The organism is Rodentibacter ratti (genome assembly GCF_002000485.1).
Taxonomy (GTDB): domain Bacteria; phylum Pseudomonadota; class Gammaproteobacteria; order Enterobacterales; family Pasteurellaceae; genus Rodentibacter; species Rodentibacter ratti.
This window is the reverse complement of sequence record NZ_MLAJ01000005.1, coordinates 230,686-288,356: the sequence shown is the minus strand read 5'-3', so window position 1 is coordinate 288,356 and position 57,671 is coordinate 230,686. Positions and strand designations below refer to the sequence as shown.

Annotated in this window: 51 protein-coding genes (2 of these 51 only partly in view); 32 read left to right on the top strand and 19 right to left on the bottom strand. The window is 40.3% G+C overall.

Going from position 1 to position 57,671, the window contains the following annotated elements:
• Together metG and tehB are read left to right on the top strand one after the other, a co-directional pair.
• Positions 1–1,270: the 3' portion of a methionine--tRNA ligase gene (gene metG / locus BKG94_RS06345; protein ID WP_077435337.1), read on the top strand. It extends 779 nt beyond the left edge of the window; the window shows 1,270 of its 2,049 coding nt (coding positions 780–2,049); its start codon lies off the left edge, out of view; it ends in the stop codon at positions 1,268–1,270.
• A gap of 115 nt (positions 1,271–1,385) precedes the next feature.
• Entirely contained in the window at positions 1,386–2,246 is an 861-nt protein-coding gene (tehB, locus tag BKG94_RS06340) for an SAM-dependent methyltransferase TehB (protein WP_077435335.1), read from the top strand.
• A 74-nt stretch (positions 2,247–2,320) separates the two neighbouring features.
• Here tehB and dapD read toward each other — a convergent pair whose 3' ends face one another.
• A complete protein-coding gene (dapD, locus tag BKG94_RS06335; protein ID WP_077435333.1) occupies positions 2,321–3,148 on the bottom strand; it encodes a 2,3,4,5-tetrahydropyridine-2,6-dicarboxylate N-succinyltransferase in 828 nt (275 codons plus the stop codon).
• Between the two features lie 360 nt (positions 3,149–3,508).
• On the opposite strand from dapD, the gene purR reads away from it, so the two are divergent.
• The 3 genes from purR (at position 3,509) to BKG94_RS06320 (ending at position 7,760) form a co-directional block, all read left to right on the top strand.
• A complete protein-coding gene (purR, locus tag BKG94_RS06330; RefSeq protein WP_077435331.1) occupies positions 3,509–4,525 on the top strand; it encodes an HTH-type transcriptional repressor PurR in 1,017 nt (338 codons plus the stop codon).
• Between the two features lie 178 nt (positions 4,526–4,703).
• Positions 4,704–7,343 (top strand): phosphoenolpyruvate carboxylase, encoded by a 2,640-nt coding sequence (gene ppc / locus BKG94_RS06325; protein ID WP_077435329.1) that lies wholly within the window; start codon positions 4,704–4,706, stop codon positions 7,341–7,343.
• A 93-nt stretch (positions 7,344–7,436) separates the two neighbouring features.
• Positions 7,437–7,760, top strand: a complete 324-nt coding sequence (locus BKG94_RS06320) for an HI1450 family dsDNA-mimic protein (protein ID WP_077435327.1) — start codon at positions 7,437–7,439, stop codon at positions 7,758–7,760.
• Between the two features lie 45 nt (positions 7,761–7,805).
• Here BKG94_RS06320 and cytX read toward each other — a convergent pair whose 3' ends face one another.
• The 3 genes from cytX to pepN all read right to left on the bottom strand — a co-directional run bounded on the left by cytX (position 7,806) and on the right by pepN (position 12,626).
• Positions 7,806–8,987, bottom strand: coding sequence for a putative hydroxymethylpyrimidine transporter CytX (gene cytX, locus BKG94_RS06315; protein WP_077435325.1), 1,182 nt, complete (start codon positions 8,985–8,987; stop codon positions 7,806–7,808).
• Positions 8,988–9,049: 62 nt separating this feature from the next.
• Positions 9,050–9,967, bottom strand: a complete 918-nt coding sequence (locus BKG94_RS06310) for a LysO family transporter (RefSeq protein ID WP_077435323.1) — start codon at positions 9,965–9,967, stop codon at positions 9,050–9,052.
• A 49-nt stretch (positions 9,968–10,016) separates the two neighbouring features.
• Complete coding sequence (pepN, locus tag BKG94_RS06305) at positions 10,017–12,626, bottom strand: aminopeptidase N (protein ID WP_077435321.1); 2,610 nt, start codon at positions 12,624–12,626, stop codon at positions 10,017–10,019.
• Between the two features lie 159 nt (positions 12,627–12,785).
• Here pepN and purE point away from each other — a divergent pair, with 159 nt between their 5' ends.
• The 11 genes from purE (at position 12,786) to BKG94_RS06250 (ending at position 22,292) form a co-directional block, all read left to right on the top strand.
• Entirely contained in the window at positions 12,786–13,283 is a 498-nt protein-coding gene (gene purE, locus BKG94_RS06300; protein ID WP_077435319.1) for a 5-(carboxyamino)imidazole ribonucleotide mutase, read from the top strand.
• 73 nt (positions 13,284–13,356) lie between these two features.
• Complete coding sequence (gene purK / locus BKG94_RS06295; RefSeq protein WP_077435317.1) at positions 13,357–14,445, top strand: 5-(carboxyamino)imidazole ribonucleotide synthase; 1,089 nt, start codon at positions 13,357–13,359, stop codon at positions 14,443–14,445.
• Positions 14,446–14,585: 140 nt separating this feature from the next.
• Complete coding sequence (locus BKG94_RS06290; RefSeq protein ID WP_077435315.1) at positions 14,586–15,776, top strand: amino acid aminotransferase; 1,191 nt, start codon at positions 14,586–14,588, stop codon at positions 15,774–15,776.
• Positions 15,777–16,010: 234 nt separating this feature from the next.
• Positions 16,011–16,313, top strand: a complete 303-nt coding sequence (gene ureA, locus BKG94_RS06285; protein ID WP_059366413.1) for an urease subunit gamma — start codon at positions 16,011–16,013, stop codon at positions 16,311–16,313.
• A gap of 16 nt (positions 16,314–16,329) precedes the next feature.
• Positions 16,330–16,635 carry an urease subunit beta gene (ureB, locus tag BKG94_RS06280; RefSeq protein ID WP_077435313.1) on the top strand — a complete coding sequence of 102 codons (306 nt, stop codon included), beginning with the start codon at positions 16,330–16,332 and terminating at the stop codon, positions 16,633–16,635.
• An 11-nt stretch (positions 16,636–16,646) separates the two neighbouring features.
• The gene (ureC, locus tag BKG94_RS06275; protein WP_077435311.1) at positions 16,647–18,365 is read left to right on the top strand and encodes an urease subunit alpha; all 1,719 of its coding nucleotides are present in this window, start codon (positions 16,647–16,649) and stop codon (positions 18,363–18,365) included.
• 164 nt (positions 18,366–18,529) lie between these two features.
• Positions 18,530–19,396, top strand: a complete 867-nt coding sequence (gene dinD / locus BKG94_RS06270) for a DNA damage-inducible protein D (protein ID WP_077435309.1) — start codon at positions 18,530–18,532, stop codon at positions 19,394–19,396.
• Positions 19,383–19,940: an urease accessory protein UreE gene (gene ureE / locus BKG94_RS06265; protein WP_077435307.1), complete on the top strand. Its 558-nt coding sequence runs from the start codon at positions 19,383–19,385 to the stop codon at positions 19,938–19,940. The genes dinD and ureE overlap by 14 nt, the downstream gene beginning before the upstream one ends.
• On the top strand, positions 19,925–20,632 hold the full coding sequence (locus tag BKG94_RS06260) for an urease accessory protein UreF (protein ID WP_077435305.1): 708 nt from the start codon (positions 19,925–19,927) through the stop codon (positions 20,630–20,632). Before ureE ends, BKG94_RS06260 begins: the two co-directional genes overlap by 16 nt.
• Positions 20,633–20,822: 190 nt before the next feature.
• Positions 20,823–21,458 carry an urease accessory protein UreG gene (gene ureG, locus BKG94_RS06255; RefSeq protein WP_077435303.1) on the top strand — a complete coding sequence of 212 codons (636 nt, stop codon included), beginning with the start codon at positions 20,823–20,825 and terminating at the stop codon, positions 21,456–21,458.
• Positions 21,459–21,470: 12 nt separating this feature from the next.
• Positions 21,471–22,292, top strand: coding sequence for an urease accessory protein UreD (locus BKG94_RS06250; RefSeq protein ID WP_077435301.1), 822 nt, complete (start codon positions 21,471–21,473; stop codon positions 22,290–22,292).
• A gap of 27 nt (positions 22,293–22,319) precedes the next feature.
• Here the strand turns inward: BKG94_RS06250 and cdd are convergent, their stop codons facing one another.
• A complete protein-coding gene (gene cdd, locus BKG94_RS06245; RefSeq protein WP_077435299.1) occupies positions 22,320–23,198 on the bottom strand; it encodes a cytidine deaminase in 879 nt (292 codons plus the stop codon).
• A gap of 292 nt (positions 23,199–23,490) precedes the next feature.
• Between cdd and BKG94_RS06240 the strand changes: the two genes are divergently transcribed.
• On the top strand, positions 23,491–23,979 hold the full coding sequence (locus BKG94_RS06240) for a Dps family protein (protein WP_077435297.1): 489 nt from the start codon (positions 23,491–23,493) through the stop codon (positions 23,977–23,979).
• A gap of 45 nt (positions 23,980–24,024) precedes the next feature.
• Here the strand turns inward: BKG94_RS06240 and grxB are convergent, their stop codons facing one another.
• The 3 genes from grxB to recB are packed head-to-tail and all read right to left on the bottom strand — an operon-like array spanning position 24,025 to position 30,282.
• Entirely contained in the window at positions 24,025–24,672 is a 648-nt protein-coding gene (gene grxB, locus BKG94_RS06235) for a glutaredoxin 2 (RefSeq protein ID WP_077435295.1), read from the bottom strand.
• A 1-nt stretch (position 24,673) separates the two neighbouring features.
• A complete protein-coding gene (gene recD / locus BKG94_RS06230; protein ID WP_077435293.1) occupies positions 24,674–26,614 on the bottom strand; it encodes an exodeoxyribonuclease V subunit alpha in 1,941 nt (646 codons plus the stop codon).
• A complete protein-coding gene (gene recB / locus BKG94_RS06225; protein ID WP_077435291.1) occupies positions 26,614–30,282 on the bottom strand; it encodes an exodeoxyribonuclease V subunit beta in 3,669 nt (1,222 codons plus the stop codon). Before recB ends, recD begins: the two co-directional genes overlap by 1 nt.
• Before the next feature lie 135 nt (positions 30,283–30,417).
• On the opposite strand from recB, the gene BKG94_RS06220 reads away from it, so the two are divergent.
• Together BKG94_RS06220 and BKG94_RS06215 are read left to right on the top strand one after the other, a co-directional pair.
• A complete protein-coding gene (locus BKG94_RS06220; protein ID WP_077435289.1) occupies positions 30,418–33,153 on the top strand; it encodes a YdbH family protein in 2,736 nt (911 codons plus the stop codon).
• Positions 33,137–33,334: a YnbE family lipoprotein gene (locus tag BKG94_RS06215; RefSeq protein ID WP_077435287.1), complete on the top strand. Its 198-nt coding sequence runs from the start codon at positions 33,137–33,139 to the stop codon at positions 33,332–33,334. Before BKG94_RS06220 ends, BKG94_RS06215 begins: the two co-directional genes overlap by 17 nt.
• A 40-nt stretch (positions 33,335–33,374) precedes the next feature.
• Here the strand turns inward: BKG94_RS06215 and BKG94_RS06210 are convergent, their stop codons facing one another.
• The 3 genes from BKG94_RS06210 to BKG94_RS06200 are packed head-to-tail and all read right to left on the bottom strand — an operon-like array spanning position 33,375 to position 36,053.
• Positions 33,375–33,731, bottom strand: coding sequence for a DsrE/DsrF/TusD sulfur relay family protein (locus tag BKG94_RS06210; protein ID WP_077435285.1), 357 nt, complete (start codon positions 33,729–33,731; stop codon positions 33,375–33,377).
• A gap of 57 nt (positions 33,732–33,788) precedes the next feature.
• Positions 33,789–35,084: an NCS2 family permease gene (locus tag BKG94_RS06205; protein ID WP_077435283.1), complete on the bottom strand. Its 1,296-nt coding sequence runs from the start codon at positions 35,082–35,084 to the stop codon at positions 33,789–33,791.
• A gap of 15 nt (positions 35,085–35,099) precedes the next feature.
• On the bottom strand, positions 35,100–36,053 hold the full coding sequence (locus BKG94_RS06200) for an oxidoreductase (protein ID WP_077435281.1): 954 nt from the start codon (positions 36,051–36,053) through the stop codon (positions 35,100–35,102).
• Between the two features lie 57 nt (positions 36,054–36,110).
• Between BKG94_RS06200 and ybaK the strand changes: the two genes are divergently transcribed.
• A complete protein-coding gene (gene ybaK, locus BKG94_RS06195; RefSeq protein WP_077435279.1) occupies positions 36,111–36,590 on the top strand; it encodes a Cys-tRNA(Pro) deacylase in 480 nt (159 codons plus the stop codon).
• A gap of 97 nt (positions 36,591–36,687) precedes the next feature.
• Here the strand turns inward: ybaK and fabA are convergent, their stop codons facing one another.
• Both fabA and BKG94_RS06185 read right to left on the bottom strand, forming a co-directional pair.
• On the bottom strand, positions 36,688–37,221 hold the full coding sequence (gene fabA, locus BKG94_RS06190) for a bifunctional 3-hydroxydecanoyl-ACP dehydratase/trans-2-decenoyl-ACP isomerase (protein WP_077435277.1): 534 nt from the start codon (positions 37,219–37,221) through the stop codon (positions 36,688–36,690).
• A gap of 185 nt (positions 37,222–37,406) precedes the next feature.
• Positions 37,407–39,170 (bottom strand): AAA family ATPase, encoded by a 1,764-nt coding sequence (locus tag BKG94_RS06185; protein ID WP_077435275.1) that lies wholly within the window; start codon positions 39,168–39,170, stop codon positions 37,407–37,409.
• A 128-nt stretch (positions 39,171–39,298) separates the two neighbouring features.
• Here BKG94_RS06185 and matP point away from each other — a divergent pair, with 128 nt between their 5' ends.
• Positions 39,299–39,745 (top strand): macrodomain Ter protein MatP, encoded by a 447-nt coding sequence (gene matP, locus BKG94_RS06180; protein WP_077435273.1) that lies wholly within the window; start codon positions 39,299–39,301, stop codon positions 39,743–39,745.
• A gap of 81 nt (positions 39,746–39,826) precedes the next feature.
• Here the strand turns inward: matP and cspD are convergent, their stop codons facing one another.
• The 5 genes from cspD to BKG94_RS06155 all read right to left on the bottom strand — a co-directional run bounded on the left by cspD (position 39,827) and on the right by BKG94_RS06155 (position 41,728).
• A complete protein-coding gene (gene cspD / locus BKG94_RS06175) occupies positions 39,827–40,036 on the bottom strand; it encodes a cold shock domain-containing protein CspD (protein WP_077435271.1) in 210 nt (69 codons plus the stop codon).
• A gap of 148 nt (positions 40,037–40,184) precedes the next feature.
• Positions 40,185–40,343, bottom strand: a complete 159-nt coding sequence (locus BKG94_RS06170) for a YoaH family protein (RefSeq protein WP_077435269.1) — start codon at positions 40,341–40,343, stop codon at positions 40,185–40,187.
• 4 nt (positions 40,344–40,347) lie between these two features.
• The gene (gene truC, locus BKG94_RS06165) at positions 40,348–41,058 is read right to left on the bottom strand and encodes a tRNA pseudouridine(65) synthase TruC (RefSeq protein ID WP_077435419.1); all 711 of its coding nucleotides are present in this window, start codon (positions 41,056–41,058) and stop codon (positions 40,348–40,350) included.
• Entirely contained in the window at positions 41,058–41,372 is a 315-nt protein-coding gene (locus BKG94_RS06160) for a YqcC family protein (RefSeq protein WP_077435267.1), read from the bottom strand. Before BKG94_RS06160 ends, truC begins: the two co-directional genes overlap by 1 nt.
• Before the next feature lie 86 nt (positions 41,373–41,458).
• Positions 41,459–41,728, bottom strand: a complete 270-nt coding sequence (locus BKG94_RS06155) for an acylphosphatase (protein ID WP_077435265.1) — start codon at positions 41,726–41,728, stop codon at positions 41,459–41,461.
• Between the two features lie 145 nt (positions 41,729–41,873).
• Here BKG94_RS06155 and ytfE point away from each other — a divergent pair, with 145 nt between their 5' ends.
• Positions 41,874–42,539 (top strand): iron-sulfur cluster repair protein YtfE, encoded by a 666-nt coding sequence (gene ytfE, locus BKG94_RS06150; protein WP_077435263.1) that lies wholly within the window; start codon positions 41,874–41,876, stop codon positions 42,537–42,539.
• 100 nt (positions 42,540–42,639) lie between these two features.
• On the opposite strand, the gene BKG94_RS06145 is transcribed toward ytfE, so the two are convergent.
• Complete coding sequence (locus BKG94_RS06145) at positions 42,640–43,371, bottom strand: UTRA domain-containing protein (protein ID WP_077435261.1); 732 nt, start codon at positions 43,369–43,371, stop codon at positions 42,640–42,642.
• A gap of 180 nt (positions 43,372–43,551) precedes the next feature.
• On the opposite strand from BKG94_RS06145, the gene malQ reads away from it, so the two are divergent.
• The 10 genes from malQ to rsxG form a co-directional block, all read left to right on the top strand.
• Positions 43,552–47,325 carry a 4-alpha-glucanotransferase gene (gene malQ, locus BKG94_RS06140; protein WP_077435259.1) on the top strand — a complete coding sequence of 1,258 codons (3,774 nt, stop codon included), beginning with the start codon at positions 43,552–43,554 and terminating at the stop codon, positions 47,323–47,325.
• Between the two features lie 10 nt (positions 47,326–47,335).
• Positions 47,336–48,127, top strand: a complete 792-nt coding sequence (locus BKG94_RS06135) for an endonuclease/exonuclease/phosphatase family protein (RefSeq protein ID WP_077435257.1) — start codon at positions 47,336–47,338, stop codon at positions 48,125–48,127.
• 10 nt (positions 48,128–48,137) lie between these two features.
• The gene (locus tag BKG94_RS06130; protein WP_077435255.1) at positions 48,138–49,802 is read left to right on the top strand and encodes a PTS transporter subunit IIBC; all 1,665 of its coding nucleotides are present in this window, start codon (positions 48,138–48,140) and stop codon (positions 49,800–49,802) included.
• Between the two features lie 203 nt (positions 49,803–50,005).
• Positions 50,006–50,668, top strand: a complete 663-nt coding sequence (locus BKG94_RS06125) for a curli polymerization inhibitor CsgI-related protein (protein ID WP_077435253.1) — start codon at positions 50,006–50,008, stop codon at positions 50,666–50,668.
• A 65-nt stretch (positions 50,669–50,733) separates the two neighbouring features.
• Positions 50,734–52,887, top strand: coding sequence for a YccS family putative transporter (gene yccS, locus BKG94_RS06120; protein ID WP_077435251.1), 2,154 nt, complete (start codon positions 50,734–50,736; stop codon positions 52,885–52,887).
• A 109-nt stretch (positions 52,888–52,996) separates the two neighbouring features.
• Positions 52,997–53,575, top strand: a complete 579-nt coding sequence (rsxA, locus tag BKG94_RS06115; protein ID WP_018355691.1) for an electron transport complex subunit RsxA — start codon at positions 52,997–52,999, stop codon at positions 53,573–53,575.
• 96 nt (positions 53,576–53,671) lie between these two features.
• Positions 53,672–54,253, top strand: a complete 582-nt coding sequence (rsxB, locus tag BKG94_RS06110; protein ID WP_077435249.1) for an electron transport complex subunit RsxB — start codon at positions 53,672–53,674, stop codon at positions 54,251–54,253.
• On the top strand, positions 54,254–56,578 hold the full coding sequence (rsxC, locus tag BKG94_RS06105) for an electron transport complex subunit RsxC (protein WP_077435247.1): 2,325 nt from the start codon (positions 54,254–54,256) through the stop codon (positions 56,576–56,578). It begins immediately after the preceding gene.
• Positions 56,579–56,581: 3 nt separating this feature from the next.
• Entirely contained in the window at positions 56,582–57,658 is a 1,077-nt protein-coding gene (rsxD, locus tag BKG94_RS06100; protein WP_077435245.1) for an electron transport complex subunit RsxD, read from the top strand.
• Positions 57,658–57,671 carry the beginning of an electron transport complex subunit RsxG gene (rsxG, locus tag BKG94_RS06095; protein WP_077435243.1) on the top strand. It continues 604 nt past the right edge of the window, so 14 of the gene's 618 nt are visible here — the first part of the coding sequence; it begins with the start codon at positions 57,658–57,660; its stop codon lies off the right edge, out of view. Before rsxD ends, rsxG begins: the two co-directional genes overlap by 1 nt.

Here is a 57,671-nt window from a genome sequence, read left to right as displayed (position 1 = left end):
TTATATGGCATCGTTCAAAAATCTTTGTGATCGTGAAGGCATTGATTTCAATGCGTTTTGGGCAGAACACAGTGAAGCAGAACTTTATCACTTTATTGGGAAAGATATCGTCTATTTTCACAGCCTATTCTGGCCTGCAATGTTGGAAGGCAGTGGCTATCGTAAACCGACAAATGTATTTGCCCATGGTTATGTCACCGTCGATGGGGCGAAAATGTCAAAATCCCGTGGCACATTCATTCAAGCCAGCACCTATTTGAACCATATTGATCCTGAATGTTTACGTTATTACTATGCGGCAAAAATTAATAACCGTATTGAAGATTTAGATTTCAACTTGGACGATTTCGTTCAGCGTGTAAACACCGATATCGTTAACAAACTGGTGAATTTAGCCTCTCGCAATGCAAGCTTTATCGCAAAACGTTTTAACGGAAAATTAGCCGATAAATTAGAAGATAAAGCATTGTTTGACGAATTTACTGCACGGGCAGAACAAATCTCAACCTATTATGAAACCCGCGAATTTAACAAAGCCATTCGTGAAATTATGGCATTGGCAGATAAAGCCAATAAATACATTGACGATAAAGCCCCATGGGTGATCGCAAAAGAGGAAGGCAAAGAAGCCGAGCTACAAGCAGTCTGCTCAATGGGCATTGAACTATTCCGCGTATTGATGACCTACTTAAAACCGGTATTACCCAAACTGGCTGAACGCTCAGAAAGTTTCTTACAAACTGAATTACGTTGGGATAACCTTCACCAACCTTTGCTTGGCCATACCCTTTCACCATTCAAAGCCCTTTTCTCCCGTTTAGAGAAAAAACAAATTGACGCGGTGGTGAATGAAACCAAAGCCTTGTTTGCACAAAGCAATAAAGCAGCAGAAAAAACAGCGTCAAAATCGACCGCACTTTCTCAGGTAGAACCTATTGCCGATACCATCACTATTGATGATTTTGCCAAATTAGATATGCGGGTGGCAAAAGTGCTAAAATGCGAAGCCGTACCAGAATCCAATAAACTTTTACGCTTTGAATTAGACCTTGGCGATCACACCCGCCAAGTATTCTCCGGCATCAAAGCCGCTTATAGCAAACCGGAAGAATTAGAAGGTCGCTTTGTGATTATGGTGGCAAATCTTGCTCCCCGTAAAATGAAATTCGGCGTATCGGAAGGAATGATTCTTTCTGCCGGCAGCGGTGGCAGTGATTTATTCTTACTTTCTGCAGACATCGGTGTGACAGCCGGTATGCAGGTGAAATAATCAATTGAGTATTTATTCGGGCGACTTCGGTCGCCTTTTTATTTTTTCCATTGAAAATTTAAAACACATAACCTACTATAACACTCAACTATTTAATCTATATTTGGAGATCACCATGAAAAATGAATTAATCTGCTACAAACAAATGCCGGTTTGGACAAAAGATAAACTCCCCCAAATGTTTCAAGAAAAACACAACACCAAAGTAGGCACTTGGGGAAAAGTAGAGGTTTTAAAAGGCAAACTGAAATTTTATGAATTAACAGAACAAGGCGACATTATTGCCGAACATATTTTTACGCCTGAAACAGAAACGCCATTCGTTGAACCGCAAGCTTGGCACCGAGTGGAAGCCTTAACCGATGATTTGGAATGCACCCTTGGCTTTTACTGTAAAAAAGAAGATTACTTCAGCAAAAAATACAATATGACGGCAACCCATTCCGAAGTAAAAGCCGCTGTTGAACTCATCAAACCTTGCAAAACCTTAGATCTTGGTTGTGGTCAAGGCAGAAATTCCCTCTTTTTAAGTTTACTCGGTTTTGATGTAACTTCTTGGGATCATAATGCCAATGGCCTTGCATTCCTAAACGACACCAAAGAAAAAGAAAATCTCAACATTTCTACCGCACTTTACGACATCAATACCGCTAATATTCAAGAAAATTATGATTTTATTCTTTCTACTGTGGTATTTATGTTCTTAAACCGCGAACGCATACCGACAATTATCAAAAATATTCAGGAACATACTAATGCGGGTGGATATAATTTAATTGTCGCCGCCATGTCCACTGATGACGTACCCTGCCCGATGCCTTTTTCCTTCACCTTCAAAGAAAATGAATTGAAAAGTTATTATCAGGGTTGGGAATTGATTAAATACAACGAGGAAATGGGCGAATTGCACAAAACTGATGAAAATGGCAATCGCATTAAAATGAAATTTGTGACAATGTTAGCCAAAAAGAAATAATCATCTGATTGTAAAATAAAAAAACCGCATTTTGTGACAACAAAGTGCGGTTTATTTTTTGAGAGAATTTTTAATTATTCTTCAATAGAGCGTAATAATTCGTTGATACCGACTTTGCCTAAGGTTTTCGCATCCACTTTTTTCACAATAACCGCACAGTAAAGACTGTATTTACCACATTTTGATGGAAGACTACCTGAAACCACTACCGATCCTGCCGGTACACGACCATAATAGATTTCACCGGTTTCACGATCATAAATTTTAGTGGATTGACCAATGAATACGCCCATTGAAATCACACAACCGTCCTCAACAATCACCCCTTCAACCACTTCAGAACGTGCCCCGATAAAGCAGTTGTCACCAATGATGGTTGGGTTGGCTTGTAACGGTTCTAATACTCCACCGATTCCTACACCACCGGATAAATGAACGTTTTTACCGATTTGTGCGCACGATCCAACCGTAGCCCAAGTATCCACCATTGTGCCTTCGCCCACATAAGCACCGATATTGACATAAGAAGGCATTAACACACAGTTTTTAGAAATATATGCCCCTTTACGCACAGTGGCAGACGGCACCACACGGAAGCCTTCTTGTTGGAAACGCGCTTCTGTGTAATCAGCAAATTTTAATGCCACTTTGTCGTAATATTTGGTTTCTGCACCGTCGATAATTTCGTTGTCATTGATGCGGAATGAAAGCAATACCGCTTTTTTTAACCATTGGTGGGTGACCCACTCACCATCAATTTTTTCTGCCACACGATATTTACCGCTATCTAATCCTTCGATCACTTCTTCGATAGCCGCACGGGTTTCTGCATCTACGGTTTTTGGCGTAATATCCGCACGTTTTTCAAAAGCAGACTCAATAATTGCTTGTAAATTTGCCATTGTACTTCCTATTTAGTTAATGAATAAAACGGCGTTAGTTTTACCATATTTTTAATTTTCAAGCAAAACACACCGAAAAAAATCACCGCACTTTGCAAACCCAAAGTGCGGTGATGATAAAGCCCATCTTAATTAAAAGATAGAAAGTGTTAAGCCAACAATAAAAGACATACTTAACACAACTGCAATCATCGCATAACCAAAATCACTCATATTTTCTCCTTAAATTAACGTTGAAGCATTGCCATTCTAGCAAGAAAAAGAAAAAAAACGACCTTTTTTAAAAAATTTTTGTTATCCACTTAACTATTCTTAAACAATCCTTATAATGGGAAAAATTTTTTTAGAGAAAATCAAATTATGGCAACAATTAAAGATGTGGCAAAAATGGCTGGTGTATCGACTACTACCGTTTCCCATGTAATTAATAAAACCCGATTCGTAGCAAAAGAAACGGAAGAAGCCGTACAGCACGCAATTAAAACTTTAAAATACTCACCTAGTGCAGTTGCCAGAAGTTTAAAAGTCAATACCACAAAATCTATCGGTATGATCGTCACCACCAGTGAAGCCCCCTACTTTGCCGAAATTATTCACGCCGTGGAAGAACATTGTTACCGTCAAGGCTATTCACTCTTTTTGTGTAATACACAAAATGATCCTGAAAAAGTGAAAAATCACCTAGAAATGTTGGCAAAAAAACGGGTGGACGGCTTACTTGTGATGTGTTCCGAATACACCCAAACCTCGCTTAATTTACTCGCTAATTTCTCCACTGTTCCAATGGTTGTCATGGATTGGGGTCCCAATGGCGACACCGATATTATCGATGATAACAGCTTTACCGGTGGTTATTTGGCGACAAAACATTTAATTGATTGTGGTCATAAAGAAATTGGGATTATCGCCGGTGAACTCACTAAGACCACAGCGAGAACCCGTTATGAAGGTTTTGAAAAAGCAATGAAAGATGCGGGTTTGATCATTAATAAAAATTGGGTAATGGAAGGCTATTTTGAACCGGAAGACGGTTATGAATGTATGAATAAAATTCTTACTCAAACAAACTTACCCACAGCCGTATTCTGCTGTAATGATGTGATGGCATTAGGTGCGATTTCTGCTATTACAGAGAAAGGCTTGCGTGTGCCGGATGATATTTCAATTATTGGTTATGATAATATTCATTCATCGCGTTTTTATGCACCACCATTGACTACTATTCACCAATCTAAATCTCGATTAGGCGCACAAGCGGTAAATTTGTTATTTGAACGCATTTCACAAAAAGATAAAGATGATTTATCACAAACTCAAAGCCGAATTGATATTCATCCCGAGCTGGTTGTGAGAAAATCCGTTAAAATCATTTCATAAAATTCACTAAAAAATGACCGCACTTTTTACATAATATATAGAAAGTGCGGTCATTTTTTGAGAGAAATTTATTTTTCCTGTTTTTCATCAATCTTTTCTCTAATAAGGTTTGACCAAGCACCTATTTTTAGTTATATCTACGCCTAGTTTTATTTTTACTTTAATTTTAGGAGTTTGTATGACACAAGAGTATGCTACTCTACGTAATAACATCAATATGTTAGGACGTTTTCTCGGAGAAACCATTAACGATGCACAAGGCGCCGATATTCTTGAACTTATCGAAAATATCCGCAAGCTATCCCGTGATTCTCGGGCGGGGGATGACAATGCACGTCAAGCCTTGCTCGAAACGCTGGCGAATATTTCAACGGATAATATCATTCCTGTGGCACGAGCATTCAGTCAATTTTTAAACCTAACAAATATTGCCGAACAATATCAAGCCATCTCCCGTGAACATTCACAAAAAGCCCCTTCAGAACGCTCTTTACACGCCCTATTTACCCGTTTAAAAGCGGAAAATGCGTCAAAAGAAGAGGTTTATAAAACCATTGAAAAACTCTTAATCGAACTGGTATTAACGGCGCACCCGACAGAAACCACCCGCCGTTCACTCATTCATAAACACGTTGAAATCAACAAATGTTTAAGCAAATTGGAACATGCTGATCTGACATCAAAAGAACGCAGCGTAATTGAACGTCTGCTCCTTCGTTTAATTGCCGAAGCCTGGCATACCAATGAAATTCGCACCGTTCGCCCCACCCCTTTTGATGAAGCGAAATGGGGCTTTGCCATGTTGGAAAATAGCCTCTGGCAAGCCGTTCCGGAGTTTCTTCGCCAATTAAATGAAAATGCCCGTGAATTTTTAGGCTATGATTTACCGGTCGGTTTAAAACCGGTACGCATTTCTTCTTGGATGGGGGGCGACCGTGACGGCAACCCATTTGTGACCGCTCAAATTAGCCAAAAAGTATTGAATTTTGCCCGTTGGAAAGCGGCAGATTTATTCCTTCAAGACATCTGCAAACTGGCCGATGAACTTTCGATGGTGAAATGTACCGATGAATTTCGAGCAAAATATGGCGATCATTTAGAGCCTTATCGTGTCGTAGTAAAAGGCTTACGCACAAAACTCACGACCACCCTCGCATACTTTGACGATCTCCTTGCCGATCGCCTGCCTCGTGTCACAGAAAATGACATCATTTTAGAGGATAACCAACTTTGGGACCCCCTTTACGATTGTTATCAATCCCTTATGGCATGCGGTATGCGTATTATTGCAAACGGTTCATTACTCGATATTTTACATCGTATCCGTTGCTTTGGCGTCACCTTGTCACAAATGGATATTCGTCAAGAAAGTACCCGTCATACTGATGCCATTGCAGAAATCACCCGCTATATCGGTTTAGGTGATTATTCCCAATGGACAGAGGAGGACAAACAAGCCTTCTTAATTCGTGAATTAAGTTCACGTCGTCCACTCATTCCTCAAAATTGGACACCTTCCGCCGAAACACAAGAAATTCTTGATACCTGTCAGGTGGTTGCGGCGCAAAAACAAGGGGTGATTGCTTGTTATGTGATTTCTATGGCACGTAGTGCTTCTGATGTACTTGCCGTCCACTTATTGCTAAAAGAAGCCGGAGTGCCTCACCATATCCCTGTAGTGCCACTGTTTGAAACCTTGGATGACTTGGATGCGGCAGAAGAAGTGATGACCCAACTATTCAATATCGGTTGGTATCGAGGTATCATCAACAACCGCCAAATGGTGATGATCGGCTATTCGGATTCCGCTAAAGATGCGGGCATGATGGCTGCTTCATGGGCGCAATATCGTGCCCAAGAAGCCTTGGTGAATTTAACGGAAAAACTCGGCATTGAACTCACCTTATTCCACGGACGTGGCGGCACAATCGGTCGTGGCGGTGCACCGGCCCATGCCGCCCTACTTTCTCAACCACCACGCTCATTGAAAAATGGCTTACGTGTCACGGAACAAGGGGAAATGATCCGCTTCAAACTCGGTTTACCGGCGGTAGCAGTGGAAACTTTCGATCTTTACGCCAGCGCAATTTTAGAAGCCAATCTCTTGCCACCACCGGAACCTAAATTGGAATGGCGTGCCATCATGGATGAGCTTTCCAGCATTTCTTGCAAAATCTATCGTGATGTGGTGCGGGGCGATAAAGACTTTGTGCCTTACTTCCGCAGTGCTACACCGGAACAAGAGCTCTCTAAATTACCACTGGGTTCCCGCCCGGCAAAACGCAATCCGAGCGGCGGGGTTGAAAGCCTTCGAGCCATTCCTTGGATCTTCGCTTGGATGCAAAACCGTTTAATGTTACCGGCATGGCTAGGAGCGGGGGCTTCTGTGCGTCAAGTCATTGAAAATGGCAAAAGTGAGATTATTGAAGAAATGTGCCAAACCTGGCCGTTTTTCTCTACCCGAATTGGTATGTTGGAAATGGTGTTCAGCAAAGCAGACCTCTGGCTTTCACAACAATATGATCAACGGTTGGTGAAAAAAGAGCTGTGGTATTTAGGCGAAAACTTACGCCAACAATTGACAGCGGATATCCAAACGGTGCTTTCCCTTTCTCACCGTAATGAACTGATGTCCGATTTACAATGGATTGCCGAATCCATTGCACTACGCAATATCTACACCGATCCGCTCAATCTTCTCCAAGTGGAGCTCCTCCACCGTTTCCGTGAAAATCCGGATCAGCCAAATCCTGATGTAGAACAAGCCTTGATGATCACTATCACAGGTATTGCCGCAGGAATGCGTAATACGGGTTAATCGAGAAAAAAGTGCGGTCAAAAACACCAATGAATTTGACCGCACTTTTTATTTCAGTATCATACCGCTCATAACTGAACAAGAGGCTAAATTATGACAACAGAACTTCAAAAACTCGATCCCGATGCCGCCATTGATATTGCCTATGATATTTTCTTGGAAATGGCAGGGGAAAATTTAGATCCGGCGGATGTAATGCTATTTAATCTTCAATTTGAAGAACGTGGTGCAGTAGAATTTGTGGAAACCGCTGAAGATTGGGAACAGGAAATTGGGGTATTGATCGACCCGGATGCCTTTGCTGAAGTCTGGATTGGTTTAGTTAATGATAAAGATGAAATGGATGATGTCTTTGCCAAATTTCTCATTTCTCACCGTGAAGAAGATCGTGAATTTCACGTAATTTGGAAAAAATAATTCCTGTAAAAAAGGGGAAAATTCATGATTTTCCCCTTATCTTTTCTATTTTTTTGTCAATTTACGTACCAAAATGGTTAAGCCGAAGGTGAACGCAATAACAGGAACAGTGACCCCTAATTCGGTTTCCCATTCTTGCCACATTAAAACACGGTAAATGATAAAACCGATAAACCAAACGCCTAAGCCTATCACATCAATGCTTCTCTGAGGTTCGCTTTGCTTAAATACAAAGAAATCGGCAATCAACACCCCAATCATAGGAGCGAATACCGAACCGATAAAAAAGAGAAAATGTTCATATTGCGTAACCGGCAACATTGTTGCAAGAATAATTCCGGTCACCACCGTGAGAATTGAAACCCATTTCACACTCAATTTAGCGTAAATATTATTTAAACTCATCCCTGTGGAATGCGCCGGTAATGCGGTATTGATCATGGTGGAGGTAACAACAATCATCACACCAACAATACTCACACCCGACAATGCTAAAATTTGGGCGATTTCCGATTTTCCGCTCACGAGCGCAGCCCCTAATCCAATGGAATACATCCAACAACTTGTGACTGTATAAGCGAGAGTAGAAAGTGCGGTTGTTTTTAGTGGGGTTTTTGTGTGTTTCGTATGATCGGAAACAACCGGAAGCCAAGATAACGGCATAATCGCGGCAATCTCTACGGCTGTGCCGAATTTAATCTGATGTTCTCCCACCGGAGGCATAAAGTCACGACTGATAATTTGTAATGTCAACCAAAGCATCAGTAAAAACATCGTCACCAAAGAAAGACTTTTTATTACACCAAGATTGCTAAAGCCCATTAACAACCAAACGATAATGAGCACACCTAATCCCACGGTAAATAACGGGAAAAATGCATTTTGTGCCTCTTGTTGATTCAAAATAGAGATCACTTCTGCGCCCATATAAATCATCACAGCAGTCCAACCGATAAGCTGCATCGCATTAAGTACGGAAAAAAGCACCGAACCTTTTTGCCCAAAAGAAATCTGTACAGTTTGCATGGCACTTTTTTGTGTTTTGGCACCGATAAACCCTGCACAAAAGAACATTACACCGCCAATAATATGTCCGAGTAAAATTGCGATAATCCCTTGTTTCCAACCGAGAGGCGCAAACCAAGTTCCGGTTAAAATTTCTGCCATAGAGATGGCTGCGGTAAACCACACAAGACTGGCGGCAAGATTTGAATGTTTTTGTTGCATTTTTATTCCTTAGGGTTAAATGTTGTTAATTAAAATAATATAAATAATTCAATGGGATAAAATTAGATAGGAATACCTGAGAATAAAACTAATAAAACAGGCGGAAGAATATTTGTAACAACCCCGAAAGAAATTGCGATAGGTGTCACTTCTATTCCCCCCGATTTTTGAATAATAGGCAAAGTACAGTCCAACGCTGTTGCCCCGGTGATACCAATCGCTGTTGAGCGAAAATGTTGTATAAAAATCGGAACGATAAATAAACTAATAATCTCTCGAGATAAATCATTAAAAAATGCAATACTTCCCTGTATCGGTCCCCATGCATTTGTCAGTACCACACTTGATAAAGAATACCAGCCCATTCCCGAAGCAAATGCTAAACCTTGGGTGATCGGCATAGTTAAAACCAATGCCGCCACAATCCCTCCAAGTAAGGAAGTGACAGTAAATACCATACCGGTTTGAAAACCACGTTTATTAAACAATGCTTCTTTTAGAGAAATTCCATTGTTCCGTAGCTGGATACCCACGAAAAAAATCAAGGCAATCAACACATAAAGATTAATCCCCGTAGGTAAAACAAGATAAGCGTTAAATAGCCAACCGCATAACGTCCCTAAAACAACGGTTCCGGAAAGTTTGAAAGAATCAACTAATGAGTGCCAACGAGAGGGGATTTTTCCTTGAGATTTGAGTAATGGTGCAGGATTAAAACGATCATAAATCATTAATCCAATCATATTTGAGGTTAGAATAATCGCCGAAAGTGCCGCAGCGGTTTTACCTATAATCGGGAGTTTTGTTTCTAGATCATCAAGCTGACCAAGTAAATACCCCATTAAAAACAAGATAACATACAACAAAAACATCACAATTTGATTAATTTTGATGATATGTTTTTTATTTTTTACTTTCAATAAATAGCCTAACAGCATAGGCACTAGCACAACTAATAATCCGTTTATCACGTCTTGCATGATTGTTTTCCTTTGGGTAGACATTACATCTACCCTGTTACTAAAAAACTTATCTCAACGCTTTCTCAATCTTCTCAAATAAATCTTTGGAAAGATTTTCGACAGTGCTTAAACGCTCCAATGCCCGTTTCATGAGGGTTTGACGTTGGGCATCGTAGCGGGCGAAACGGATTAGCGGTTCGATCAGACGAGCGGCAACTTGTGGGTTGCTGTCATTAAGTCGAATTAACACATCCGTTAAGAAACGATAACCTGAACCGCTGATTTCGTGGAAAGCCTTAAGGTTTTGATTGGCAAAACTCCCCACCAAAGCACGTAAACGATTCGGATTGTTGAAATTAAAACTTGGATGATCCATCAGATGATTCACAATTTCTAACACATTTTCATCCGGTCGGGTGGCTTGTAAGGCAAACCATTTATCCATCACTAAACCGTCGTGCTGCCACTTTTGCTCAAAATCAGCAAGTAAGGTATCACGGCACGGGAGAGAGGCTTTGGTTGCTGCCGTAAGTGCCGCAAGGGTGTCCGTCATATTATTTGCCCCATTGTAATGCTTATGAACAAGGTTATTACCAAGGGAGGTGTAAGCCAGATAATTTAAGCAAAGGTTACGCATTGCACGCAGGGCTATATCCTGCTGAGTGATACGGTATGCTTCCAAACGAATATGATTATAGATTTTAAGCAAGGGTTCTTTGAGATATTCGGCAATGGCTCGCACGATAAATTCTCGCGCTGCGACAATGCCATCGGGATCAATGGTTTTGAAACTTTCGGCAAATTCAATTTCTCTTGGTAAGGTAAGAATCAACGTCGCCAATTCAATATCTGCTTCATAATTTTCCAACACTTGTGAAAGTGCGGTCAAAATTTGAGGCGAAATTTCAAAATCTTCTCCTTGTTGGAAATGGGCAACGTTACGACGTAACTCGTTCGTCAATAACATCTGTGCTGCGTCCCAACGCACAAAGGCATTATTGGCAAATTTTAACAAAGTGAGAAGTTGGTCCGTGGTGTAATCATAGTCCAATTTCACCGGTGCAGAAAAATCTTTCAATAAAGCAGGAACCGGGCGACCATAAATACCGTGAAATTCAAATACTTGATCTTTTTCCGTGATATTTAACACGCCATTTAATGCCTCGCCGTCATATTGAAGCATTTGTTTTGTGCCGTCTTGCGCATATAACGCCATTTTAAGCGGAATGTGTAAATTCACTTTTTCCATTTGATCCGCTGTCGGCGGGGTCGTTTGAGAAACGGTTAAACGATAAGTGTGAGTCTGTTCATCATAAGCATCGCTAATTAACAATTCCGGTGTGCCGGATTGACTATACCAGCGGCGGAATTGGCTTAAATCCAGCGCATTGGCACGTTCCATAGCGGAAACAAAATCTTCACAGGTGGCGGCTTTGCCGTCATTTTCCGCAATATATAATGCCATACCTTTTTGGAAACCCTCCTCGCCCAACAAGGTATGCAACATACGGATCACTTCTGCCCCTTTTTCATACACCGTCACCGTGTAAAAGTTATTCATTTCAATCACTTTTTCCGGACGAATCGGGTGTGCCATTGGGCCGGCATCTTCGGCAAATTGCGTGGTGCGTAAGAATTTCACATTATTGATACGATTTACCGCACGAGAGCCGGTATCAGAAGAAAATTCTTGATCACGGAATACGGTTAATCCTTCTTTTAGACTTAATTGGAACCAATCACGGCAAGTAACACGGTTACCCGTCCAGTTATGGAAATATTCGTGAGCAATCACACTTTCGATAGCGAGATAATCCTCGTCCGTTGCGGTTTGCGGGTTCGCCAACACAAACTTAGAATTGAAAATATTCAATCCCTTGTTTTCCATTGCCCCCATATTGAAGAAATCCACCGCCACGATCATATAAATGTCTAAGTCGTATTCCAGATTAAAGCGATCTTCATCCCACTTCATGGATTTTTTCAGACTTTCCATTGCCCAACCGGCACGATCAAGATTACCGCGATCCACATAGAGCTCTAACGCCACTTCCCGACCGCTTTTGGTGATGAATTTATCTTGTAATAAATCAAAATCCCCTGCTACTAAGGCAAACAAATAGCTTGGTTTTGGAAACGGATCATGCCATTCAACCCAATGACGCCCCTTGTCTAGCTCGCCTTCAGCGATACGATTTCCGTTGGAAAGCAAGTAAGGATATTTCGTTTTATCTGCGGTGATTTTGGTGGTGTAACGAGCTAACACATCAGGGCGATCCAGCATATAAGTAATTTGACGGAAACCTTCCGCTTCACACTGAGTACAAATGCCTTCACCCGATTGATACAAACCTTGTAATGAGGTATTTTTTGCCGGAACCAGAATGGTGACAATTTCTAGCTCAAATTCAACAGCACTTTTATCGCTCAAATTCAAGGTTAAACCTTCGCCATCCTGCTGATAATCGGTGAAAGATGCGCCGTTAAATTTAATGGAGGAAAATTGGAAACTATGACCGTCTAAACGCAAACTTGTTGCTTGATCATTTAATCGTTGGAATTTTGTGGTTGCGGTAACCACCGTGTGATCCGGATCTAACTGAAAGTCTAAATAAATGTCCGTCACAGTAAAATCCGGTTTTTTATAATCTTTGCGATATTTTGCTTTAGCTAACATAATCGGCTCTTTTTTAAGAAAAAATCGCCCATTAGAATATGATTTTACGGCAAAAGTTGCAATGGAATTTTCTCTCACAACAACTGAGCAAACGTTTGCCTAGCCTTGTAAAATTATGCTATTCTACGCACCGTTTTTATTTTTAATTGGGATCAAAAAATGTCCACAAAACAAGCACAAATTGCCATTGTGATGGGTTCTAAAAGCGATTGGGCAACCATGCAAGAAAGCACACAAATTTTAGATGAACTCAATGTGCCTTATCATGTTGAAATTGTTTCCGCCCACCGAACCCCCGATAAACTGTTTAGCTTTGCCGAAAATGCGCAAAAAAACGGCTATAAAGTGATTATTGCCGGTGCAGGCGGTGCAGCACATTTACCGGGTATGATCGCCGCAAAAACCTTAGTTCCCGTGCTGGGTGTACCGGTGAAAAGTTCCATGTTAAGCGGTGTGGATAGCCTTCATTCTATCGTGCAAATGCCAAAAGGTATTCCAGTAGGAACACTTGCTATCGGCCCTGCCGGTGCAGCAAATGCCGCATTACTTGCTGCACAAATTTTGGCGGCGTGGGATCAGGATTTGCTCTCACGTTTACAAGCATTCCGCGAAAAACAAACTCAAGCGGTGTTGGATAATCCCGATCCGCGCGTATAAAACGCAAGAAAACTTGACCGCACTTTATTAAAAGTGCGGTTGTTTTTTCGATTATTTTTTGATGAGAAATAACATGCAACAATCCTCCCTCTACCCTACGGTTTATGTGCTTGGTAACGGTCAATTAGGCAGAATGCTTCGCTATGCTGGTGCACCTTTAGATATTCAGGTGGAACCTTTAGCCTTCAATGCGCCCGTTTTTGATTTGCCGACAAATGCGGTGATCACCGCAGAAATTGAACGTTGGGAAAAAACACCTCTCACCGAATTACTCGGCAACCACCCTCATTTTGTCAATCAACCTATTTTTGGCTTGTTGGCAGATCGTTTAACACAAAAATCCCTTTTGGATGAACTTGAGCTTTCCACTTCGCCTTGGCGCTTGTTAGAAAATAAAGAACAATGGCAAGAAGTTTTCCAAAACATAGGTGAAAAAGTCGTGGTGAAACGCCGTACCGGCGGCTATGACGGACGTGGACAATGGATTATCACGAATGAAAATCAAAGCGAGATTACCGATGATTTATTCGGTGAAGTGATTGCGGAGAAATTTATTCCTTTTGATTATGAGGTATCGATTGTTGGCGCACGTTTCAAAAATGCTGAAAAACGCTTCTATCCTGTGACACACAATCTTCAACAAAATGGAATTTTACGTTATAGCGTGATGGATACCGCTTTCCCTCAACAATCTCATCAACAGGCACAAGCGGAAGCCATGTTGGGTAAAATTATGGATAGGCTCAATTATGTAGGGGTCATGGCGATGGAATGTTTTGTGGTGGGTGATAAATTGCTAATCAATGAACTTGCCCCACGTGTACACAACAGCGGTCACTGGACACAACTTGGTTGTTCCATTAGCCAATTTGAATTGCATCTGCGTGCATTACTGAATTTGCCGACACCAAATTTGGAAACTTTTGCGCCGAGTGTGATGGTAAATTTAATTGGCACAGATCATAATCCACAATGGTTAAATATCCCTTTTGCCCAGCTTCATTGGTATGGCAAAGAAGTTCGCCCGGGGCGGAAAGTGGGTCATATTAATCTTTCTCACCCGGATAAATCCGTTATCGTTCAGCAACTGGAAAAACTTCGTCATACTTTACCGGAAGATTATCAATCCGGATTGAACTGGACGATCGCACAATTAAAATAAATTCATTTTTAACCGCACTTTTTGATGTAATCAGCAAAACACAAAAGTGCGGTTAATTTTTGTGGTGTTTTTACTTGCTAAACATAAAAGCTTGCAGTATAAAGAGACCGATTATCCCCCCATCAAAAAAGGAAAATGCTATGTTTGAAAATATCAAAGCCGCACCTGCCGATCCAATTCTTGGCTTAGGCGAAGCATTCAAATCTGAAACCCGTGCAAATAAAATTAACCTTGGTATTGGCGTATATAAAGATGCACAAGGTGCAACCCCCATTATGCGGGCTGTAAAAGAAGCAGAAAAACGCTTACTTGATAAAGAAAATACCAAAAATTATCTCACCATTGACGGTATCGCAGAATACAATCGTTTAACCCAAGAACTACTTTTTGGCGCAGACAGTAACATTGTAAAACAACAGCGAGCCAGAACCGTTCAAAGCCTTGGTGGAACCGGTGCACTACGCATTGCAGCTGAATTTATCAAACGCCAAACTAAAGCGCAAAACGTCTGGATTAGCACACCGACTTGGCCAAACCACAATGCGATTTTCAATGCTGTAGGGATAACAATTCGTGAATACCGTTACTATGATGCGGAAAACAAAACTTTAGACTGGGATAATTTAATCGCCGATTTAAGCAACGCAAACGCAGGTGATGTCGTGCTTCTCCACGGTTGCTGCCATAATCCGACCGGTATTGATCCAACACCGGAACAATGGCAACAACTGGCAGAACTTTCTGCAAAAAACGGTTGGCTCCCCCTATTCGATTTTGCTTACCAAGGTTTAGCAAACGGCCTAGATGAAGATGCCCTTGGCTTACGCACCTTTGCCGAAAATCATAAAGAATTGCTTGTTGCCAGCTCTTTCTCTAAAAACTTCGGTTTATATAATGAACGGGTAGGTGCATTTACTTTAGTGGCGGAAAATTCAGAGATTGCTTCAACCGCATTGACTCAAGTGAAATCCATTATTCGTACGCTCTACTCCAACCCTGCCTCTCACGGCGCAGCAACGGTGGTACAAGTGTTAAGCTCCCCACTGCTTCGCCAATCTTGGGATGATGAACTCACCGAAATGCGTGAACGAATCAAGAAAATGCGTCATTTATTTGTGCAGTTATTAAAAGAGTACGGCGCACAACAAGATTTCAGTTTTATTATCGAACAAAACGGTATGTTCTCCTTCAGTGGTTTAACAGCAGAACAAGTAGATCGCTTAAAAGAAGAATTCGCTATTTATGCGGTGCGTTCAGGTCGTATTAACGTAGCAGGTATTACAGAAGATAACATCCGTTATTTATGTGAAAGTATTGTAAAAGTCCTTTAATCTCTATCCATTACTTATAGTAAAAAGCGCATCATGTATGCGCTTTTTGTTTCAAAATAAAAACACAAATGAAAATATGCGATTTCATTCAATTTAACATAGCAAAAAGTAGCATTTCCTTTTATACTACGCACTGTCATCCTAGATAGAAAATCAAATCAATCATCCCAACCGAAATTCTAAAAACTTGGCTATTTATCCCGATCCAAGTCGTTTTTAATTAAGGAAATAAAAATGCATTTAACATCAAGAGAACAAGAAAAGCTGATGCTTTTTCTTGCCGGTGAGCTTGCAGCAAAACGCAAGGCTCGCGGTGTAAAATTAAACTATCCGGAATCCATCGCCTACATTGCCAGCCACTTACAGGAAGCCGCTCGTGACGGTATGACAGTTGCAGAAGTAATGCAATATGGAGCAACCCTTTTAACTGTCGATGATGTTATGGAAGGTATCCCTGAAATGGTACATGAAGTGCAAATTGAAGCTACCTTTCCCGATGGCACAAAATTAGTAACGGTACATAACCCGATTAGATAAATTAGGATTTAATCAAATGATTCCAGGTGAATACAAATTAGCAAACGGTGATATCCAAGCCAATATTGGGCGGAAAACCGTAAAAATTGATGTGATAAATAAAGGCGATCGTCCAATCCAAGTCGGCTCCCACTATCACTTTTTTGAAACCAATAATGCCCTTGAATTTGACCGCACTTTAGCTCGTGGTATGCGTTTAAACGTCCCCTCAGGAAATGCGGTGCGTTTTGAACCCGGCGAAGCTAAAACCGTAGAATTAGTAGAATTTGGCGGAAACAAAATCATTTATGGTTTTCATAACAAAATTGACGGCAAATTATAAGGAATAGCACAATGACATTAACCATTCCAAGATCTCAATATGTTGCCACTTTCGGCCCCACCGTGGGCGATAGCGTGCGTTTAGGCGATACTGATTTATGGGCAACCATTGAACAAGATTTAGTCACCAAAGGTGATGAATGTAAATTTGGCGGTGGCAAAAGTGTGCGTGATGGTATGGCTCAATCCGGCACCGAAACCCGTGATAATCCTAATGTACTAGATTTTGTTATCACCAATGTGATGATTATTGATGCGAAACTTGGCATTATCAAAGCGGATATTGGTATTCGTGATGGACGAATCGTGGGTATCGGTCAGGCTGGTAATCCCGACACAATGGACGGCGTTACCCCAAATATGATTATCGGCGTGAGTACCGAAGTGCATAATGGTGCAAACCTAATCGCCACTGCAGGCGGAATTGATACACATATCCACTTTATCTGCCCGCAACAAGCACAACACGCCCTGGAAAACGGAACAACCACATTAATTGGTGGTGGTACAGGTCCGGCGGATGGTACGCATGCTACTACTTGTACACCGGGAGCTTGGAATTTACAACGAATGTTCCAAGCCGCAGAGGCACTGCCTGTCAATGTGGGCTTTTTTGGTAAAGGTAACTGCTCTACCCTTGAACCTTTAAGAGAACAAATCCGTGCCGGTGCACTCGGTTTAAAAATCCACGAAGATTGGGGGGCAACACCTGCGGTTATTGATGCGGCATTAAAAGTGGCAGATGAAATGGATGTGCAAGTGGCAATCCATACTGATACCCTCAACGAAAGTGGTTTCTTAGAAGATACCATGAAAGCCATTGACGGACGTGTTATCCATACTTTCCACACTGAAGGCGCAGGCGGTGGACATGCTCCAGACATTATCAAAGCAGCAATGTATCCGAACGTGCTACCGGCTTCTACCAACCCAACTCGCCCGTTCACAGTGAACACTATTGACGAGCATTTGGATATGTTGATGGTTTGCCATCATTTAGACAAACGTGTGCCTGAAGATGTGGCATTCGCCGACAGCCGTATCCGCCCAGAAACCATTGCTGCAGAAGATATTTTACACGATATTGGGGTATTTTCCATTATGAGTTCCGACTCGCAAGCCATGGGGCGTATCGGTGAAGTGGTAACACGCACTTGGCAAACAGCGGACAAAATGAAAGCACAACGAGGTGAATTAGGCACTAAAGGCAACGATAACTTCCGTATTAAACGCTATATTGCGAAATACACCATCAACCCGGCTATTGCTCACGGTATCGCTGATCATGTCGGTTCATTGGAAGTGGGCAAAATCGCTGATATTGTGCTGTGGAAACCCATGTTTTTTGGTGTGAAACCTAAAACAGTGATCAAAAAAGGCTTTATCAGTTATGCCAAAATGGGCGACCCAAATGCCTCGATCCCAACACCACAACCGGTATTCTACCGCCCAATGTTTGGCAACCAAGGCAAAGCTACCACTGAAACTGCTGTAGTATTTGTGTCGGAAGCCGCTCAACAAGCGGATATTCAAACTCAATATGGCTTAGAAAAAGAACTCATTGCTGTGAAAGGTTGCCGTAATATTGGTAAAAAAGACTTAGTTCATAATGATGCCACACCTGAAATCACCGTCGATCCTGAGCGTTACGAAGTGCGGGTAAATGGTGAGCTTATCACTTGTGAACCGGCAGAAAAAGTGCCACTGGCGCAGCGGTATTTTATGTTCTAACGACACCTCAACCCCAAAGGGGCTGAATTATTCGTAATCCTAGGGTAACTTGTTACTCTGGACGAAAGTTTGTGATCTCACTCGAAAAAATAAAAGGTTTTTCTGATTTCGAATCGGGCTTTTATTAGGATGTTGAATTGTTTTACATTTAAAAAGGAATAAAAATGGATCCTCAATTACAGCTATTACAATCAACATTAGAAAATCTTGTTCAACGACTAGATCAACATATTGAGTTTTGGTATGCCCGTGACCTTCAAACACATCTCGGATATAGTCGTTGGGAAAACTTTAAAGTGGCCATTCACCGAGCGATTGATTCCTGTGAAGCCAGTGGCTATAAGGCTTCAGACCATTTTCGTGGCGTCACGAAAATGGTCGAGTTAGGCAGTGGTAGTAAACGTAACATTGATGATTTTATGCTCACACGTTACGCCTGCTATTTAATCGCTCAAAATGGCGATCCAAGAAAGCCTGAAATTGCTTTTGCACAAAGCTATTTTGCAGTGCAAACAAGAAAACAGGAATTGATTGAAGAGAGAATGCAGCTGCATACTCGTTTAGAGGCGCGTGAACGCTTAAGAGAATCCGAAAAAATCCTTTCACAAATTCTTTATGAACGGGGGGTTGACGATGTCGGATTTGGTCGAATTCGTTCAAAAGGCGATTATGCCCTGTTTGGCGGATTTTCCACTCAGGTGATGAAAGAAAAATATGAAATACCGAAAGGAAGAGCATTAGCCGATTTCTTACCAACACTAACCATTGCCGCTAAGCAACTTGCGACAGAGATGACAAATCACAATACGCAACAAGCTAATTTACAAGGTGAAAATGAGATTACGATTGAACATGTACAAAACAATAAAACTATTCGGAAAATGCTTGGACAGCGAGGCATAAAACCAGAAGAATTGCCTGCCGAACCTGATTTACAAAAACTAGAACGGAAAGTAAAACGAACAGAAAAACAATTAGCCGAAAAGGTTAAAACATTACCTAAAATAGAAGACAAAAATGAAAATTCTTAACCCAATCCTCCCCATTATGAATACCATATTGGGCAATTTAACCGAACTTCGAGATGAAGGCAAAATCACAACACAAACCATTGAACGTGTGCCATTGCAATGGTATGAAAGCGAACGCAATATCCTTCGCAAAACCACTAATACAGGGCGTGAAGTGGCATTTCGTTTGCTCAAGGAAGGGCAACGTTTAAAACATGATGACGTGGTGTTTATAAGTGACGAACTGGTGATCGCCATCGAAATTTTACCTAGTGAAGTCATTGTCCTTTCACCGAAAACTCTACCTGAAATGGCACGAGCCTGCTATGAAATCGGTAACAAACATTCACCGCTCTTTTTAGATGGCGATGAGGTGACTTTACCTTACGACAAACCGATGTTTGAATGGTTACAAGCGGCAGGCTTTCATCCGCAAAAAGCCGAACGCCGTTTAAGTCAAGCCTTGCGCGCCAATTCTGCACAAGGGCATTCGCACAGCCATTCACATAGTCACGATCATCACGGCTATCATCACCACGGAGATGGAAATTGGCACCAACATTAAACCGTAGTTTGGCGGATTTAGGCGCTTTGCTCCACTTAGTGGATCCCACTTTACCTATTGGCGGATTTAATCATTCCAACGGCTTGGAAACCTTCGTTCAGCAACGAATTGTGGTAAGTAAAGCGACCCTTGAAGACTATGTGCAAACCCAGCTATTGCAAAACTGGATTTATAACGATGGAGCATACCTTTCCCTCGCTTTCGATGCCATGGAAAGTCATAATTTTGACCGTTTATGCGAATTAGATTGGGAACTTTCCGCTACGAAGATTGCTCGTGAAAGCCGTGAAGGCAGTTTTAAACTCGGTGTGCGGTTGCTCAAAATTTTTATTCGTTATGAAAACCATCCTGTACTGATGGCTTATCAACAGGCAATCAATGAAAAACGCGTGCAAGGCTACTTCCCTATCGTGTTTGCGATGGTTGCACAGGCAATGGGGCTTGCCAAAGCGGATACACTCTATGCCTTTTATTACAATGCGGCGGTGGGGACGATCACCAATGGCGTAAAACTGATTCCCTTAAGCCAAATGGACGGGCAGGATATTTTGTTCAGCTTACGTCAGCCGTTGCAACAAGCGGTCGAATTAAGCCTATCCCCCGATCCGGATTGGCTTGGCGCTGCCACCCTCGCTAACGATATTCGGGCAATGCAACACGAACAGCTTTATACCAGACTTTATATGTCGTAAAAATTATCCTCTCACCCGTTTACGGGAGAGAGACTGATGGAAATTGCGTTCGGCAATTTTCGTCAGAGAGAGGGAAAGTGCGGTCATTTTTCACCAAGATTTTACAATCCCCTCTCCCTCCAAAACCCAAAGAATTTATCCTCCCTTTCCCAGAAATAGAGAGGGAAATCATTAGAAAAAGGAAAAAACAATGCGTAACTACATTAAAATCGGCGTTGCAGGCCCAGTGGGGGCAGGTAAAACAGCGTTAATTGAAAAACTGACTCGTGAAATCGCCAGCAAATATAGCGTGGCAGTGATCACCAATGATATTTACACCCAAGAAGATGCGGAATTTTTGACGAAAAATAGTCTGCTTCCTCCAGAGCGGATTATGGGAGTAGAAACCGGCGGCTGCCCTCATACCGCCATTCGTGAAGATGCCTCAATGAACTTGGAGGCAGTCGATGAAATGGTGGCTCGTTTTCCTGATGTGGAAATCGTCTTTATCGAATCGGGCGGTGATAATCTTTCAGCCACCTTTAGCCCCGATTTAGCGGATGTGACGATTTTCGTCATTGATGTGGCACAAGGAGAAAAAATTCCACGCAAAGGCGGCCCCGGTATTACTCGTTCGGATTTATTGGTGATTAATAAAACCGACCTCGCCCCATTTGTGGGAGCGGATTTAAGCGTTATGGAACGTGATGCTCGCCGTATGCGCAATGGTCAGCCTTTCATTTTCACTAACCTCATGAAAAAAGAAAATTTAGAGGGTGTGATTGGTTGGATTGAAAAATATGCTCTGTTGAAAAATGTGGAAGAGCCTGCTTCATTAGTGAGATAGTTTTTAAAAACAATGAACAGTAAACTCAAACTTTCCACCAAGCTCGCCCAAAACGGTAAAACCCAACTTGCCGACTATTTTGCCACGCCGCCCTTTAAAGTCATGGTGCTGCCTCATTATTCGGGTATTTGGCAGCGGGGATTGAATGCCATGCAGATGTCCTCTTCACCCGGTGTGCTGGCTGGCGATCTGTTAGACATTCAAATTTCACTGGCAAAATCAACCGCACTTTCACTTCATACTCAGGCATTCACCCGTGTGCAAACCATGAATGAAAACGAGAGTGCCGAACAAATCACGCAAATTAACTTGGCAGAAGGAAGCCGTTTATTCTATTTACCCCATCCGTTGGTGCTACACAAAGATTCTGCTTTCAAACAAAAAACGCTCATTGAAATGCAGCCAAACAGCGAGCTGATTTACGGTGAGATTGTTGCCATAGGGCGTGTATTAAATAATGAACGTTTTGCTTTCCGCCAATTTTCATCCCATGTGAAAATTAATAAGTTACAACATGACGGCAAAAAATATCCGCTTGTATCAGATTGTATTCAGTGGTTGCCTTCCTCAATGCATCTCACAGCATTGAGCCAAATGGAAAACTATTCCCATCAAGGATCATTAGTCTATCTAAACCTTGCTAAAAGTGCGGTCGAATTAAAGGGGATTTTACAAGCCATTCACGCACATATTGCGGAGGAAAAAACCATGCTGGTTGGCGCTTCTCTTTTAAACAGAGATGGGATTATCGTACGCGTACTTGGACACCGAGCCAACCAAATTCAAGATCTGTTTTACCATCTTGCCAAATATTTCCAACAAGAAAGTCAATAAAAGGGGCAGATTTCTCTGCCCTGCTTTTTATAGTTTTACATATTCTAAAACGGGTAGATTTAATGCCCGTAAAAGTTGCTCTGTCATTGATTTATGGCTCAATTTTAGCGGTTTTTCCACCATCACTATCCGCTCAATATCCGTTAATTTTTTGTCATTCAAATAGGCAAAATTCAATGCGGTTTGTAATGCCGGTAAACTTGGATTAAAGGCGGCATTTTCCGCATATCGTCCGGTAATAACTTCCCCATTTTTAAACAACATCGCTATGCCGTGTGGGCTTTCGGAATAAGGGCAATGGGATTGGTTCGCCGCTAAAATCCCTTGATTAATCAACTCATCAGAATGATTGGCAACCAAATGATGTGCTTCTTTTGCCAATAAATGCACTGTAATATCAAGATCTTTTGGCCCAAAAGAATCCGGTAAATAATAATGTAATAGACTATTTAAACGATGGGGAAGATGAATCTGCAATTCTTCAGCGCCTTGTAATTCATTCATAAATTGACGGCAATGTCCACAAGGCGTGTAATTCACCACCACATGGGCAATCTGACTTTCACCCCGCAACCATGCGTGGCTAATCGCACTTTGTTCCGCATGAATGGTTTGCTGAATTTCTACATTTGCAAATTCTTGGTTCGCCCCAAAATAGAAATCACCGTTTTGGCCAATGGCCACCGCACCGACATTAAAATGGGAAACGGCGGTATGACTATAACAAGCGGCGATAGGAAGTAGATGTATGGCTAATTGTACGGGAGTTAATGTAAAATCCGAACAAAGCTCTTCCACTTGTTGAGCGCTCAAAAAGCCGGCCCAATTCCCTGCTTCCAATTCTTGGACAATAGCCTGATTCAATGGCACATTCTGTGGCAATGTATTTCTGATTAATTCTTGCATTTGTTTTCCTTAAAAAATATCTAAAAATTTAACCGCACTTATTGTAGATCAAAACTAAACTCATCAATCGACTATTTATAAAATCTGTGAAAAAGATCACAAGTTAGTCTATGCAGATATTTTTTAATCAATCGTTAAATCTTTTAAAAGAATTTAATTTCGATACAAATAATCTATCAATTCTATCTAATAAAGTGGCTTTATTCCCTACTTTTATTATGTATAATAAGCATACTTGAAGCCAAATAGCTTCTGTCTCTAAAAACTCACCAACAATGTAAAGGAGAACATCATGTCAAAAACATCTATCGGCTTAGATAAAGAACAATCCGCGGAATTGGCAAACAAATTAAACGATTTACTCGCCAGTTACCAAATTTTCTACACCAATGTGCGTGGTTATCACTGGAATATTAAAGGGGTAAACTTCTTTGAATTACATGCAAAATTTGAGGAAATTTATACGGATTTAATCACTAAAATCGATGAACTTGCAGAGCGTATCCTCACCTTAGGCCATACCCCAAACAACGCTTACAGCCAATATTTAAAAGTTTCTCGTATTCAAGAAGATATCGCCGTAAGCGGTGCACAAGAATGTTTATCCGGTACATTATCCGGTTTAAAAGTATTACTTGAGCAACAACGTGAAATTCTTGCCCTTGCAGGCGATGCCGATGATGAAGGTACGGCTTCTCAAATGAGCGACTACATCAAAGAGCAAGAAAAATTAGTATGGATGTTCCAAGCCTCAGCAGCTTGCCAAAGTTGCCATGCATAATGAAAGATGATAAAAAAACCTGCCAATCGGCAGGTTTTTTTGTGTTTAAATCGCCTTATCAAAATACAAATTCACACCACTTTGTTCAGACATTTTCTCTAAATATGCCGCCACTTCCGGTGGGAATTGAATATCACGTACACACGTTAAATTACGTAACATTGGGAAAACAATAATATCTTCCAAAGAAAGCTTACCATTCAATGCGAGATCTGATTGAATCAACGGTACAAGATTTTCAAGATCTTGATGTAATCGAACAAGGTAATTTGCCGTTTCATCTAAATTCTGCTGAAAATCCCCGATGGATTCGGTTTTCTTTTTAGTGAAATAATCCACCGCACTTTGGCTTTTAAATTCCGCCAAATCCATTTTTACAAAACGTGGAATAAGCAAGTGATTATAATAACGGCCAACCGTTTTTACCCATTCCTCAACTTCAGGACGAAGTTGCTCAGAAAGTATTTTTTCACCGAAATGCTCGTCCACATAACGGACAATATCCAAACTTTCCGGCATTGCCGTGCCATCTTCTTTAACCAAAATCGGGACGACTTTTTTCCCCACTAAACCGATCGGTGTCTTTTCATCATCATTGCCTAACATCACTAATTCAAAAGGCAGATTTTTTAACCCAAAGATCATTCTTGCACGCACACAAAACGGACAATGATCATAAGCATATAATTTCATATTAGTCTCCTGTTTGAGTGAAATTTTCTAATAATTTGCCTAACCCACTCTGCCGTTTTACTGTTTGGCGTACTGCCATTTTCCAGATTTTCTCATCGGCAAAAACACTGAGTGATTTTTTCGCTCGGGTCACACCGGTAAACACCAATTCACGGGAAAGTATCGGGTTAGGCTCTGTCGGTAATACCATTAAGGTGTGATCAAATTCCGATCCTTGCGATTTATGAATCGTCATAATAAATGCCGGTTCATGGGCGGGAATACGGCTGGTTAGCACCTCACGATTACCAAACCACACTTTGCCATTTGCCAAACACAAGCCAATATCCCCATTGTATAAACGCACATTATGATCATTTTCTGTAATCATGATTGGCTTACCAAGGTACCAATCTTGCTCATTTCTAAACCAAAGCAAATGCTCCCGCCGCAATGCTAACGCGATTTCTTTATTCAGGTTTTCCACACCCAGTGGACTATTACGAAGTGCGGTCAAAAATCGGATTGAATTAAAACGGGCTTGAATCGCCTCTGCATAGGTTTTGCCTTCTTCATTCAATTGATTGAAATCCACGCCCTGCCTTTGTAATTCCCGCAATTCCATTAAATAAAGGCGATAATTTTCAACCGCACTTTGTACCACTTGTTGTACCCAATCGGCTTCAGTTTGTTCGGCATTAAACGGATTAAAATATAATTCCTGAGGAAAAGATGAAAATAGCTTAAGGCTTTCTTCCCCATTGCCACGTTGGATTTGCTCGGCAAGTTTACCAATGCCGGAATTTTTATCAAAGCGGCGACTGAAGGTGAGGTGACACAAACTATCACGCATCGGATTGGCAAGCGCTACACTCGGCACACTATACCCTGTGGTTTGGCGTAAATAATTCGCTTGTTCTTCGCTATAAGGTTCTTCTCCCCATTGTGCCAGTTCGCCTAGCACCGCTCCTGCTTCCACAGAAGCAAGCTGTGCTTGATCGCCCAATAAAATCAAACGGGTTTCCGGTTTGAGGGCATTGATTAATTTTGCCATTAGAGGGAGATCGATCATTGAGGTTTCATCCACCACCAAAACATCAAGCTGTAATGGATTTCTTTCATTGTGATGACAACGATCATTAAAGGCATTCACCCCCAGCAAACGGTGTAAGGTTTCGGCTTTTTGCGGAATAGATTGTAGCAATGCTTCGGATAATCCCATGGATTGTTGTAAAAATCCTAAAGCATTTTGGAGGGATTCTTCCAACCTTGAGGCGGCTTTGCCCGTCGGCGCCACGAGTTTAATGTGTAATTGATGTTGGTATAATTCTTGCAAGACCAATAATAGCCTTGTCACCGTGGTAGTTTTTCCTGTGCCCGGTCCGCCGGTAATCGCCGTAAATGGACTTTTAATCGCCGTTGCCACCGCCACTTTTTGCCAATCAATCTCTGTCGATTTTTGAGGAAAATACAGGGCTAATTTTTCTCGAATTTCATCAGGAGAAAAAGCCAAAGTGCGGTGATTTTTTAAGGTGTTTTTAATATATTGTGCCACACGGTATTCATCTTGCCAGATACGATAAAAATACAGGGCATTAAATTGAAAAACCAAGGGGGCGATATGTGAAATCGGCTCTTGTGTAAAGGCGGAATGCCCTTGCAAATGAGATTGCCATTGCGCCACCGGTAAAAAGTCTATTTTTTGTTGAATTTCAGTTAAATAATCCTGCTCGGTGGCACGATAGCCCAAACCAAATAAATTTCGCGCCAATGGCTTATCTAATTCAACGCAGGTGTTCCCCTGAGCATAGTGCCAACTACAAAGTGCCGCCAGTAAAACCGCTAAATTTTTAGTGGATTCAGGAAGATCTTCCGCCTGTTTATCTGCGATCAATTTTGCAAAATAATAATCGCCTAAACTGATAATGTTTTGCTCATTCAATGATTGTAAAAGCCTTAGCATTAAAACACCTCCTCTAATTCATTGATGAGCTGTGCACTTGGGCGATCAAAAAACACACCTGATTGGGGCTCGCCATTCATCCCCCTTAAGAAAAGATAAAATACGCCACCAAAATCATGTTCATAGTCATAATAGCTATCCACGCTTTTTAAATAACGGTGTAATGCCAAGGTATAAAGCAAATATTGCCAATCATAGTGATGATGTAACACCGCCTTTTCTAAGCACTGAGGTGCATAATCCGCCCAAGTTTCCCCCAGAAAATTCGATTTATAATCCAACAAATAATATTTGCCTTGATGGCGAAAAACCAAGTCGATTGTGCCACGAATCATGCCTTGAATATCCTCAAATTGTAGCCTTTCACTTGGCAAATGATGATGGGCTTGCAAAGCCTGATTAAAGCCTTCCACATCAAAATGTTCCTGAATGGATAAATAAAAAGACATCTCTTTGATACAATCGGATTTTGCCAGCTCAATCAATTTGATCCCATGAGATTGCGATAAAGGCGTTTGCACGATTTTCTCGAACCATTGTTGTAATAGGGGGATCAATTCCACATCCAGCTGTAATTCTTGACAAAGTTTTTCGACGGTAGCCTCATGAGTCAGAGTAGTAAAATCATTTTTTTCTAAATAGCGATGGAGTAATGTCCCTACTTGTGTCCCCCGAGGAAGTGCGGTGATAATCTGTTCTTCTTCAGGAGAAAGTGCGGTCAATATTTCCGAAGGATTTTGTGGTATCGCTTGACTATCGTAATCTTTTGCCTCATCAAAAACAGCGGATTTTTTTACCGCACTTTCATTGAGGTAGTGCATCCAACGATGTTTTTGTTCAATGCCGGTAAAACTGGTGATATGCCAATTTTGTTCAATATGCCCCTGAAATTTCGCCGCACAAAGCACATCTTGTGACGAAGAAAAAGCGAGAGGAGGCAATTCAATTAATTGTGCAGCCGGTTCAATGCTGACACTCGTTCCATCTGCTACATTCGCTTTAAACTCATTAAGGAGTGAGTGCGTTGAATAGGTTTGTGACAACGTTAAATTTTTGCCAATTTCCCCACGGCTAAGCACATACAGCAACGGATTCCATTTTTTATCAAATTCTGCCGGCAAGGCAAATGCCATTTGGTATTTCGCCCGGGTTAATGCCACATAAAGCAAGCGTAATTCTTCCGCAAAGGTTTCTTCTGTCAATTTATCTAAATGGAGATTTTCCATATCCCATAAAACCTTATCGTCATCCTTTGAATAGTAGAGGTTAATGTGAGCAGATTGATTGGGATCACGGCTTGGCACGGCTAAAAACGGTAACCACACTAAATCATATTCCAATCCTTTGGATTTATGAATGGTGACAATTTTGACTAACTGACGCTCGCTTTCCAAGCGAATTTGCGCTTCTTGTCTGCCCTCTCCCTGAATTTGTTTTTCAAACCAGCTCAGTAACGCAGCTTCACTGTTATTCAAGGTGGAGGCTTGTTGTAAAATTTCGGCAAGGTGTAAAAAATCCGTTAAGTCACGCTCACCACTCGCCAAACTTAATAAACGCTCGGCAATACCCTGTTCAAGTAAAAGCCGGTGCAACATAGGCAATACCCCTTGTCGTTGCCAAGTTTGCTGATATTGTGCAAAGCTATCCGCCCAACTTTGCCAATCCTGTTCATTATGATGAATTTGGTGAATTTCTGCTGCCGTCAAACCGAAAAGTGCAGTGGCTATGGCATTTAAAATAGGACGTTCCGCCACATTCAAACATGCTTTCAAAACCAGCACCAATTCCTTCGCAATCCGGCTATCAAACACGCTGCTTTGATCGGAAAGAAACACCGAAGCAATGCCCCGTTGCTGTAATGCGGTCTTCACTGATGCGGCTTCATATCTATCACGCACCAACACAGCAATATTGGCAGCCTGTAAGGCTTGGCTATCCTTATCGCCCTGAAAAATCGTCTGATTTTCAGCCGCACTTTTTAACCAATGTTGAATAGAAATCGCACAAGTTTGAGCCAGCGCCGTTTTATCTAATTTTCCGTCCTTTTCTTCCGTCAAATAAAAGCGATAAGCCGGTTCCTGTTCGCCCTTCAAATAAAATTGGCGATGATCCGTTCTTGCTCCAACCGGCATAAATTCAATACTGTCATAAATAAACGGTGATTGAGGAAAATCGAATAATTGATTTACGCCCTCCACCAGCCGTTGTTCAGAACGATAGTTTTTCATTAAATTAAAACGTTGATCCGCCTGACCTGCAGCTTTCAGATAGGTAAAAATATCCGCCCCCCGGAAACGATAAATCGCCTGTTTAGGATCTCCAATCATAATAAAACCGGTATTATTCCCCTGATTTTCTCGGTAAATTTTGGAGAAAATCCCATACTGCTGTGCATCCGTATCCTGAAATTCATCGATCATCGCAAAAGGATATTGAAAGCGGATCATTTCTGCCAGTTGATCGCCCTGTTCATTTTTTAAGGCTTCGCAAAGTAATCGCAATAAATCGTCAAAAGATTTTTCTTGGTGATTGCGTTTATATTCAAGCAGTTTTTGTTGGATACCTTGGCGGTAATAATAGAGAATAAGTTTGCTAAGTAATTCGGGTTTAATTAATTCATTCACCCGTTTTTCTAATTCAACAAAAATAGGCGCATAAAAAGGTTTAGCGGCTTTTTTCTCATTTTTACTGTTTTTTCTCGGTTTTTCGTATTTTTGAGCGATAGAAGATTGAAGAAAAAATCCCTTTAATGTTGGATGAATTTTATAATCTCTTGAATTATTTGCCCACATATTAACTTGCTTTATCCAATCGGCAAGCCGTTCTATACTATAGCTACTGCGACTTAAAGATCGATAGGTATCGTTCGGGTACTCTCTTGTAATTTCTTCAGTAATGATTGCCGAAATATTCTCTACATTTTGTAACCAAAACATTTTCAATTCCTGCACATCTTGAAAATATCCGTTAAGGTTTTGATCTAAAAATTTATCAAGACTTGGAGGCAAAATTTGTTGGTTACTGAACTCGAGTTCCACATTTTTACCTAAACTCGCCTTTAAAATCGACAACACCTCATCCGGCGATTTCAATTCTTGTGCAATAAAATTCGCCATTTCAAAAGGTAAGGGATAAAAATGCTCACGCCAGAACTCATTGGTAAATTGTTTGAGCAAATCCGACTGGTCTTTCATTAATTCCAAATTGAAATGCACACCGGAATGGAAGGCATATTGCATCAACATTCGGCGACAAAAACCATGAATGGTAAAAATAGCGGCAAGATCCATATTTTGTTCTGCCAATTTTAATCGCTGAATGGCAAGGGGAATATCCTCAATATGCCGAGAAAGTGCGGTCAGAAACTCATCATTTTTAAAAGCACTACCCGATTGTGTTTCCGCATAAGCAGATAATTTTTGAATGGCATCCGTAATGCGTTCACGGATTTTTTGCTTTAACTCTTCTGTCGCCATCTCCGTGAAAGTGACCACCAAAATTTCTTCTACATTTAACGGGCGCGAAAAATTCTTTTCTCCAGCTTGTAATAAGAGGCGAAGATAGAGAGAACCAATGGTATAAGTTTTCCCTGTTCCGGCGGAGGCTTCGATCAAACTCACTTGATTTAAAGGTAATTCGACTGGATTAAGCGGCGTTGATTTTGTCATAGTTTCGCAAATGAGGGATTCAATAGACTCTATTTTAGGGGGGAATTGCTGCTTTGGCTATGCATTAAAGTGATTTTTTAACGGCAATTATTTCGTTACAATAAACCGTTACAAAAACAAGATAATTGAGGAAATATGCGAAAGGGTCGCTGTTGTGCCTTGTTGGCGTTGATGCTTTTAATCGGAACAATTTCTTTACCATGGTGGATCGCACCAAAACAAATTGAACGGGTGGTAAACTATTTCCTTGCGCCGAATTATTCTGTACAACTCGCCGATAATTGGACGATAAATACGAAAGGATTAACCCTCCCTATTTTGCAAGTCAATTCAGCAAAATGTACGTTGGCAGATCTCCATAATATTCAGCTTAGCGGTTGGTTTTCACCCCATTTAACGGTTGGAAATGCCATAATCGATTATGCCTGTATTCAAACCATGCCAAGTAGTCACGATAAAACACCGCTAAAATTGACCGCACTTTTTGCGACAATACCGACCTTTGAAATGAATATTAAGCAATTTCAAGTTTCAAATGGTAACAATCTTGTTCCGCCCGTTTTTCAGGACATTCTCAATGCCGATATTTCCGCAACGGTAAATCGTAACCGGGATCAATTTCAGCTGAATTTATCCGCCCAAAATGACAAAGGATTAATATTACATCATCAATCCACCTTCTCCCCTCAAGACAATCACTTTATTTGGCAAGGAACACTTCATTATCAACCGGAAGAAAAGCAATCTTATCAATCACATTTTAATGTTCAATTAAATGATGAAATTCTACAAATTCAGCCAAAAGGTGAGATCGCTCTCAGCTGGCAAAACCCTCATTTTTCCGTCAATCACGGGGAGGCAACCTTGTCTTGGGAAGGTGAAAATGGCGTCATTAAAGCACAAGATCTCACCAGAAAATCACCATTATTAGACATACCCTTTATTTTTACTCAGAACGGACTGGAAATTTCTTGGGGAACATTTTATTGGACCTTTGACGGTTATCAGCCTATTAAAGGCTTTTTGGGATTATCTTTACGTACTCCGCCCAAAGGTTGGTTTCCCTTTGGGATTGATACTAACATCATCGTGCAAACCTTCGGTGAGTATGGTAAAGGTGAGATTGTGATTTCCGGTGAAAATGGCGAAATTGGCGGGGGAGAAAAACAAGATCAGATCCATTTTAATTTAAAAACGCGCGGTGATTTGCGCTATAACAATACGGTTGCACACACGAATTTAACCTATCATCTCGGGGGTTCATTTAATGACCCTTTACTTCGTTTTAACAAAGATTCCATTTTCAAAATGGATAATCAACAGCAAGACACTAATATTCACGTCCGTCTGCCACTCGATCATATCCAAATTGGTAAATACGGGTTAAACGGTCGGCTACAAGCGACCCTGAAAGGTTTCACAGCACAATTTTCCGCTATTGATGTGAAATTGAATGGACTGGCTGATGAATTTATTGCCGGGATCAAAACCGTTTTTGAATTACGTGATCCACAACAGAGATTACAAAATGCTGAAAGCAATGCCAATAACCGCTGGGATTGGACAATTCAAGGCAACGCTTATTGGAATACCTTAAAAACTCCGGTCAAACTACAAGGTGTCGGATTTTGGCAAGGGGATCATATTGAATTAAATCAACTCACCGCCCATTCCGATAAAATTCAAACAAACGGCATAACTATGTCGCCTCTCTCGTTAGAATTAAAAGATCATTTACGCTGGGATTATGAAAAATCTCATATTCGCGGTTTGTTACAAATCAAAAGTGAACGAATTGCCTTTGATTACGGCGGCGCTTTTACCCAGCCTGTTTTTGGTGTCGGTATTGATGGGGAAAGTATCGAACGTTTTAATATCGCCGGTGATTTAAAAGCGGGAACACTCGGTCCGATCGATCTGCGAGCCCGTTATAAAAATCAAAAACTAACAGGAAAAATCAGTTGGCAAAAACAATCGGCAAATGTATTCCAATCCCTTTTTCCACAACAATGGGGCTGGTTAATTCATAATGGGCATATTAAAGGGGCTAGCAATTTTAATATTGATCATAAAGGGATTAAGATGAAAGGGGACGTGCACCTTTACAATGCCGGACTTTCCTTTCCTGATGGTGAAATTGAAGATTTAGACATTCGTTTCCCAGTTAATTATCAGAATAATGCTTTACAAAATTCAACTAAAAATCCAATTAAGGTTTCTGTTCGTAATATGCGTAAAGGCGCATTATTCCTGAATGATGCAGCCTTTAATTTATCCGGTACTTATCCGAACTCTAAGGCAAAACCAATTACCCTAAGTCATGTAAGAATCGGTTTATTTGACGGTGAATTAACCATAGACAAACTGAATTTTCCGCAAGATAAAATCGCCACGCTAAAATTCCGTAATATAGATCTCCAACGGGTGATGACAATGGCACAATATAATCAAGTTCATTTGGAAGGGCGTATCAATGCAACCTTACCTTTTTGGCTCAATCATTCTGCCTGTTTAATTTGTGACGGAACATTACAACAAGCCGATAAAATGCGAATTAAATTAAATGATGAGGTTGCCAAAGGGCTAAAAAAAGGCGGTTTAACCGAAAGCATTCTAGTTGATTTATTAAAAGAAATGGATCTCCAAAACACTCATGCCAATATTCATCTCGCTCCAAACGGACAAATGAATTTACGAGCCACTATCAAAGGTTTCAATGTCAATAATCCCAATCATGCCCCGATTACATTAAATTATCATCATCAAGAAAATATGTTTGAATTATGGAATATGATTGACTACGGTGCACAATTTGAACAAAATTTACAATATCAGCTTTATCAAAATTTAGAACATGAAAAAACACCTTAAAAATCAAGCACACTTTTTTGTGGCGTTATTTTCCCTTAACTTATTGGCAGGCTGCACCCCGACTATCCAGCTTGATACACCCAAAGAAGGCATCACTATAAATATGAATGTGGTGGTGGATCATAATATTAATGTCACGATGGATGAAAAAACCAAAGCTGCGATAGAAAATAAAAAATAAAGAAAAAATAATGGCTTACCTTTGTAAGCCATTTCATTTCTTAAAAATTTAATACCTTATCCGCTTCTACCGTCCAATCGGCAAGCTCTACCAATGTGCCGATTTCCACCCCTTCCGCTAAAGGTAAATCCGTGATCCCTCGTGCGTTAGTACAGGTTTTGCAAAGTTTTACCGTTGCTCCTTGAGCCGTTAAAATCTCCAGCATTTGTTGTAAATGATACCCTTCCGTCGGATTTTGTTTTGCCAATCCACCGCTTACCGCATCGGACATTAAAAAGAGTTTCAAATTAACCGCACTTTTATGCTGTTCTTGCAATTGTAATGCCAAACGTAACGCACTAAAAAAATGTTCATCCCCATAAGGTGAGGAATGAATAATAAAAAGAATGTTTTGCATAATATATCCTCTTTTCTTTGAATGTAAAAAAGGCGAACCTTAGGCTCGCCCCTGTGATTAACCCACCCACACGAATTTCGCAATAAATAAAAGGGAAACGACCCAAACCGGTGCGTTGATTTCTTTAATGCGGCCGGTGCAGGCTTTCATAATGCAATAACTGATAAAGCCGAAGGCGATCCCTTCCGTGATGGAATAAGTGAAAGGCATCATAGCTGCGGTAATAAATGCCGGTGCCGCCTCCGTTAAATCCTCCCACGACACACGAATTAAGCTGGATGCCATTAAAATTCCCACATAAACCAATGCCCCGGCTGTCGCATAAGCCGGCACAACGGCGGTGAGCGGCGAGAAGAAAATCGTCAGTAAAAATAACACGCCCACGGTTACTGCCGTTAAACCTGTGCGTCCTCCCACGGAAACACCTGCCCCACTTTCGATGTAGGTACTGATTGCCGAAGTACCGATATAAGCACCGCCCACCGCACTCATACTATCCACCAGTAAAGCTTGTTTCATTTTTGGGAAACGCCCTTTTTCATCGCTGATACCGGCCTTGTCCGTCACGCCTAATAAGGTGCCGGAAGAATCGAATAAATTGACTAATAAAAATGAAAAAATAATGCCAAGCAATGCGGTATCTAACGCACCGGCAATATCCACTTTGCCCACCACGGTATCTAATGCAGGCGGCATAGAAATAATACCGTGGAACATCACCGTATCATCTAACCAAAGGGCAAGCCCCGTGACCACTGCAATGGAAATCAATACACCGGAAAAAATATTGCGCGCCGCTAATACTACGATAATGAAAAAGCCCAGTACACCAAGGAGCACTTTAGGATCATGCAAATCACCCAGCGCCACTAATGTGGCAGGGTTTGCCACCACAAGCCCCATATTTTTAAAACCAATCAATGCGATGAAAAAGCCAATCCCTGCACCAATTCCCACACGAATACTCAATGGGATAGACGCCATTAACCAATAACGCACTTGCAACAGGGTAAGCACCAATAATCCTACGGAGCCCCAGAAAATCGTCCCCATTCCAATTTCCCATGAATAACCTAATTTACCCACCACCACATAAGCAAAAAAGGCATTCAGCCCCATTGCCGGTGCGAGGGCGATAGGCAGATTACTGAAAAGTCCCATCGCCATCGTACCAATGCTGGCAATTAAACAGGTGGTGACAAATACAACCTGCTTGTCCATCCCTGCATCCCCCAAAATTGACGGGTTCACAAAGACAATATAAACCATAGTAAAAAAGGTGGTGATACCGGCGATAATTTCGGTTTTCGTGTTCGAGCCTTTTTCACGCAATTTGAAAAGTCGTTCTAACATAATTGTTCCTTAAAATTAATAACCTTGATGATAAATCGCTTCGAGTAATTTTACGGAAAGATGAGCGAGATTAAAACGCTGCTCGTCTGCTACCGTCCAGAATTCAATCCCATTTTCGAGCGTACTTAATGAATTGATATGTAATTTTACTTCTGCTTCACCACTTTCTTTTTCACCATTTATTACTGGTGTAATGCTTGTATCATGATATTGTACAAACTCATTATCTTGCGCTTGGAAATTTGCTTCATAGTCCCAAAGTGCGATCACTTTTTGTGCCATTCCGTAAAACACCGGCACCTGCACAGCATGAAATATCACCGAATGACATTGAGGAAAAATCTTTTGAAATTGCGCTGATAAAGCCATTGTTTGTTGTGGATAGACATCAAATGCCAAACGAGTTTCCTCGTCATCTAACGGAATGCCATTCAACAAACGAGCCGTTTGCCCTGCAAGTTTATTGACAGTTTCGCCATTTTGATAAGAGGCCGGAAGTAAAGATGTGGTGAAAATTTGAGTCAGGTTCGTCTGTTGTAATAAAGGATGAATTGCCAATGCAAGTTGGCTGACTTGAGGATCAGGTAAGCTGACAATGTGACGTTGTCTTAATTCGACGAGATCCGATTCATTAATACTTGGTACCACCACAGGCACATCCGAAAGAGTGCTACATACCCCTTTCATATCAATCACTACGCAACCCTGCTCTGCCGCATCAGCGATATAGGAGGCTTGTTCTACGGTGCCTGCGAAAAAGAGGTAATCTGCCTCATTCCAATCCATTTCTTTTAGTGAACATTGCGCAACACTTTTATTTTTAAAACGAATCCCTTGTTCTTCCTCAAAAGGATAAATTTCAACCACTGTCACTTTCGCAATATTAAGTTCACTTTGTTCCAGTGCTTCAACAATTTTTTCACACAATTCAAATTCTGCCGCAATGGCGATATTTAGGCTTGCATCCATTTTTTTCTCCGCTATAAAATAAGCGATCCATTCTACAAAAAAAGGGCTAGAAATAAAATGACACCGGCAATCGATTTACTCAAAAAACAGAAAATTCCTTTTATTCCTCATACTTATGAGCATGATCCCAACAATCCCCATTTTGGCGATGAGGCGGCTGAAAAACTGGGCATTGATCCCCATCGTTCTTTTAAAACCTTACTGGTGGCTGAAAACGGCGATCAAAAAAAGCTGGCTTGTTTCGTTTTACCAACAGCAAATATGCTAAATCTAAAAAAAGCTGCCAAAGCCATCGAGACCAAAAAAGTGGAAATGGCAGATAAAGATTTTGCCCAAAAAAGTACGGGATATTTAGTTGGAGGAATTAGCCCTCTCGGGCAAAAGAAACGGCTAAAAACAGTGATAAATTCAACCGCACTTGAATTTGAGACGATCTATGTTTCCGGAGGAAAACGAGGGTTAAGTGTAGAACTGGCTCCTAAAGACTTGGCAATCTTATTGAATGCTAAGTTTCTGGATGTGATTGATGAAGAATAAGAACAATAAAAAGAGACAGGCAATCAGCCTGTCCCAAAAATCCATTAAGTATATCTGTTTTTAATTGTCAGGATTAAAATTTTTATCCTGCCAATCATTAAAAAGCAGAAGTATCTTGAAACAATCCGACTTTCAAATCCGTAGCGGTATAAATAACGCGTCCATCGACTTCGACTTCCCCATCAGCCATTCCCATGACTAATTTACGGTTAATTACCCGCTTCATATTAATACGGTAAATTACTTTTTTTGCTGTGGGTAAAATCTGACCGGTAAATTTGACTTCTCCAACCCCTAACGCACGACCTTTTCCTTTACCACCGATCCAACCTAGAAAAAAGCCTACTAATTGCCACATAGCGTCTAAGCCTAAACATCCCGGCATCACCGGATCGCCAATAAAATGGCAACCAAAAAAAGGTAAATTCGGATTAATATCCAATTCCGCCTCAATATAGCCTTTTCCAAAAGTACCGCCGTCTTCCGTCATTTTAACAATACGATCCATCATTAGCATTGTCGGAGCGGGAAGCTGAGGCCCTTCAGCACCAAATAGTTCACCGCGACCGGACGCAAGTAAATCTTCATAGCTGTAACTTTCTTTCTTATTTGGTGTACAAGTGTTTTGCATTTTTTCTTCCTATAATTTATTTTATTCCAGTGAACCACTGATATTAAGCATTTTAAAAGGAATAAAAAACACTGTAAATAGAAAACACTTGTTAGCTGAACTTGTCCGATCAGTTTTGCAATGATTGAACCATAGACATCATGTAAAAAAGAAGAGCGAACATTTGTTCGCTCTTTAACTTGTAACTATCTGAAAAAATTAAACAAGCCTTTCTTCGGTGGCTCTGCACGAAAATCAATTCGCCGCTGGATAAGGCGAGAAATCGGCGTTTTGCTATCTTCGTAAATTTGATTTTCTTCTTCTAATAGATCCCGTTGGAAAATCAATTCACAGGTTTGATAAATATCTTCTACCGGAAAAATAAAAAATTCACCATTTTTGACCGCACTTACTACTTCATCAGAAAGGCTCAATTGCTGAATGGTTGTTGCCGGAATAATGACGCCTTGCTTTCCGGTAAGCCCTCTTCGTTGGCAAATGGTGAAAAAGCCCTCAATTTTATCATTCACACCGCCTACTGCATGTACAAGTCCAAATTGATCAATTGAACCGGTTACTGCAATATGTTGTGGCAAAGGCAATTCAGCCAATGCACTGACAAGCACGCAAAAAATAGCTAACGATGCACTATCTCCATCAATTTCACCGTAAGATTGCTCAAAAACCAGGGAGGCGGAAAAAGGGAGTTGTGAAGGTAATTCCAAAATATTCGACAAACAGGCTTGCGCAATCATCATTCCTTTACCGTGTAAATTTCCGGCAAGTTCATTTTTACGTTCTACGTCCACCACTTCCCCTTCACCAAATTGCACCACGCAACTAATACGTGAAGGCTCACCAAAGACCACTGGTGTACCGGGGTATTCAATCACGGATAAACCATTAATTTGTCCGACAATTTCACCTGCTGTTTCCACATAAACCTGTTCATTGAGAATATCGGCATAGGTTTGTTCTTTTAAAAAGCCGTGTTGTAGCCTTTGCTGTTGAAAAAATGCCTCAAAATCAACCGCACTTAGTGATGTTTTTTGTGCAAGTGTCGCGGTATTAAGTAGTATATTTTTCAATATTGCAGGAGAAGCATTAATTAAAAATCGATTCTCACTTTTTCTTACAAGAAATTGATACAATTTATTCAATGCTGAAAAATCCAACGCGAGCTGATTTTCTTCCGCTACACCTTGAACATAGCCAACCCAATTTTTTTGCTCATCAATATCGGTTACTGAAAGATAGCTTTCAATTTCGGCATAATCCGAAAAATTGTATAAATTTTCTTCCAGTTCCCCCAATGTGGCAAGTTCTGTGCGATTGCCTAGCACGATCACTTTGACATCAAGCAGATAACTTGGAATTTCGCAAGATAGTGTTTTAAAGGGATGAGCAGAATACCAATCGAAGTGTTTGGTTTGTAAAATGTGTTTTAAGCGTTGCCATAAATCAAATTGTGCCAATAATGTTGAAGCGCTCAAAATCAACACGCCCCCATTAGCACGGTGAACTAGTCCCGGATGAAGTTGAATATCTTGTGAACTCGGATGTAGTTTCACACTACCAAAGAGTTGAAATTGATCACAATATAATGCACTTAGCACTTCGCCTGCAGCAGCGAAATTATCTTCCAAAGATTTTGCCGGCTCTACCACTATTCGAGGAAATGAAAAAGAATCCCCCTGTTTCACAATATAATTTACCCCAAAAATCGACCGCACTTGGGGTAGCATTTTCCGTACTAACGGCGTAAGCAAGTCTGCATAATCGCTCTGATCATCTGCTTTTAGCACGATAAGGGAACGATTTGGATTACGTAAAAACAAAGAAAGGGCATTTTTGGCATTCGGCTGTAAGGCCCAAAAATCAAGGGGTTGAGTAGGTTGTTCAGTATAGTTTAATTGGGGCTGTAGCGATTCCCAATTAAGGGATTGTTCTTGAAAGAAAGATGAACTCACTGGCGATTTCTCATTAGTAAAATTGCCCGCATTATCTCATATTTATGTACATTGTAAAAATCAGCTGGAAAAATTAATTTAAAACACGTATATTAAACGAGTTACCACGTCACTAAATATTATATGTCATGAAATATCAAAAGTTAGAAAACCAAGAAGCTAATTGGAAATGGATTTACCTCATTCGAAAATATCGTGAAGGTGAAAATATCACTCGGTACGAAGAAAAAAGCCTGCGAGAATCCATTGTAGCAGAATTATTGGAAAGCCAAAATTATCCGGAAAAGATTGAGAATTGGATTAAGCAGCATCTTTCTACGGCATTGCCAATTAAATTGGATCAAGCTATTCGGGCAAGACGCAAACGTTTTTTCAATGGGGAAAAGCAATCTACCAAAAAAAAATCTATTGATTTGGAATATGCCGTTTGGCTACGTCTTTCAAAATACTCACGTAAAATGAAGATGACACTTTCAGAAACGATCACTTATATGATCGATGAACGTGAAAGTAAAGCCCTATATGAAAGCCAAATGTCGGCAATGAAAGATAGCCTTAAAAATTTATTAAAATAAAAAGACAAGGTGGTAAGCCCTGTCTTTTGAATTAAACTAAATAGAGAAATTTAAGAACGCGGTTTGATTCACGCCCTTACTTTATTCCACGATTGGAATAATTTTTGTGGCATGAGATCCTTTATCGCCGTGAATCACTTCAAACTGCACTTTTTGTCCTGCTTTTAATGAACGATAACCATCCATTTCAATTACAGAGTAATGTGCGAAGATATCAGCATCCACGCCTTCTGCGGAAATAAAACCAAATCCTTTTGCGTTATTAAACCACTTAACAATACCAATTTCCATTATTGACCTCTTATAGGGCTTCGCCTATACAACCATAAAACAAATAAGACGTATGCCTTATCACCTTAAGTGGTCACTATATTTAAATATTTTGATTTCTTATGCAACAAGCAATATTAAAAAGTGTTATAGAGATCACAAAATATTTTTACTTTTCAATGTTTTTTTCTGATTTTTCATATAATTCGCGCAATTCTCTTGCCACAATTTGAATTGCTTCACCACTATTTATACCTTTTGCCATTAATTCCTGAATTTTTTCAACCGCTCTTTGCTGTTCTTCATGTGTTAATTGAATATCTAACATAAATTTACCAACCCAATTTTGCCATTAAATCTTGCCATTGCTCATCCAATGGTGCTCGAATTATGATTTCTTCCTGTGAAATAGGATGTATAAAACATAGCATTTCTGAATGTAACAATAAACGTTTACAACTCATATTTTCTGTCAAAGCCCGATTTTGGTGTAAATCGCCGTATTGAGTGTCTCCTAGTATAGGATGAAAAATATGTTTGCAATGCCTGCGTAACTGATGCTTTCTTCCTGTATGCGGAATTAAGCGTACCAAAGAATAGCGTGACGTGTTATAACGCCCCACCGCATAAGGCATTTCTACGGTTTTCAGGCATTCATAATCCGTGATCGCTTCTTGTGCCGTTTTGTCCTCTTGTGCAAATTTATCGGCAATTTTATCAAGCTGAATTTTCAACGGATACTCAATTCGACCTCTTCCCTCCAGATAACCACGCAACACCGCTAAATAGGACTTTTTTACCTTTTTTTGCTCAAATTGGCAACACATCAAGTTTGCAATTTCACTGCTTAAGGCAAATAGTAACACGCCGGATGTAGGACGATCTAAACGGTGAATAGGAAAGACATGCTGCCCGATTTGATCACGTAGCGTTTGCATAATAAATTGTGTCTCGTGGGGATCTAACCAACTACGGTGCACTAACATTCCGGCTGGTTTATTCACGGCAACCAGCCATTTATCTTGATATAAAATCTCTAGGATCATTGATTCTGTAATATGTCTTCTAAGGCAATTAAAGGGACAAGCAATGAAGCAAGATCATCAAACTCTTTCATGGCTTCTTCAATATAGGGAGAAATCGCAATTTGGCTTGGTAGTGGCGCGCCACTATCTAACAAAGCGTACATACGTGGAATAAACACCCATTGCAACCATTCTTCCGGAGCCATAGTATCAAGAGAAAAAGGTTCTTCGCTCAAAAATGCCTCCTGTGCCGGAGGTACAGACTGCCACAAATTCAAACGTTGCATGGTTTGTTGAAGTTGTTCAAGATGAAGCTTAGTTTGATTACGCATAATCCTCCTTATAATGAAACTCGCAACTTAGAAAATTGCTGTATTCTACGTAAAACCGAGTGGCTAGGCAAAAAGTGCGGTCATTTTTAACCATGAATCACCGAAAAATCTTCAGCTGAAATTTCTTTATGAATAGTCGCCATCACTCGCTCAACTTTTGCCGTTCTAGGACCTAACTTTAGCCATTGTTCAAAAGCCTCTAACTGCTCTTCGCTCCCCTGTGCAATGGCTTCCACCGAACCGTCAGCTCGATTTTTGACTGAGCCTTTAATCCCTAATTTTTTCGCTTCTTTCCAAGTAAAATAACGAAATCCTACGCCTTGTACTCGCCCATAAATGAAAAATTGTTTTGTCATATAATCCCTCAAACCAACTCTTACTAGGTATTTTCCTTGATTTTGATCATCATTTTATCAAGAAATAAAATTCCAGGCTTTCTATTTTCCACAAAATACCCTACTATTTTTATCGGATTTATTTGGCTTAAATGGAGTGCTTATTATGTCTTTTGCTCAACAAAAACTTAGTGAATTAGCCGTTGCAATTCCTGGTGCAACAAAAATTTTCCGTGAATATAATCTTGATTTCTGTTGTGGTGGTTCTGCTCTTTTGGAAGTAGCAGCACAGCAAAAAAATCTTAATCTCGCTGAAATTGAAGCACGTTTGGCAAATCTACAACAGCAAGAAAATAGGGAAAAAAATTGGTCAGATGCACCTTACAATGAACTGATTGAACATATTATAGAACGTTTCCACAATCGCCATCGCGAACAATTACCCGAACTCATTACATTAGCAGAAAAAGTAGAAAATGTGCATGCTGATCGCGAAGATTGCCCCGTTGGAACAGCCGCATTATTAGAAAAAATCCATGCAGAATTAAGTCAGCATATGATGAAAGAAGAAAACATTCTTTTCCCAATGATTAAAATGGGCAATTATGCAATGGCGGCAATGCCAATTCGAGTAATGGAAATGGAACATGATGAGGCGGGACAAGATGTAGAAGTGTTGAAATCCATTACAAATCACCTTATACCGCCGGAAGATGCCTGTTTTAGTTGGCGTGCGCTTTATAGCGGTATTAACGCCTTTATTGACGATTTAATGCACCACATTCATTTAGAAAATAATATTTTGTTCCCAAGCGTATTAAACGAAAAATAAATACGATAAACAGAACAAAGTGCGGTCAAAATTTTAGATATTATGCAGTAGTGGCACAAAAATTTGTGCCAACTGAAAACGATAAAACCTCAGCATATCGTTACTCTGATGATGAATGTTTTACATTCCGTTTTGCTGTCGTGGCAAAGATAATTTTATCAGGGCGATAACTAATACTACCATACTGAAACGGACGTCCATCCTCTAAATAAGTTGTACTGGTTACATTAACAACCATCTCATATTCTCCAAGATCTAAGGTGTTTTTTTCTTCCTCATTAGCATAACGAAAGACAATTTTCCGTTGTGAATGACTAATGTTCAAACCTAATTCGTTTTCTAAATAATGATAAATAGATTGCTCTGCAATATCACGACTAATAAAAGGCACGATACGACGATCAAAATAAGAGAGTTCGTATTCAACATTTTCTCCATCAATTTCACGTATTCGGCCTATACGGTAAAAATCAATTTGTTCATTTACATTGAAGACATGCATTAATTCCTCCTCCCCTTGCACAATATATAAACTCGTGAGCATTGTTTTCACTTGATGAGTTGAAGAATAATCCAATTCTCTCTGTGTTTTAATTTCAGAAAGCATCTGAGGTTTTAACCTCTCTTGTTCTAAGACGATAGAATTTCTTCCCTGTTGCTTTTGAATATAGCCGTCCATTTCGAGTAATAAAAGAGCTTTACGGATAGTGTCTTTAGAAAAACCATAATGCTGCATTAACTCATTTTCACTGGGCAACTCCTGATTTTTCGTTAAAACATTTTTGTTAATTTTAGTTTTTATATCATTGTAGACGTTTTTATATTTGCTCATTCTTCGTTCCATGCTACCTACTTAGCCAATAGGATAACACAAATCACCTAAGCTATACGTATAAATTGTGATTCAAATCACACTTTTACGTTAATGATAAAACTTTTACGTAAAAGATATTGCGTAACGAGAAATTTTAGCTAAAATTGGCGACAGTTTTTGTTTCCATAAGGAAAAATTATGCTTACTCGTTCAAGCGGTGTTTTAATGCACATCACCTCATTACCTAATTCATTCGGAATCGGTAGTTTTGGACAATCCGCCTATGATTTTGTCGATTTTTTGGTTGAAACTAAGCAAACCTACTGGCAAATCCTTCCATTAACCACAACAAGCTACGGCGATTCTCCTTATCAATCTTTCTCAGCCATTGCCGGTAATACCCATCTCATTGATTTTGATTTATTGACACAAATGGGACTTTTAAAAGAAAAAGACTACATCTCTGTCAATTTTGGCGATGACCCGACACAAGTTGATTATGAGCGTATTTTTTATGCCAGACGCCCGATTTTAGAAACGGCGGTAAAAAATTTTGTTGCGAATGATAAGTTACAGCCTGAATTTGAAAACTTTGCAGAAAATAACCGCACTTGGTTGACGGATTATGCGGAATTTATGGCAATTAAAGAACATTTTGGCAATCAAGCATTGCAAAAATGGGAAGACAAACAAGCCATCGCCCGTGTGCCAGAGGCGTTGGAAAAATACCGCGCAATGTTGGCAGAGCAAATTCAGTATTTCAAAGTGACCCAATACTTTTTCTTCCAACAATGGCAAGCGCTGAAAGATTATGCTAACCAAAAAGGCATTAAAATTATCGGTGATATGCCGATTTATGTCTCCTCCGATAGTGTGGAAGTATGGACAAAACCGGAACTCTTTCAATTGGATGCAGAACGTAATCCCCTATTTGTAGCCGGGGTTCCTGCCGATCAATTCAGTGCGACGGGGCAACTTTGGGGTAACCCGCTTTATGATTGGGACGAACATAAAAAACAAGGCTATGCTTGGTGGATTTATCGTATCGCGGAAAGCTTTAAAATTTACGATGTACTGCGTATCGACCATTTCAAAGGTTTTTCAGATTACTGGCAAGTGGACGGCAAGGCAGACATTGCCAAGTACGGTAGCTGGCAACCGGGTCCCGGCTACGAATTATTTGAAGCGGTAAAAGAACAATTAGGTGACTTACCAATTATCGCTGAAGATCTGGGTAATATTGATGATAAGGCGAAAAAACTGTTAGCGGATTGCGGTTATCCCGGTATGAAAATTTTACAATTCGGTTTTGAAGATACCACCGGCGCAAGTTTTGATAGCCCACATCATTGCATCCCTCATTGTATTGCCTACACCGGCACACACGACAATGATGTCATTAATGGTTGGTATGACAATTTAACCTCAGAACAACAACAATATGTCAATGATTATACCCATCGTGGTGCTGATGAATCTATTTGTCAGGCAGTAATTCGTCAATTATTCGCCACGGTCAGTAATACGGCGATTGCCACGATGCAAGATATTTTAGACTTGCCGACCCGCTCAAGAACGAATATTCCTTCTACTATTGGCGGAAATTGGCAATGGCGGATGCAAACCACTGATTTAACTCAAGACAAAAAAGATTTCTTAACGAAAATAACCACGTTATATCAAAGAGCAAATAAGGAAAAAACAATGATTAAATTTAGTAATTTTGTGCAAGCCAGTACAAACAAGCCTCTTGAAGAATTAAATGATCAGGCTATTTATGCACAGTTATTAAACTATATAAAAACCCTTTCTGCGGATAAACCAAAAAATACCGGAAAACGGAAAGTTTATTATATTTCTGCTGAATTTTTGATTGGTAAATTATTATCTAACAATCTCATTAATCTTGGGATATATCAAGAAGTTAAAGATGAATTGACACAAGCCGGAAAATCATTAAGCCATATTGAAGATATTGAACCTGAACCCTCTTTAGGAAATGGCGGTCTAGGGCGTTTAGCCTCCTGTTTTATTGACTCAATGGCGACGCTTGGCTTAAATGCCGAAGGAGTGGGTTTGAACTATCATTGCGGCTTATTTAAACAAGTCTTTAAACGCAATGAACAAAAAACCGAACCGAATTATTGGATCGAAGAAAATTCTTGGCTAATACCAACAAATATTAGCTATGAAGTGCCATTTAAATCTTTTACTTTAACTTCAAGATTAGACCGTATTGATATCTTGGGTTATAAAAAATCAACTAAAAATTACCTCAATTTATTTGATATTGAATCGGTGAATTATCACTTAATCAAAGATGGGATTAACTTCGATAAAACGAACATTAAAGAAAATTTAACTTTATTTCTTTATCCCGATGACTCTGATAAAAATGGAGAATTACTGCGCATTTACCAACAATATTTTATGGTCTCCAATGCCGCACAATTATTAATTGATGAAGCCCTTGAACGTGGTAGTAATTTATACGATTTGGCGGATTATGCTTATGTACAAATTAATGATACCCATCCTTCTATGGTGATTCCTGAATTAATTCGCTTACTTACTGAAAAACACCATCTTAAATTTTCAGAAGCGGTAGAAATCGTGCGCAATATGGTGGGTTATACCAACCACACAATTCTTGCCGAAGCTTTAGAGAAATGGCCGCTTGCTTATTTAAAGAAAGTCGTACCACATTTAGTCGTCATCATTAAAAAATTAGATAAATTAGTGCGTAGCGAATATAAAGATCCTTCCGTACAAATTATTGATGAAGACAATCGTGTCCATATGGCACACATGGATATCCATTTTTCAAACTCGGTCAATGGCGTTGCAGCGTTACATACAGACATTTTGAAAAATGCGGAACTCAAAGCATTTTATGCCCTTTATCCGGAGAAATTTAATAATAAAACCAACGGGATCACTTTCCGTCGTTGGTTAGAGTTTTCCAACCAAGAATTAGCGGCTTACCTCAAACAACTCATTGGGGATAGTTATTTACAAGACGCCACACAATTAGAAAAATTACTGGCTTTTGCTGATGATAAACAAGTGCATCAAAAACTGGCTGAAATTAAGTTTAAAAACAAATTGGCCTTAAAAACCTATCTTAAAGAAAATAAAGGCATTGAATTAGATGAAAATTCAATTATTGATACACAAATTAAACGTTTCCATGAATACAAACGTCAGCAAATGAATGCACTTTATGTGATTCATAAATATCTTGAAATTAAGGCAGGTAAATTACCTCAACGTAAAATTACCGTTATCTTTGGCGGTAAAGCTGCACCGGCTTATGTAATTGCACAAGATATTATTCATTTAATTCTTTGTTTATCCGAACTTATTAATAACGATCCTGAAGTAAACAAATATTTAAATGTTTATTTAGTAGAAAACTATAATGTGAGCGTGGCTGAAAAATTAATCCCGGCTACGGATATTTCAGAGCAAATATCTCTTGCCTCAAAAGAAGCCTCCGGCACAGGTAATATGAAGTTTATGCTTAATGGTGCATTAACGCTGGGAACAATGGACGGTGCGAATGTTGAGATTGCCGAGCTTGCGGGTGCAGAGAATATTTACACCTTTGGTAAAGATTCACAAAGTATTATTAAACTTTATGAAACGGCGGGCTATGTTTCAAAAGATTACTACGCCAATGATGAACATATTAAACGTGCCGTAGATTTTATTGTGAATCCGACATTAGTAAAACTCGGTAATTCGGTACGTTTAAAACGCCTCTATAATGAATTATTGAACAAAGACTGGTTTATGACCTTAATTGACTTCAACGCTTATGTCAAAGCTAAAGAGCAAATTTTAGCAGATTATGAAGATCAAGATAGTTGGAATAAAAAAGTCATTCAAAATATCGCAAAAGCAGGTTTCTTCTCCTCAGATCGAACCATTGCACAATATAACGCGGATATTTGGCATTGTGAGGGCTAAGGGAGGGGCAATGAAACTACTGACCCTAAACGTACATGCTTGGTTAGAAGATAACCAAGCAGAAAAAATTGCAATTCTTGCTCAAACAATAGTGGAAAAAGGTTACGACGTTATTGCATTACAGGAAGTAAACCAACTCATGGCAACTCCTGCAGTTACTCAAGCCTTAAAACAGGATAATTATGGCGTAATATTATTACGCCAAATTAACCGACAAGTTGAGCAAAAATATTCATTATTTTGGAGCAATTCACATATTGGCTATGATAAATATGATGAAGGTATCGCTTTTTTAACCCGCCTACCTGTTTATGAAGTCGATCCTTTCTATTGTAGTCAGCATCAACGTCTTGATTCCATTCTTTCACGTAAAATAATGGGATTAACCGTAGAATACCAAAATCAACTTATCGATTGTTATTCCTGCCATATCAATTTACCTGATTGCGAAGGTGAAAATCAGCTCGATAATATTCGAAATATCGTCGAACGTAGTCAAAGTGAAAATTTAAAAATCCTCATGGGGGATTTTAATACCGATGCAATCAGCAATCCGCAAGCTTACCAGCAAATTAAATCATTAGGTTTGCTTGATAGCTACGAGCTTGCCGAACAAAAAGATTCAGGCATTACGGTGGAAAAAGCTATTGATGGTTGGCGTGGTCATAGCGAAGAGAAGCGTTTAGATTATATTTTTTTAAATCAAGCAAAAAGGGTGTTATCCAGTCAGGTAATTTTTAACGGCAAAAATAAACCTGTGGTTTCCGACCATTTTGGCTTAGAAGTGGATGTCATACTGTAGGAGAAAACAAATGAAAAAGTTGCTAAGTTTTGAATTTTGGCAAAAATTTGGCAAGTGCCTGATGGTGGTAATTGCTGTCATGCCGGCTGCCGGATTAATGGTCAGTATTGGTAACTCGTTGCCTTTGCTTAGTGATGCCGAATGGGTCGCCCGTATCGGTAATATTATCGCCCAAATAGGTTGGGGTATCATAGGAAACCTCCATCTGTTATTCGCTTTAGCGATTGGTGGGAGCTGGGCAAATGAACGTGCAGGCGGTGCATTTGCAGCAGGTTTAGCTTTTATTTTGATTAACTTAATCACCGGACACTTTTTCGGTGTAAAAATTGAAATGTTGGCGGATCCCAATGCCCATGTTAGCACATTACTTGCCGGTGAAATTCCTGTAGCGAACTATTTTGTCAATATACTCGGCCAACCGGCATTAAATATGGGGGTGTTTGTCGGGATCATTGCCGGTTTTGTTGGCGCAACAACCTTCAATCGCTACTACAACTTCCGCAAATTGCCTGAAGTCCTCACCTTCTTTAACGGTAAACGTTTTGTCCCTTTTGTCGTCATTTATCGTTCCGTATTGGTCGCATTAATCCTTGCCGTATTCTGGCCTTTAGTACAGTCGGGAATCAACCACTTCGGTCAATGGATTGCCAGCTCACAAAATACCGCCCCAGTCCTTGCACCGTTTATCTACGGTACATTAGAGCGTCTTTTATTACCTTTCGGATTGCACCATATGCTGACTATCCCGATGAACTACACTTCATTAGGCGGAACCTATGAATTCCTAACCGGTGCTCAAAAAGGTGCGCAAGTATTTGGACAAGACCCATTATGGTTAGCTTGGATCTCTGATTTAATTAATTTAAAAGATGCGGGTAATTTAGCACAATATAACGATTTACTCTCAACCGTCACTCCTGCTCGCTTTAAAGTGGGACAAATGATTGGTTCAAGCGGTATCTTGATGGGTATCACTCTTGCTATGTATGTGAATGTGGATGAGGATAAGAAAAAACTCTACAAAGGGATTTTCCTTTCTTCTGCCCTTGCGGTTTTCCTAACCGGTGTAACCGAACCGATTGAATATATGTTTATGTTTGCAGCAATGCCACTTTACATTGTGTATGCCTTAGTTCAAGGTGCGGCATTCGCTATGGCGGATATCGTCAATCTACGCATGCATTCCTTTGGTAACATTGAGTTTTTAACTCGTACCCCAATGGCGATCAAAGCCGGTATTGGCATGGATGTAATCAACTTTATTTGGGTATCCATTCTCTTTGCTGTGGCAATGTTCCTCATTGCGAATTTTATGATTAAAAAATTCAACCTCGCAACAGCAGGACGTAACGGTAACTATGATGCGAAAAGTGCCGACGAAAGCGCCTCTAATGAACCCAAAGTCGCTAACGCCAGCGCACAAGTGGTACAAATTGTGAATTTACTTGGCGGACGCAATAATATCGCCAATGTGGATGCCTGTATGACACGCTTACGCATTTCCGTACATAACGCTGATTTGGTTGGTGACGAAGCCGGCTGGAAACAGGCTGGTGCGATGGGGATTATTATCAAAGGTACAGGTGTTCAGGCCATTTATGGGCCAAAAGCCGATGTACTGAAATCAGATATTCAAGATTTACTTGCCTCCGGAGCTGAAATTCCGAAAGTCTAAGTTATATAATATAAAGTGCGGTTAATTTTGACCGCACTTTTTTATTATTCAGGACACACGCAGTGTGTCCCTATTTTTATTGAAATTATCCTATAACTCTGAAAACTTTTTCATTTTTAACCGCACTTTTCTATTTTCATTTTGTAGAAATTAGCATAGCATAAGCAACGAATCTTATTTTCGTCATAATAAAAGGAGTAATCATGAAATTACGTACGGTTGCACTCAGTATCGTAACATTATTTGCCAGCACTGCCAGTTTTGCCGGTATGGTTTCCAGCTCATCAAATATTGATTTTTTAGCTATTGATGGTCAAAAAGCCAGCAAATCCCTTCTAAAGAAAAGTAATTCATTCAATATAAATGATACCAAGGCTCATCAAGTGGTAGTGCGAGTGGGCGAAATCGTTGGTAGCGGTTCAAGTCAATCCCTTTTTGAATCCAACCCGATTATTGTTACATTTCAGGGTTCAAACGAAGATATTGTAATTTCCTCTCCGACTATTCGCACTAAAGCAGAGGCAGAAAAATTCAACGCAGCGCCGGTTATTAATGTGAAAACAACATCCGGTCAGGAAATTCCGGCAAAGATAGATACGTTAAAGCAAGAAGGTCTATTTCCATCTGCAAATATTGTGAGTGATTTAGCAGACTATAACGCTTCAGGCGCAACTGCAGCAGTTCCGGCATTAGCTACCATGCAACCGATGATGGGTATGGTTCCTGCAGCAAACGGCAAGGCAACCAAAGGTAAAGTCGTCGTTCAAGGCGAAAACGTCGCTGAACAGCAATTACAATATTGGTTCCAGCAAGCGGATAAAGAAACCCAAACCCGTTTCTTAAACTGGGCAAAATCCCATAAATAATGACCGCACTTTATAACGGAGAGTGAGCTTTCAAGCTCACTTTTCTATTTTGATAAGGATTCAAAATGAATAACTGGTTAAACGCAAAAGTCATCGCTGCTATTCCAATATTTATCAGCGTTAATCTCGCCGCTTTCGGTGTTTGGTTCTTTGATATTTCCAGTCAATCCATGCCATTAATTTTAGGGATTATTGCAGGTGGATTAGTGGACTTGGATAATCGTTTGACCGGTCGTTTAAAAAATATTTTTTACACATTAATTGCTTTTGCCATTTCTTCTTTTGTAGTTCAACTAAATATCGGCAAACCGGTTCAATACATTGCGTTAATGACCTCGCTTACCTTCATTTTTACCATGATAGGGGCTGTCGGACAACGTTACAGCACTATCGCCTTTGGAACACTCGTTATTGCCCTTTACACCACGCTGACTTATACCCCTAATGCCTCGGACAGTTGGTTTATCAACCCCATTATGATTTTACTCGGCACGCTCTTGTATAGTGTGGTAACTTTAATCGTTCATCTTTTTTTCCCCAACCGCCCCGTGCAAGAAAGCGTTGCTAAAGCCTTTTGTGCTTTAGGGGAGTATTTAGATGCCAAATCTATGTTTTTTGATCCCGATGAAATTGATGAGATCGAGAAAAAGCACCTCAATTTTGCCTTGAAAAATGCTAATGTCATTAATGCTTTTAATCTTGCCCGAACAGCGCTGTTCTACCGTATTAGAGGGCAACATCGCCATATCCGCACACAAAAAATGGTGCGCTATTATTTTGCTGCGCAAGAAATCCACGAACGTGCCAATTCCACCCATTTTGACTATCAACAAATTGCCGAAAAACTCAAAAATACGGATCTGATTTTTCGTATTCAGCGATTGTTAGAATTACAGGCCCAAGCCTGTCAAGAGATTAAAGAAAGTTTACGCCATAACCGCCCTTACCATTATAATCAACGAGTAGAAAAAGCCCTTCTCGGCACATTACAATCTTTTGAGTTATACCGTCAAAAATCCCCCGATAACAAAGATTTGATTATCGATATTCAGGGTTTATTGGATAATTTGCAAAACATTAATTGGCAAATGAATCAGTTAGAGCAAGAATCCAACGTCAATGAACCACTTGCCCAAATTCATACCGTGCAAGTGACAGGGTTAAAAAATATCCTTTCCACTATTGCCGGACATTTTACTTTTGAATCACAATTATTTCGTCATGCTGTACGGCTATCTATCGTGGTTTTCCTTTGCTGTACTATTGTGGATTTCTTTCAATTCAATTTGGGTTATTGGATCTTACTCACAGCAATTTTTGTTTGCCAACCCAATTATTCCGCAACAAAAGCCCGCCTACGCCAACGTATTATCGGCACAATTTTAGGGGTAATTGTGGGATCATTACTGCCTTATTTAAACCCAACGCTTGAACTCAAACTTGGCTTAATCGTGCTAACCTGCACACTCTTTTTCTTTTTCCGCAGCAATAATTACAGCTTTTCCACTTTCTTTATTACCCTACAAGTTTTACTCAGTTTTGATGTGATGGGATTTAGTACAGAAGCAGCACTACTTCCCCGCTTACTTGATACCCTACTTGGTGCAGCCATCGCTTGGTTTGCGGTGTCGTATTTATGGCCGGATTGGAAATACTTACAACTGGATAAAGTCAGCCGATTGGCTATTAAAAGTGATGCTCAGTATTTGTTACATATCACCAGTCAGCTACAATTTAGCAAAAGCGATGATCTCAAATATCGTATTGCCCGCCGTAATGCACACGAATACAACGCCGCACTCAGTACGACCATTTCAAATATGAATAGCGAGCCGATGAAATATCAAACGCATTTACAAGAAGGCTTTGATTTACTCAAAATCAATTATTCTTTACTAAGCTATATCTCCGCATTGGGCTCATACCGCTATAAAATGCGCGAATTACAACAAACCACAGGATTCTTATCCGGTTTCTACCCAACCGCCAAGAAAATTATCTATACTCTTGAAAATATCGAAAAACTCACACCAGAGGTTTTTGCTAAATTATTTGAAAATATCGAATCCAGTTTGAAAGAGATTCAAGTCTCTGAAAATACGGCGTTTATTCTCCCCTATCAGCAATTAAATTTAATTGCGCAACTCTTACCGCAAATTTATGATTATTTTCATAAAACACTCAATAATGATGTAAATATGCTGATTGAGAAAAAATAGGATTTTTTTGACCGCACTTATTTTTGGGTAGGTTTCTACCCTAAATTTCTTATTGTTCTTCTGCCCATAAATGGGGATAATAACGCCCTATTTATAAAGGCAGGCAGTAATGACACATTATATTTTATTGATTATTGGTACCGCATTGATTAACAACTTCGTATTAGTGAAGTTTCTTGGGCTCTGTCCCTTTATGGGCGTATCAAAAAAAATTGAAACCGCAATCGGTATGGGATTGGCGACTATGTTTGTTTTAACCGTTGCGTCGCTTTCTGCCTATTTGGTTGAATACTATATTTTATTGCCTCTAAATGCGACTTTTTTACGTACCCTTGTGTTTATTCTGGTGATTGCCGTTGTTGTTCAATTTACTGAAATGGCGATCAATAAAACCAGCCCAACACTTTACCGCCTACTTGGTATTTTTTTACCACTGATCACGACAAACTGTGCAGTTCTCGGTGTGGCATTACTCAATGTTAATCTTGCCCATAATTTAACCGAATCTGTCATTTATGGTTTTGGTGCATCACTGGGCTTTTCCTTAGTATTGGTTTTATTTGCTGCACTGCGTGAACGCTTGGTCGCCGCAGATGTCCCCAATACATTTCAGGGCGCATCCATTGCTTTAATCACAGCGGGTTTAATGTCGCTTGCTTTTATGGGATTTGCCGGACTCATTAAATAACTCATTGTTGACTATGATCTACTTTTTAATGGTAATTACCCTGTTAATTTTATTAATTGGGTTCTATCAAAGATTTTCAGGAAAAACCAAGAAATAATGACTATTTTACTCATTGTTATCACACTGCTTGCGCTCATATTTGGTGCAATTTTGGGAATAGCATCCTTAAAACTCAAAGTGGAAGCCGATCCCATTGTTGAAAAAATTGATGCTATATTGCCACAAAGCCAATGTGGTCAATGTGGCTATCCCGGCTGTAAACCCTATGCGGAAGCAATTTGCAACGGTGATGAGATCACAAAATGCGTACCGGGTGGGCGAGAAACTGTCGTGAAAATTTCTGAAATTCTCGGGGTTGATGTACCAACAGTTGATGGTATGGAAGAGCCTGTTGAAATAGTAGCGTTTATTGATGAAAATATGTGTATCGGCTGCACCAAATGTATTCAAGCTTGCCCGGTAGATGCCATCATCGGGACAAATAAAATGATGCACACTATTCTCCCTGATCTTTGCACCGGCTGTGAACTTTGCGTTGCACCTTGCCCGACCGACTGTATTTCGATGATTCCGGTAAAAAAAGATATTGATAATTGGAATTGGAAATTTGACGCGAAATTAGTTATTCCCGTGGTGAATGTGAATGGTAGCGAAAAAAAATTGGTTGTGGGGGAATAAATGGTGGACGTTTTATCTCGTTTTAATTCCGGTAAATTATGGGATTTCAAAGGAGGCATTCATCCTCCCGAAATGAAAGATCAATCTAACCATCAACCGATCAAAACACTTCCGCTAAGCAAGGATTTTTATATTCCGCTCAAACAGCATACAGGTCTGGCGGGTCATATTTTAGTAAAAGTTGGTGATTATGTTTTAAAAGGGCAGCCTTTAACACAAGGAGATGGTTTACGCGTACTCCCTGTTCATGCGCCGACCTCCGGTACAATTAAAAATATTGCACCTTATGTCGCAGCCCATCCCTCAGGGCTTGATGAAATGGCTATTCATTTACAGGCAGATGGGTTGGATCAAAGCATTGAGCCGCACCCTATTGACGATTTTCTTAGTCTTACAGCTGAACAACTTATCGAAAAAATTTATCTAGCCGGTGTTGCGGGCTTGGGTGGCGCTATCTTCCCTACTGCTGCGAAAATCCAATCGGCAGATAAAAAAGTTAAATTATTGATTATCAACGGGGCTGAATGTGAACCCTACATCACTTGTGATGATCGTCTAATGCGTGAATGTGCTGATGAAATTATTGAAGGCATCCGCATTTTACGCTATATCCTACGCCCAGAAAAAGTCGTTATTGCCATTGAAGATAACAAACCTCAAGCCATTGAAGCGATCAATACGGCATTACATGGTGCAAATGATATTGAGGTTCGTGTCATTCCAACCAAATATCCTTCCGGCGCGGCAAAACAGCTGATTTATTTACTTACCGGTATGGAAGTGCCAAGCGGCTCCCGTTCCTCCTCTATCGGCGTTTTAATGCATAATGTGGGAACCGCTTTTGCGATCAAAAGAGCGGTTATAAATGACGAACCTTTAATCGAACGTGTAATCACCCTAACCGGCGATAAAATTCAACAAAAAGGCAATTATCGGATACCTCTCGGTACGCCAATTTACTATGTCTTAACGCACACAGGTTATCAGTTTGATGAACGTTTCCCGGTCTTTGTCGGTGGCCCCATGATGGGATTAGAATTGCCGGATTTAAATGCACCGGTAACTAAAATCGTCAACTGCTTACTCGCACCGGATCATTTTGAATATACCGAGCCTGAGCCAGAACAAGCCTGTATTCGTTGTTCAAACTGTTCGGATGCCTGCCCGGTGAATTTAATGCCACAGCAATTATATTGGTTCGCACGCAGTGAAGATCACAAAAAATCGGAAGAATACGCATTAAAAGATTGTATTGAATGTGGCGTATGTGCTTACGTCTGTCCAAGTCACATCCCACTTATTCAGTATTTCCGCCAAGAAAAAGCGAAAATTTGGCAAATCAAAGAGAAACAGAAAAAATCGGAAGAAGCAAAAATTCGTTTTGAAGCAAAACAAGCCCGTATGGAACGCGAAGAACAGGAACGTAAAGCCCGTTCTCAACGTGCTGCGGAAGCGCGCCGCGAAGAATTAGCTAAAACAAAAGGTGAGGATCCGGTAAAAGCGGCATTAGCACGCCTCAAAGCTAAAAAAGTCGGTGCAGAAGAAACCAATCAACAAAAAATATTAACAACAGAAAAAGGTGAAGTTTTACCGGATAATAGCGATATGATGGCACTGCGTAAAGCCCGCCGTTTAGCCCGCCAACAAGCGGAAGTAAAAATAGAAGAGCTTGAAAATAATCTCGAAGAAACCTCATCGACAGATCCGAAAAAGGCAGCTGTAGCTGCGGCTATTGCCCGTGCAAAAGCAAAAAAATTAGCGCAAACCAACGCTGATAACAACATAGCAACGGAAAAGGTGGAAGAAAAAACCGATGAAAATTCGACCGCACTTGATCCGAAAAAAGCGGCTGTGGCTGCCGCTATTGCCCGTGCAAAAGCAAAAAAATTAGCGCAGGCTAATACTGATAACGACATAGCAACGGAAAAGGTGGAAGAAAAAACCGATGAAAATTCAACCGCACTTGACCCGAAAAAAGCGGCTGTGGCTGCTGCTATTGCCCGTGCAAAAGCTAAAAAATTAGCGCAAGCCAACGCTGATAACAACATAGCAAAGGAAAAGGTGGAAGAAAAAACCGATGAAAATTCAACCGCACTTGATCCGAAAAAAGCGGCTGTAGCTGCGGCTATCGCCCGTGCAAAAGCAAAAAAATTAGCGCAAACCAACACTGATAACAACATAGCAACGGAAAAGGTGGAAGAAAAAACCGATGAAAATTCAACCGCACTTGATCCGAAAAAAGCGGCGGTGGCTGCGGCTATCGCCCGTGCAAAAGCAAAAAAATTAGCGCAAACTAAACAACAATCAGGCAAATCTCAGGAATAAATAATGTTTAAAATGGCCAGTTCTCCTCACACTCACTCGGGGAAATTAACAGCACGTATTATGCTTTGGGTTATCTTAGCCATGATACCGGCTTTCTTTACACAAATTTATTATTTTGGTTTTGGTGTACTTATTCAATCGGCATTAGCAATCACCATTGCGTTACTTGCTGAATTTTTAGCAATAAAATTACGTGGAAAAAAACCATTATCCGCACTTTCTGATTTTAGTGTGGTATTAACCGCATTGATTTTAGCTATGGCAATTCCCCCCTATGCGCCTTACTGGATCATTATTATCGGTACACTCTGTGCGGTACTATTAGGTAAACAGGTTTATGGCGGTCTAGGGCAAAATCCATTTAATCCGGCAATGGTGGGCTATGTCGTATTATTGATTTCCTTCCCATTGCAAATGACAACTTGGCTACCACCCATTCATTTATTACAAGAACCTCCAACATTCTCTGACGCGAGCGCATTAATTTTTTCCGGATTAACTACTGATGGGTTTACCCTGTCACAACTTACGCATAGTATTGATGGTATAGCACAGGCTACACCATTAGACAGTGCAAAGATCTTTTATTCTAGTCACAAAGAATTCGCAGATTTCTATGAACTCGTCAAAATGCCAATTTTTATGGGTAACGGTACAGATTTCGCACAGGGTTGGTGGCAAGTCAATCTCGCCTTTTTACTTGGCGGTATATTCCTAATATTAAAACGCACAATTCATTGGCAAATTCCGGTCGCAATGCTCGTGACGTTTTTCTGCTTAGCCACCCTCACCGCCCTTGCCGGTGGAACACATTTAAGTGCCATCAGTCAAATGCTGAGTGGAGGGATGATGTTTGGTGCATTTTTCATTGCAACCGACCCTGTCACCGCTTCCATTACACCACGTGGCAAAATTGTTTTTGGCGCATTGGTTGGGCTTTTAGTCTATCTCATTCGCTATCATGGTAATTTCCCTGATGGGGTGGCATTTGCCATTTTATTAAGTAACATTTGTGTGCCGCTTATTGATCATTACACTCGGCCTCGAGTGACCGGTTATCACTTACAAGGAAGAAAATAATGGGCATTGTTAA

What these genes read in the sequence shown, in the direction of transcription:
- BKG94_RS06125 (WP_077435253.1), top strand. Translation starts at nt 50,006, where the DNA reads ATGAAATTACGTACGGTTGCACTCAGTATCGTAACATTATTTGCCAGC.
- rsxA (WP_018355691.1), top strand. Translation starts at nt 52,997, where the DNA reads ATGACACATTATATTTTATTGATTATTGGTACCGCATTGATTAACAAC.
- BKG94_RS06220 (WP_077435289.1), top strand. Translation starts at nt 30,418, where the DNA reads ATGCGAAAGGGTCGCTGTTGTGCCTTGTTGGCGTTGATGCTTTTAATC.
- ureC (WP_077435311.1), top strand. Translation starts at nt 16,647, where the DNA reads ATGACATTAACCATTCCAAGATCTCAATATGTTGCCACTTTCGGCCCC.
- BKG94_RS06135 (WP_077435257.1), top strand. Translation starts at nt 47,336, where the DNA reads ATGAAACTACTGACCCTAAACGTACATGCTTGGTTAGAAGATAACCAA.
- matP (WP_077435273.1), top strand. Translation starts at nt 39,299, where the DNA reads ATGAAATATCAAAAGTTAGAAAACCAAGAAGCTAATTGGAAATGGATT.
- rsxC (WP_077435247.1), top strand. Translation starts at nt 54,254, where the DNA reads ATGGTGGACGTTTTATCTCGTTTTAATTCCGGTAAATTATGGGATTTC.
- grxB (WP_077435295.1), bottom strand. Translation starts at nt 24,672, where the DNA reads ATGAAATTATATGCTTATGATCATTGTCCGTTTTGTGTGCGTGCAAGA.
- purE (WP_077435319.1), top strand. Translation starts at nt 12,786, where the DNA reads ATGTCCACAAAACAAGCACAAATTGCCATTGTGATGGGTTCTAAAAGC.
- BKG94_RS06200 (WP_077435281.1), bottom strand. Translation starts at nt 36,053, where the DNA reads ATGGATGCAAGCCTAAATATCGCCATTGCGGCAGAATTTGAATTGTGT.
- purR (WP_077435331.1), top strand. Translation starts at nt 3,509, where the DNA reads ATGGCAACAATTAAAGATGTGGCAAAAATGGCTGGTGTATCGACTACT.
- BKG94_RS06145 (WP_077435261.1), bottom strand. Translation starts at nt 43,371, where the DNA reads ATGAGCAAATATAAAAACGTCTACAATGATATAAAAACTAAAATTAAC.
- ureE (WP_077435307.1), top strand. Translation starts at nt 19,383, where the DNA reads ATGAAAATTCTTAACCCAATCCTCCCCATTATGAATACCATATTGGGC.
- recD (WP_077435293.1), bottom strand. Translation starts at nt 26,614, where the DNA reads ATGCTAAGGCTTTTACAATCATTGAATGAGCAAAACATTATCAGTTTA.
- BKG94_RS06210 (WP_077435285.1), bottom strand. Translation starts at nt 33,731, where the DNA reads ATGCAAAACATTCTTTTTATTATTCATTCCTCACCTTATGGGGATGAA.
- cytX (WP_077435325.1), bottom strand. Translation starts at nt 8,987, where the DNA reads ATGCAACAAAAACATTCAAATCTTGCCGCCAGTCTTGTGTGGTTTACC.
- fabA (WP_077435277.1), bottom strand. Translation starts at nt 37,221, where the DNA reads ATGCAAAACACTTGTACACCAAATAAGAAAGAAAGTTACAGCTATGAA.
- BKG94_RS06170 (WP_077435269.1), bottom strand. Translation starts at nt 40,343, where the DNA reads ATGTTAGATATTCAATTAACACATGAAGAACAGCAAAGAGCGGTTGAA.
- BKG94_RS06155 (WP_077435265.1), bottom strand. Translation starts at nt 41,728, where the DNA reads ATGACAAAACAATTTTTCATTTATGGGCGAGTACAAGGCGTAGGATTT.
- BKG94_RS06160 (WP_077435267.1), bottom strand. Translation starts at nt 41,372, where the DNA reads ATGCGTAATCAAACTAAGCTTCATCTTGAACAACTTCAACAAACCATG.
- BKG94_RS06240 (WP_077435297.1), top strand. Translation starts at nt 23,491, where the DNA reads ATGTCAAAAACATCTATCGGCTTAGATAAAGAACAATCCGCGGAATTG.
- ureA (WP_059366413.1), top strand. Translation starts at nt 16,011, where the DNA reads ATGCATTTAACATCAAGAGAACAAGAAAAGCTGATGCTTTTTCTTGCC.
- tehB (WP_077435335.1), top strand. Translation starts at nt 1,386, where the DNA reads ATGAAAAATGAATTAATCTGCTACAAACAAATGCCGGTTTGGACAAAA.
- recB (WP_077435291.1), bottom strand. Translation starts at nt 30,282, where the DNA reads ATGACAAAATCAACGCCGCTTAATCCAGTCGAATTACCTTTAAATCAA.
- malQ (WP_077435259.1), top strand. Translation starts at nt 43,552, where the DNA reads ATGCTTACTCGTTCAAGCGGTGTTTTAATGCACATCACCTCATTACCT.
- ybaK (WP_077435279.1), top strand. Translation starts at nt 36,111, where the DNA reads ATGACACCGGCAATCGATTTACTCAAAAAACAGAAAATTCCTTTTATT.
- cdd (WP_077435299.1), bottom strand. Translation starts at nt 23,198, where the DNA reads ATGCAAGAATTAATCAGAAATACATTGCCACAGAATGTGCCATTGAAT.
- BKG94_RS06320 (WP_077435327.1), top strand. Translation starts at nt 7,437, where the DNA reads ATGACAACAGAACTTCAAAAACTCGATCCCGATGCCGCCATTGATATT.
- BKG94_RS06250 (WP_077435301.1), top strand. Translation starts at nt 21,471, where the DNA reads ATGAACAGTAAACTCAAACTTTCCACCAAGCTCGCCCAAAACGGTAAA.
- ytfE (WP_077435263.1), top strand. Translation starts at nt 41,874, where the DNA reads ATGTCTTTTGCTCAACAAAAACTTAGTGAATTAGCCGTTGCAATTCCT.
- rsxD (WP_077435245.1), top strand. Translation starts at nt 56,582, where the DNA reads ATGTTTAAAATGGCCAGTTCTCCTCACACTCACTCGGGGAAATTAACA.
- yccS (WP_077435251.1), top strand. Translation starts at nt 50,734, where the DNA reads ATGAATAACTGGTTAAACGCAAAAGTCATCGCTGCTATTCCAATATTT.
- BKG94_RS06290 (WP_077435315.1), top strand. Translation starts at nt 14,586, where the DNA reads ATGTTTGAAAATATCAAAGCCGCACCTGCCGATCCAATTCTTGGCTTA.
- cspD (WP_077435271.1), bottom strand. Translation starts at nt 40,036, where the DNA reads ATGGAAATTGGTATTGTTAAGTGGTTTAATAACGCAAAAGGATTTGGT.
- dinD (WP_077435309.1), top strand. Translation starts at nt 18,530, where the DNA reads ATGGATCCTCAATTACAGCTATTACAATCAACATTAGAAAATCTTGTT.
- BKG94_RS06310 (WP_077435323.1), bottom strand. Translation starts at nt 9,967, where the DNA reads ATGCAAGACGTGATAAACGGATTATTAGTTGTGCTAGTGCCTATGCTG.
- purK (WP_077435317.1), top strand. Translation starts at nt 13,357, where the DNA reads ATGCAACAATCCTCCCTCTACCCTACGGTTTATGTGCTTGGTAACGGT.
- BKG94_RS06205 (WP_077435283.1), bottom strand. Translation starts at nt 35,084, where the DNA reads ATGTTAGAACGACTTTTCAAATTGCGTGAAAAAGGCTCGAACACGAAA.
- pepN (WP_077435321.1), bottom strand. Translation starts at nt 12,626, where the DNA reads ATGTTAGCTAAAGCAAAATATCGCAAAGATTATAAAAAACCGGATTTT.
- BKG94_RS06130 (WP_077435255.1), top strand. Translation starts at nt 48,138, where the DNA reads ATGAAAAAGTTGCTAAGTTTTGAATTTTGGCAAAAATTTGGCAAGTGC.
- BKG94_RS06215 (WP_077435287.1), top strand. Translation starts at nt 33,137, where the DNA reads ATGAAAAAACACCTTAAAAATCAAGCACACTTTTTTGTGGCGTTATTT.
- ureG (WP_077435303.1), top strand. Translation starts at nt 20,823, where the DNA reads ATGCGTAACTACATTAAAATCGGCGTTGCAGGCCCAGTGGGGGCAGGT.
- rsxB (WP_077435249.1), top strand. Translation starts at nt 53,672, where the DNA reads ATGACTATTTTACTCATTGTTATCACACTGCTTGCGCTCATATTTGGT.
- ppc (WP_077435329.1), top strand. Translation starts at nt 4,704, where the DNA reads ATGACACAAGAGTATGCTACTCTACGTAATAACATCAATATGTTAGGA.
- ureB (WP_077435313.1), top strand. Translation starts at nt 16,330, where the DNA reads ATGATTCCAGGTGAATACAAATTAGCAAACGGTGATATCCAAGCCAAT.
- dapD (WP_077435333.1), bottom strand. Translation starts at nt 3,148, where the DNA reads ATGGCAAATTTACAAGCAATTATTGAGTCTGCTTTTGAAAAACGTGCG.